We start from the raw sequence: 56,209 nt of genomic DNA, 5'->3' as shown, positions 1-56,209 counted from the left end.
CGCATGCAGGGCCCGATGGCCGGCGCCTACCAGACCGGCTACCGGCTCGCCCTGCTGGCCTCCGGCGCCGGCGCTCTGTTCATCGCGAGCGACGCCTCCTGGCCCGCCGCCTACCTGACCATGGCCGCGCTGGTGGGTGTCGGCATCGTCACGGTGCTCCTGATCGGCGAGCCGGAGGTGGACCCGGAGGTCGTGCGCGCCCGGGAGCGCGATTACCTCGAGACCATCGCCAGGATGGTGCCGGAGACGCGCAGCATGGGCGCGGCCGGGCGCTGGTTCTTCGGCGCCGTGGTCTGCCCGTTCCTGGACTTCTTCCGCAAGGCCGGCCTGTTCAGCCTGGTGATCCTCGCCTTCGTCTCCGTCTACCGCATCAGCGACCTCGTCATGGGCAGCATGGCCAACCCGTTCTATCTGGACCTCGGCTTCACGCTGGAGGAGATCGCCGCCATCGCCAAGGTCTTCGGCATCGGCATGACCATACTGGGTGCCGCCATCGGCGGCGCGCTCGTGGTGCGCTACGGCGCGGTGAAGATGCTGCTGCCCGGCGCGGTGCTGGTGTCGGTGACCAACCTGCTGTTCGCCTGGCTCGCCACACTCGGCCCGGAGCTGGGCATGCTGGTGGTCACGATCTCGGCGGACAACCTCTCGGCAGGGTTCGCGGGCTCGGTGTTCATCGCCTACCTGTCGAACCTCACGAGCCCCGGCTACACCGCCACCCAGTACGCCCTGTTCTCCTCGCTGATGACCCTGCTCGGGAAGTTCCTGAGCGGCTTCTCCGGCATCGTCGTGGACACCTGGGACTACCCGGCGTTCTTCCTCTATGCGGCGGTGATGGGCGTACCGGCGATCGTGCTGGCGATCGTCATCGCCCGCCGCGACCGAACAACCCCTTCCTGACCGCATCCCCGTTCTTTTGTGGGAGGGGCTTCAGCCCCGATCCCCTTTCTATTGTGGCCGCCCTGCGGGGGTATCCATCTTGCTCCCGACAAAAGGTCGCGGCGATGGATACCCCCGCATGACGGCCACGCCTTCAGCGGCGTGAAGGAGGTGCCTGTCAGTAGCGCCTGCTGACCGGTGCTCGCCTCCCGGCTACAGGCCCGCTGTGCGCCGGGTAGGCATGGCGGGGTCGTCCGGGCCGACTGGAGCCATGACGGCGTGAAGGAGGCCCGGCCGAAGCGAAGGAGGACAGGACGTCCGACTGAGCGTCCGCGCCATGCCTACCCGGCGCATGGCGGGCCGACGTCAGAAGAACGAAATCGGGCCTGAAGGCCCTCCTACAGTCAGTGGGTGCGGCGGCTGGCGGTGGGCGGAGTCCCGTTCGACGGGCGCTGGGACGGCGAGCCGTGGTGCAGCACCATCCGCCAGCCGTCTTCTGTGAGGCGGTAGGCGTTGGTGGCGATCACCGGCGTCGTGCCGCCGCCCTGCACCTCGAAGTGCTCCTTCACCACGTGCAGCGCGGCCTCCTGCCAGTTGCTGCGGTGCAGCTGCTCGCTCAGGATGCGGGTCGGGCCCATGTTGCGGAATATCTGTTCCCAGCTGCGGATGATGGCGTCGTAGCCGGTCAGCGGCGCGCTCAGCGGGTGGATGCAGGTGACGTCGGAGTCCCTGCACCAGATTTCGCGCATGGCCTCCAGGTCGCAGAATGAGAACGCGCGATAGAATGCGGCTTCGGCATCGTCGGCGGTAGGGAATCCCATGCAGACAGTCCGATGGATGGTTCAACGGCCCAGCATAACGGCCCGATGAGCCCAAGAGAAGTCAGGAAAGCGGTGTGCCGGCTGGACGAGCTGGCGGATCCGGGCAGCCGCGGCTTCTCGGTGGGGGATGGCGACTGGCCGTTCAGGGGGTTCGTGGTGCGCCGCCGCGACGAGGTCTGGGCCTACCGCAATTACTGCGTGCACGCCGGCCATCCGCTGGACTGGCAGCCGCACCGGTTCCTGACCCGGGACGGCGGTCACATCATCTGTGCGTCACACGGCGCGATGTTTGAGCTGGACACCGGGGTCTGCGTGGCGGGTCCCTGCCCGGGCAAGTCGCTGTACCGCCTGCCGGTGGAGGTGGAACAGGGGCACATCGTGGTCACCGTGCCGGACCCGGCCGCTCACTCCACGTAATCCAGGCTCCCCAGCCAGTCCCGCCGCCCGCCGCCGTCGCCTTCGGACTCGTCGTCGTCGAAGTCCATGTCCAGGGAGCCGGAGGTGTCTTCCGGCGGGTCGACGGGCTCCAGGATGAGATCCGGCCAAGTCTCCAGGTCGATCTCCCCCAGGGTACCGTCGAAGTACTGAATCTCGAGCGTGCCGTCGGCGTCGTCGATGGCGACGATCTCGAACAGTCTGCCGTTCGGCCGGCGGTACCAGTGGCCGATGGCAGGGAATTCGGTAGCCATGTCGTGCAACCTCCACCGCTGCCTTGTATGATCGCGCCTCTCCGGGCAAGGCGCCCTCTCACACGATACCTGAATCATACTCAGACCATTCCGGCGGCGCTGCAATCAGGATGGTCCACAAGGCGCGCAGGCGTGATCGAGCAGCTGCTCAAGAATTTCGTGGTCATGTTCGTCGTCATCGAGCCGGTGACGCTGATACCCGTTTTCGGCGCGCTGACCCGCGGCGGCGCGCCCGGCTTCCGGCGGCGCATGGCGGTGAAGGCGGTGAGCATCTCCGCGCTCATCTTCCTCGGCTTCGCGCTGGCCGGCGAACAGCTGCTGAAGATACTCGGCATCAGCGTCGATGCGTTCCGCATCGGCGGCGGCCTGCTGCTGTTCATGGTCTCGGTGGACATGGTGTTCGCCAGGGAATCCGGCCTGCGTTCGGCCACCATCCGCGAGCAGGAGGAGGCCCGCTACCGGGACGACATCTCGGTATTCCCGCTGGCGTTCCCGCTGATCGCCGGCCCCGGGGCGCTGGCCACCCTGCTGCTGCTGCTGGGTGACGCGGAAGACGACATCCTGAGCGTCGCCCTGCTGCTGGCGGTGGTGTTCGTGGTGCTGGCCATCACGCTCGTCATGATGCTGCTCACCAATCCCATCATGCGCGTCCTCGGCGTGACCGGCGCCAACGTGGTCAGCCGCCTGCTCGGCGTGGTGCTGGTGGCGCTCGCCGTGCAGTACGTCGTGGACGGCATACTGGCCTTCGTCTAGCGTCCGGGCGTCGCCCATTACCGCAGCCGGTAGATCCAGTCGCAGATTCGGTGGCCGAGCCGCAGGCCGCGCTGTTCGAACTTCGTCCGCGGACGGGCGAGCGGCCGGTCGCCGTCGTGCTCGCGCCGCTCCACCCGCTCGAAACGCCCGTCTGCGGCCATCACCTCGTCGATATGTTCGGCGTAGCTGGCCCAGTCCGTGGCGACATGCAACGTGCCGCCGGGCGCGAGCACCCCGGCGGCGAGATCCAGGAAGCGGGGCGCGACGATGCGCCGTTTGTGGTGACGCTTCTTCGGCCAGGGATCCGGGAAGTAGAGGTTCAGCCGCGCGATGCTGCCGCCCGGTATCGCTGCCATGATGTCGAGGGCGTCGCCGCACAGGAGCCGCAGGTTGTCGATGCCGCGGCGCTCGATGCCGAGCAGGCAGTGCCCGATGCCGGGCTCGTGCACCTCGATGCCGTAGTAAAGCGTCTCCGGGTCGTCCTCCGCCTGGTCGAGCAGGCTCTCGCCGTTGCCGAAGCCCACCTCCAGCACCCGGCGGCCGCCGGCGCCGAACGCCGCTGCGACGGAGGCCGGGTCGTCCGCATCGATCCCGTAGCGGGGCCAGAGCTCCCGCCAGGCCCGTTCCTGCGCCCGGGTCATACGCCCGGCCCGCCGCACGAAACTGCGCACCTTCCGTTCCGGCTGCTTTATTGCTCTGTCGCTCATCGCATCCTACATCATGCCTGCAGATGTCTATATTTTGTCAAATACGCAACGGCATCTGCTTGTCACGGCCGTGTCGAATCTCCCTGCGCAACTTATCTCACTCATCTCAGGGAGAGAAATAATGAGAAAGACTACTGCAACCGCTTCCTTGCTGGCGGCGGCGTTCCTGCTGGCCGGCTGTGAGGGCGACGACGGCGTAAACGGTACCGACGGCGCCGACGGCCAGGATGGATTCAATTCCCTCGTGGCCACCCGGGAGATCCCCAAGGGCGATGCCGATTGCCCCGGCGGCGGTCTCGCGCTGGACAGCGGCCTCGATACGAACCGCAACGACGAGCTGGAACCCTCCGAGGTCACGTCCACCGAGCTGCTGGAATGCGCAACCGCACCGCAGCTGCGCGCGCTGCACGCCTCGCCCGATGCGCCTGCAGTGAACATCCTCGTGAACGGTCAGGCCGCGCTCAGCGAGGTGGACTACACCGAGGGCTCGGGCTTCCTGCCGGTGACGGAGACCACCACCGTCCAGGTGGAGGCGATCATCCCCGGCGGTAACGCGATCGTGATCGACGAGACGCTGGATCTCGACTTCAGCACCGACTACACGGTCATCGCCGTCGGCGACGTGGCCGCTCCCATCGGACCGCTGGTGATCGCGAATCCCACCGATGAGGCGCTGACCCCGGGCAGCTTCTTCGCCCAGGTGGTGCATGCCGCGCCGGATGCACCGCCGGTGGACGTCTACGTGACGACGCCGGGCGCCGACCTCGCCGCCAGCGCGCCGATCTCCACCACGCCGCTGGCCTACCAGGACGTGAGCGACCGCCTGGAGGTGCCGGCCGGCACCTATCAGATCCGCGTCACGCTGGAAGGTGACCCGGCGTCGGTGGTGTTCGACTCCGGGGAACTGGATCTCGCCGCGGATGCGGAGCTCCTGATCGCCGCGGTGGAGAACACCGGTCCGGGCGCCACACCCATCCAGCTCGTCGTGCTGGACGGCACCGGTGCCGCCGACCTGCTGGATGCGAACACGCCGGCGGCGGTCACCGCCGTGCACGCGTCGCCGGATGCCCCGGCGGTGGACATCCTGGCGGATGACACCTCCACGGCCAACGACGAGGCGCTGCCCCTCGCGGTGGACTATGCGTTCACCGAGTTCTGCGAGATCGGCGCGGTTCCGGCCCCGGGCGACTACACCGTGAGCGTGGTCGCGAACGCGGACAACTCCGTGGTGGCCACGGACTTCCCGTTCACCGCCGAGCAGGGCGCCGAGGCGACCGCCATCGTGACCGGCTTCCTGTCCTCCGGCACGCCGGCCATCCAGCCGCTGGCGCTAGCCACCGACACGCGCAGCGTGGTTACGGAGGCGAAGCTGCGCGTCATCCACGGTTCGCCGAGCACCGGTGACGTGGACCTGTATCTGCTGGCCGATGGCACGGACCTGAACGACGCTTCCGTCACGCCGAACTTCGCCGGCGTACCCTTCGGCGCGGACACGGGCATCCTGTCCATCGCGCCCGGCATTTACGACGTCTACGTGACGCCGGCCGGTGACAAGAGCGTGGTGGCCATCGAGATCCAGGACGCCACCTTCAGCGGCGGCGAAGTGATCGACGTGCTCGCCCGCGACCCCGCCACCGACGGCAGCGAAGGCGCGCTGCCGCTGCCGCTGGTCATCGACTACGCGGCGCTGCCGGCCTGCACCACCTGAGGCCGGTCCGCAAGGGACGCTGACAGGTCAGGGACGACCGCGCGGCCCCCGGAGCTTCGCTCCGGGGGCCGTTTTCTTTTGGGGCGGCGGTCCGCACAGGCGCGATACGGCCGATTTCAAAGGCCGCGCCGCGGATGCTAAGGTGAAGAGATAATCGACAGGGAGAAGCAGATGGATGTTTTCGAGAGATGGGAGTCGGATATCCGCGGCTATTGCCGCACCTACCCGACGGTATTCAAGTCCGCCTCCAACGCGCGGCAGGTGGACGAGAACGGCAAGTCCTACATCGACTTCTTCGCCGGCGCCGGGGTGCTGAACTTCGGCCATAACAACCCGAACATGAAGCAGGCGCTGATCGACTACATCCAGTCCGACGGCGTCGCCCACAGCCTCGATCTCTACACCACCGCCAAGCGGAACTTCATCGAGAAATTCGTCGGCACCATCCTCGAGCCGCGGGGCTGGGACTACAAGCTGCAGTTCATGGGCCCCACCGGCACCAACGCGGTGGAACTCGCCCTCAAGCTCGCCCGCAAGGTAACGGGCCGTCGCAGCGTGGTGGCCTACACCCACGGTTTTCACGGCATGACGCTGGGCTCGCTGGCCTGCACGTCGAACTCCTATTTCCGCAACGCCGCCGGCGTGCCGCTGGAGCACGTGGTGCACCAGCCCTTCGGCTGCCGGAAGACCTGTCTGGGCTGCGAACTCGGCTGCGGCCTGGAATCCGTGGACCGGCTGCGGGCCCTGTTCGAGAACCCCTCCAGCGGCTGGGAGCCGCCGGCCGCCTTCCTGGTGGAGGCCATCCAGGCCGAGGGCGGCGTGAAGGTGGCCAGCCGGGAATGGCTGCAGGCCACCCAGAAGCTGGCTAAGGATCTCGGTGCCCTGTTCATCATCGACGACATCCAGGCGGGCTGCGGGCGCACCGGCAATTACTTCAGCTTCGACGGCATGGGCCTGGACCCGGACATCATCACGCTGGCGAAGGGCATCGGCGGCTTCGGCACACCGCTGGCGATGAACCTGGCCAAGCCGGAGCACGACAAGCACTGGAAGCCGGGCGAGCACACCGGCACCTTCCGCGGCCAGGGCCTGTCCTTCGTGGCCGGCGTCGAGGGTCTGAAGTACTTCGACGACGACAAGTTCCTGAAGGAAGTGCGCGAGAAGGGCAAGCACATTCGTGACCACGTGGAGAAGCTCTGCGCCTCGCTGAAGGGCACCACCATGCAGGCGCGGGGCGAGGGCATGATGCAGGCGCTCGACACCGGCGACCCGGAGCTCGCGAAGGCCATCACGGCGAAGTGCTTCGAGGCCGGGCTGATCATCACCCAGTGCGGCGTCGGCGGAAGGGTGCTGAAGATCATTCCCCCGCTCACGATCCCGCAGGAAGACCTGCAGGAGGGCCTGGACATCCTCTCCGACGCCGTGGCGCAAACGGTGGAGGTGAAAGCCGCATGAGACAGCGCGACGACATGACGTTCCCGTTCGAGGAGTACGAGCGCCGGCTCCGCGAACTGCGCGAGCGCATGCAGGCACGCCTCCTGGACGCGGTGGTCATCACCGACCCGGAGAACCTGATGTACCTCACGGACTATCAGACCACCGGGTACTCGTTCTTCCAGGCGCTCGTCGTCCCGCTCGAGGACGAGCCGTTCATGATCACCCGCGGCATGGAGGAGTCGAACATCCATGCCCGCACCTGGGTGGAGCGCACGCGGCCCTATCCGGACACCGGCGACGCCATCCAGATGCTGGTGGAGTCGCTGCGCGAGTTCGGACTGAACGGCAAGGACATCGGCTACGAGCGCAACAGCTATTTCTTCCCGGCCTATCACCAGGACAGCATCCACACCACCTTCACGGGCGGTCGGCTGCTCGACTGCTTCGGCATCGTGGAGCAGGGCCGCATCACCAAGTCCGGATACGAGATCGAGGTGATGAAGAAGGCCGCAGCCGCCACGGAGGCCGGCATGCAGGCCGGCTACGAGGCGGCCGAGGCAGGTGTCACCGAGAACGAGATCGGCGCGGCCGTCTCCGCCGCCATGTTCCGGGCCGGCGGCGAACCGCCGGCGGTGATGCCCTACGTCACCTCCGGTCCCCGGACCATGATCGGCCACGCCACCTGGGAAGGCCGCACGGTGCAGCCCGGCGAGCACGTCTTTCTGGAAGTGGGCGGCTGCTACCGCCGCTATCACACGGCCATGATGCGCACCGTGCTGCTCGGCGACATGACGCCGTCGCTGCTGCAGGCGCAGGAGCGCATGAAACTCGCGCTGCGCGAGGTCAAGAACATCATCCGGCCGGGGCTGACCGTATCCGATGCCGACAACCTGATCCGCGCCATCATCCAGGACAATCAGGTGGGCGCGAACCTCATCACGCGCTCGGGTTACTCCATCGGTATTGCTTTCCCGCCGAGCTGGGACGAGGGCTATATCTGCAGCCTGCGCCAGGGCAGCAGCACCATCCTGGAAGAGGGCATGTGCTTCCACATCATCCCGTGGATGTGGGGCGTGGACGGCGACAAGACCGTCGGCATCTCGGACACCATCTACGTGACCGACAAGAGCTGCCAGTCGTTCTTCACCCTCGACGAGGACTTCGTCGTCAAGGGCGAACAGGCACTCATGGGCAAGCGCGTCGGCGCGAGCGACAAGCTGATCGCGATTCCGGCGCGCGACGACCCTGACAAGTCCGGCAAGTCCGGCAAGTCCGACAAGGCGTCCTGAGCGGCGCCCGGACTCGTCTACCGTACCCGTCTTCCCATACCCCTCAGAGCAGGAGTCTCCATCCATGCTGACCGCCATCGATCCCACGACCGGTACCGTGATCCGCGAGGTGAAGCCGGCCTCACCCGATCAGGTCGAGGCCGTCCTCGCCGGAGCCGCCGCCGCCTTCCCGGGCTGGCGCGACACCGGCTTCGGCGAGCGCGCCGAGCTTGTGCGCGCCGTCGCCGCCGAGATGCGCCGGGACGTGGGTGCCCTGGGAGCGCTCATGACCGAGGAGATGGGCAAGCCGGTGCGCGAGGCCCGCGGGGAGGTGGAAAAGGCGGCCTGGTGCGCCGAGCACTACGCCGAGCACGCGGAGTCCTACCTGTCGGCCGACGTCATAGAATCCGACGCCAGTCGCAGCTACGTGCAGTATCTGCCTCTCGGCACCATCCTGGGCGTGCTGCCCTGGAACGCGCCGTTCTGGCTCGCCTTCCGCTTCGCCGCGCCGGCGCTGATGGCCGGCAACACCTGCGTGATGAAGCACGACCCCCACGTGCCGGGCTGCGCGCAGGCCATCGAAGACGTGTTCGCCCGCGTGGGCGCGCCGGAGGGCGTCTTTCAGAACCTGCCGATAGAGACGCCGGCGGTGGAGGCGGTGATCCGCGACCCGCGTATCAAAGGCGTGTCCTTCACCGGCTCCGAACGCGGCGGTGCGGCGGTCGCCTCCGTGGCGGCATCGGAGATCAAGCGCTCGGTGCTGGAGCTGGGCGGCTCGGACCCCGCCATCGTGCTGGCGGATGCGGACCTCGAAAAGGCGGCGGACACGATCACCCTGTCACGCATCATCAACGCCGGGCAGAGCTGCATCGCGGCGAAGCGCACCATCGTCGAGGCACCCGTGTACGAGCGCATGGTGGAATTGCTGCAGGACCGCCTGGCGAAACTGAAGGTGGGCGACCCGCGGGAGGAATCCACCGACGTGGGCCCGATTGCCCGGGACGACCTGCGCGCCAACCTGCACCGCCAGGTGCGCGCGACCGTCGACGCCGGCGCCACCTGCCGCCTCGGCGGCGAGCTGCCGCAGGGCGACGGCTTCTTCTATCCGGTGACGCTGCTGACGGATGTAACCCAGGACATGACCGGCGCCTGCGAGGAGACCTTCGGCCCGGTGGCGGTGGTGATGAAGGCGGCCAACGCCGACGAGGCGCTCGCCATCGCCAACGACACCCCCTACGGCCTCGCGGCGGCGGTATGGACCGATGCGGAACGCGGCGAAGCCATGGCCCGCCGACTCTACACCGGCCAGGTAGCCGTCAACGGCATCGTGAAGACCGACCCCCGCCTGCCGAGCGGCGGCGTCGGCCGCTCAGGCTACGGCCGCGAACTCGGTCCCCACGGCATCCACGAGTTCGTGAATCCACAGCAGGTCTGGATCGCCTAGTAGGTGCCGGACCGAACTTTTGCAACTTTCGCAACTTTTGAAAGTTTCGAGGGTTTCAGAAGTTCCTCGACCGATTCCGACCGGCCGAAGCCGTTGTCTCGCGCTTGACCGGCAGCAGACGCCACAGACCGGGAGCCGACCCCGGCACGCGCTCGTAGCTGCCACCCGCATCCGCGGCCAACGGGGCGAACAGACGGCCGATATCCTCGATTACCGCCGGATTGCGCAGGTGATAGACGTGCCCGCTCAGGCTGTAAAGACCCGTCTCCGACACGTCCACGAGCTGAACCCTCGGGGACAGCGCACTCTCCGCGTGGGCCTCTTCGTCGGTAATCCCCAGCCGCGCTGACGTATTCACGACGGTGGATAGGCGCAGCGCCAGGTCATTCTCCGAGGCGTAGATCGTCATCCGCTCCGCCCGCCGGTCCAGCGCGGGCCCTAACTCGGCGAATCGCGACCGCGCGATATCGGGAGCGACCAGCACGACCTGCCCGAACGCGCCGACGTCTTCGTCCATCCGGGACAGCACCTCCACCGTCGCGCGGGCGCCGAGGCTGTGCCCCAGGATGCTCACGTTTCCGGCCCCGTAACGTCCCGCCAACTCCTCGAGCACACCCCGCAGATCCGGCAGGCTCCAGGCCAGATCACCGGCATCACTAGCGTAGGTCACGTACTTGCGGTCCGCCGGCCAGCTGAACAGCAGCATCCGGCCGTCCAGCCCCAGGCGTTTCTGCAGCAATGCCGCATGCCGGCAGCTGCGTCCGAAGCTCTCGTTGAAACCGTGGATGTAGACGACCACGCCGTCATGCTCCCCGTCACCGAGGTCGGAAGTCACCTCCTGCGCCGGCGCCAGCGTCACGCCGATCAATCGCCCGTCATGGTCTTCGCCGTCCCGGATCGCCACCCGACACCGTCCCGCCGTCAGCGGGCCGCGAGCGCCCCCGTAGTACTCCAGGCCGTCCCCGTCCGTTTCCAGTTGCCGATTCGTTACGAAGGCGACCTCGACGCTTGCCCCGGCTTCCGCCGGCCCTGCCGCGGCGGGCGCCGGCCCCACGGGTACCTGGCCTGCGCAGGCGGCAAGCAGGAACGCGCTCGCAAGGACCGCGAGCCGTGCGTAGTGGGGAGCGTAGTAACGATGACGGAGGCGCATGAACCGCTCAGTATACCGGGTCTCTGTGCGGCGTCGCCTGACTGCACCATAATTCGAACCGTCGCCGCCACCGGGAGCCCCCATGCCAGGCCGCAGCCGTTACAACGACATACGGGCGAGGCGGACCGAGCGCGCCTATCTGTCGCCCGAGATCGAGCGTCAGCGCGAACAGACCCTGCAGGCACTCACCCCGGCCCCGGGCGAGTTCCTGCTGGACGTGGGCTGCGGGCCGGGGCTGCTGACACGGGACCTCGCCGACGCCGTCGGCCCGGACGGCTTCGTGCTCGGACTCGATCTCAGCGCCTCCATGCTGGCTCTCGCCGCCGAGCGGTGTGCAGGCATACCGCACATCGCCCTCACGCAGTCGAATGCCACGAGCCTCCCGGTGTGTTCCGGCGCAGCCGACGCCGTCACGGCCACCCAGGTGCTGCTCTACGTCGAGCAGCCGGAATCCGCGCTCGCCGAGATCCGCCGCGTCCTGCGTCCGGGCGGGCGAGTCGCCATCGTGGAAACCGACTGGCAGACCGCCGTCGTCACCGCGCAGGACGCAGACCTCACCCGTCGCCTGTTCGGCGCCTGGGACGCCGCCGTGGCGAGCCCCCGTCTCCCGCAGCGTCTGCAGCCGATGCTGCGTGAGGCGGGGTTCGGCGACGTCCGGGTGCACGCCGTCCCGGTGCTCTCGACGCGCCTCGACGACGAGGGTTATGCCGGCACCATGATCGCCCAGTGCGTGGCCAGCGCGGCGGCGACCGGTGCCGCGAGCGAAGACGAGCTCCGCATCTGGCGGGAAGACGTCGAACGCCGTGCCGAGACGGACGAGTTCCTGTTCTGCGTGAACCGGTTCCTGTTCAGCGCCGAGTGCTGGTGAGCGAGAGCCGCAGTTGTCGGCAAGCGTACCTCCGGCTACGCTTCCCGCCGTGCTGCCACACAACCATTCGTCCCGTCATGTCCCGTAAGCACCTCTACGCTATCACGATCCTGCTCGTATCCCTGCTGGTCGCCCGCGCCGCGCCGGCCGACGTCGTGTACATGCAGAACGGCGACCGCATCACCGGCAACATCAAACGCGTCTGGGATAACGAGCTCTTTCTGGAGACGCCCTACGCCGACGAATTCCCCATCTCGCTGGACGCCGTGGCCCGCATCGAGTCTGACGAAAACCTGGAAATCGAGCTGCGCGACCACAGCGAGATCACCGGCCGCTTCGCCACCGATGACGCAGGCAACATGATCCTCGTCACCGACTCTGGCACGCGGCCATTCGCGCCAATGGATATCGAGGAACTGACCGAGCCGGAGGACGAGTTCGACTGGGATGCCCGCTCCGATTTCTCGTACAGCGCCACCCGCGGCAATACGGAGACCAGCGACTTCCTCTGGCAGCTGGATGGCGGCGTGAAGATCGGCGATCATCGCCACCGGCTGGACTTCCGCCTGGATCGGAAAGACCAGGACGGCCTCACGACCAAGGAGCAATACAACGCCAGCTACGTCTACAGCTGGTTCTTCTCGGACGGCTGGTTCCTCTCCTCCGGCATTGGCTACGAGCGCGACCCCATCCGTCAGCTCACCTACCGCTACACGCCCGGCGGGGGCGTGGGCTTCCAGTTCTTCGAGGACGCCTACCGTCTGTTCGAGGTCTCACTCTCCGCCATCGGCGTGCGGGAGCGGCTCGCCGGCGAGACCGACGAGTCCACCGCGGCCCGCTGGCAGATGCGCTACCGTCGCGACCTGCTCGGCGGCGACCTGGAGTTCTTCCACGATCATCGCTACTGGGTCTATCTGACCGGACGCACCAACCGGGTGGCGGACACCTCGACGGGTATCCGCTGGGAGGTCTGGGGCGATATCTATATGAACGTGCAGGTGGACTGGGACTGGGAGTCCAACCCTGCCGCCGGCAACGAGCAGGAGGACGTCACCTACGCTCTGGGCATCGGCATCGAGCTGGACTAGTTCGCCGATTGAAACGCGGCGAATGGATGCGGCTCAAGGGGGCTTCTTCCCGGCTACATCGACACACACGGAGCCAATTGCAGCGAGGTAGCGGAACGTCGCCTCCGTGGCAGGCGAGAGTTCCTGGCGCGCCTGCTGGGAGACGACGAGATACCCGGAACCCTGCCGCTCGATCCAGCCATCCGCCTCCAGTTGCTGGACCTTCCGGCGCACGGTTTCCCGCGGGATGCCGCTCGCGTCCGCTATGGACTGCACGTTGATGGGGCCAGGCTGCTGGGGTGTCTCGCCTGTGCGGAACTCCTCGTAAGACAGGCTCTGGATGCGGCGGCCGGGCAGCGTACGCAGCCCGATCATGGCGAGCACCAGCATCAGGTCGAGGTCGCCGTGAAACTGGCGGCGCAACGTGATGAGTAATTGAGTGAACTGCTCGACGTGGACCGGCCAGATACGTCCGAAATGCCTGCTCACGTCATCGTAGCCGAAACCCATCCCCGACCCTCGCCACTTCCGTGTCAGTTCGCCCATTCTGGGTGATCGGTGCATTGCCGGCAAGCGGTAACGGCCCGAGAATCCCCGCGCGAGGATAGCGTCGCGGGACAGAGGTTCTGTGTTCCGTCATTCCCCACATCGAGCGATTCTGCATGGAGGAGCCTGTGAACCAGACATCCGGATTTCCCGGCAAGCAGGCTGCCCCCCGCAACGCCCGCGATTTCCGGAGCATGGCCGTGACCATCAGGTTCGATCTGGTGCTCGCGAAGCTCCCGACGCTCGTCGTGGTTTCATTGCTGTACTCGGCACTTTTCGGGATACGCGAAGATGCGGCGGCCTGACCGGACCCTGGCGGTCCTCGTCGTCCTGTCCGTATGCGGCTGCGCTGCGCAGCCCGAGAGAATCAATCCGCTGCCCCCGGAATCGGTCGGTCTGGCGGATATTCCTGGCATACCCCATGCGCGACAGTGGGGTGATGAGCCACCGGAGGAGATAGAGGGCTGGCTCCAGCTGCCGGAGGATGTGCTGCGCGAGCGCCACGGCGGCGTCATGGGACGTGAGCACGACTACCTGGTGATTTCGGGGGGTGGCGGCAACGGGGCATTCGGAGCCGGGCTGCTCGCCGGCTGGTCCGCCAACGGATCGCGCCCGGAATTCCAGATCGTATCCGGCATCAGCACCGGATCACTGATCGCGCCTTTCGCGTTCCTGGGGCCAGCGCACGATGCGACGCTGAAGGAGATGTACACGCGCTATTCTACAGAGGACCTGGTGGAATACCGCAGTGTGATCGGCATCGTGCGCGGGGACGCGGCCCTGAGTACCGAGCGTCTCAGGGAGCTGATAGCCCGTTACGTGAACGACGGGGTGATCGATGCCATCGCCGCCGAGGGGAAGAGAGGACGTTCCCTGTTCGTGGGCACGACCAATCTCGACGCCGGGCGGCCGGTGGTGTGGGACATCACGCGTATCGCGGCCAGCCCCTCGCCGGGGGCCCGGGACCTGATCCACGACATCATTCTCGCATCGGCGGCCATCCCCGGCGCGTTCCCGCCGGTCATCGTCGAGGTCGAGGCCGGCGGTGTGCGCTACGACGAGATGCACGTGGATGGTGGCGTTACCTCCCAGCTTTTCCTGGCTTCCACGGGCATAGACTGGCGTGATGTGCACGAGAAGCTCGGGGTGCAGGGCGACCCCGACCTGTACGTCATCCGCAACTCCAGGATCCGGCCCGCGCCCGAAGCCGTGCAGCGGCGTCTGATACCGGTCCTGGGGCGCACGGTATCGACCCTTATCAATTCGCAGGGCATAGGCGACATTGCAAAACTCTATGCAATGTCCGCGGAGCACGGTTTCAACTTTCAGCTGGCCTATATCCCGGCCAGTTTCGAGGGTGAGCCGCAGGAGACTTTTGACCGGGAATATATGGGCAGGCTCTTCGAGTTCGGTTACGAACTCGCAAGGGCGGACGAGGCGTGGACTCTCGTGCAAGTCGACGAATGAGCGGGGATCCCGCCGGTTCGTCTGTACGGGACCTTTACTCTGACAGGAGTCGGTGATGGAGATGAACGGGAGGATGCTGCGGCTCTTGCTGCCGGCGGCTGTGCTCTGCGTGGCGATGGTTGCCTCCGCGCAGGCGGATTCGCGATACGAGCGTTGTCGCGTCGAGGCTCGCGAGATCAGCGGCCACGACGGGGAGGACGCGCCCGGTGTGCTCGGCGGCGCGGTGCGCGGCGGACTGGCCGGGGCCGCCCTGGGCGCCGCCGGCGGCTGGGTAGTGGACAAGAACGCGGGCAAGACCGCCAAGCGAGCGGCGGTACTCGGCGCCGTGGTCGGCAGCGTCAAGTCCGCCGCGAAAAAAAAGGAGGTCGAGGCGAAGCAGGAGGGCTATGCGCGCGCGCTCGATCGCTGTCTGTCACGTAGCAATGACGATGATTGAGGGATAGCACTATGAGGAGTTACAGACTGGTTCCCCTGGTGGTCGCGGTGGTGCTGGCGGCCGGTTCGGCATACGCCGAGGATGCCGAGGTCGCAGCGTCGGACGTCACCCGGGTGACCTGTTCCGACCTGGCGCTGGCGAGCGAGGAAAACCGGGCCTTCGCCCTGATGTTCTACTACGGCTATCTCGCCGGGCGCAGCAACGTGTCCGTCATCGACAACAGTCTGGTGGCCGATCATCTCCTGCAGGTGCGCGACTACTGTGCGGGCCATCCGGAATCGACGGTCGTCGACGCCTTCGTGGCGGCGCTGCGGGAAAAGGATTGACCGGAGGCAACCGCGCGCTGCCTGCAGATGACAGGCGTTGCTCGGCGTCAACGGGACAGGAAAGAATGAATACAGTCAGAATCTGTATGACGATCCTTGCTGCGCTGCTGTTCTCCGGTTCGGCGGAGCCGCAAACGAACGAGCTGAGCTGGACCATGGACGGAGCCCTCCGGCAACTGGACAGACAGGGCAGTGACCTGGAGACCGTGCTGGCGGAACTCTCGGTTAGCTGGCAGGACGATGCTGGTGAAGGCGAGCGCCTCGCCAGTGGTCGAATCTACATCAACCGGGACGGCGACTACCGGATCGCCACCAGGTCGGACGACGGCATGCAGATCCTGAGGCGCGGAGACAACGTCTATTACTTCAGTCCTGCGCTGGCGCGCGTGGCGGAGTATCGGCTGGACAGGCACCGTAATCGCGTGGAGCCGTATCTGCGGCTCGGATTCACTATCACGGGTCGGGATCTGAGCAAAGACTACCTCGTGACGTTCATCGGCGAAGAGCGGTCCGGCGAACGCCGACTGCTCGGCCTGGAACTGACACCGAAGCGCGATCAGAGGCGGGCTCTGGTATCTGGCATCGAACTCTGGGTGGATCAGGCGTCATGGTTGCCTGCTCGCCAGGTGGTCAGACTCGGCAGCGGGGGAGGCCGGGTGACCCTGGAGTACACGCAGACCGCACGCAATCTGAAGCTGAATCCGGAGCTGTTCGTCGACCGCTGGCCGAGGGGCACTCAGAAGCTGCGCCGCTGAGTCCCCGCACGGACAGGCCGGCGCGCACGGACGAGGCACCGGGTAACGTGATGCCCCAGCACCGATACATCGACTATCAGCGCAGTCTGGGTGGCGGCGACGCCGTATCCATCGGCGAGCTGATGCCCGAGCCGGAACGGGATCCGGCAGGGCGGGTCGTACGCCTGCGGCGGGAAAGGTCCAAGATTTCCACCGCGGAAGTCGTACAGCTGCTCCAGCCCTATATCTCGCAGCGCTTTCTCGACCAGTTCAGAGCTGTCGCGCCGCTGGCGGTGTATCTGGTGGCGTTCCAGCTGCTGATCCTACGTCAGCTGGTGGAGGACTCCTCGCTCATCACCGGCGGGCTGCTGGCCGTGATCGTCGGACTCATGTTCTTCATGGAGGGCCTGAAGCTCGGGCTGATGCCCTTCGGCCGGGTGATCGGCTCCAGCCTGCCGCGCAAGGCCGCGCTGCCCGTGGTGCTGTTCATCACGCTGCTGCTGGGCATCGGGGTCACTCTCGCGGAACCGGCCATCGGGGCGCTTAAAACGGCCGGCCAGAACGTGGTGGTGGAGCGCGCGCCTTACCTTTACGCCTTGCTCAACGACTGGTCCGGTACGCTGGTGCTGGTCGTCGGTGCCAGTGTCGGCCTGGCTGCCGTCGTCGGCTCTTTGCGTTTTCTGTGCGGCTGGAGCCTGAAACCGCTGATCTACCTCGCGCTGGCACCGGTCCTCACCCTGACCGCTTACGCGGCGTCGCAGCCCCAGCTGGCCGCCGCCCTTGGCCTCGCATGGGACACGGGCGCGGTGACGACCGGCCCGGTAACGGTGCCGCTGGTGCTGTCCCTGGGCATCGGCATAGCCGCCGCCGCCGGCAAGGGCGATTCCGGGCTTTCCGGCTTCGGCATCGTCACGCTGGCCTCGCTGTTCCCTGTGGGCGGGGCGCTGCTGCTGTTGCTCTGCGTCGCCGTGACGCTAAGTCCCGAACAGATCATCGCCGCGGCCCGCATCGCCGAGGCCGCCGCTGAGGCGGCCACACCGGCCTGGTACGAGACCAGTCCGGGCCAGGAGATCGTCATGGGTATCCGCGCGATCCTGCCGCTCGTCGTATTCCTTTTCGTTGTCCTGACGGTCATGCTGCGCGAGAAGCTTCCGCACCGCAGCGAGATCTTCCTTGGCATCGCCTTCACGATCATCGGCATGTGCATCTTCAACCTTGGCCTCACCTACGGCCTGTCCAGGCTTGGCGGCGGTGCGGGCGGCCTCGTGCCTGTGGCTTTCATGGAAATCGACGGTTTCGCGAGTTCGCCGCTATACGTTTACGGCGTGGGGCTGACGCTCTCGTTGCTGTTCGCCTGGGTGCTGGGCTTCGCTGCCACCGCGGCCGAGCCGGCGCTCAATGCTCTTGGTATCACGGCCGAACAGCTGACCAACGGTGTGTTCAACAAGCGCACGCTGATCCTGTCCGTTTCCACCGGCGTCGCCTTTGGCATTGCGCTCGGCCTCCTGAAGCTCATCTTCGACCTGCCGCTCGTGTACATGATCCTGACCGGCTACGGGATCGCGCTGGTGCTCACGGTCTTGTCCAGCGAGGAGTTCGTCAACCTCGCGTGGGACAGCGCCGGCGTGACGACCGGCCCGATCACGGTTCCGCTGGTGCTCGCGATGGGTCTCGGTTTCGGCAACGCCACCAATGCCGTGGAAGGATTCGGCATCCTCAGCATGGCGTCGATCGGGCCGATCATCACTGTGATGCTGTCCGGTCTCTGGTCGCAGCATCGTATCGAGGCGCAGGCACGCGCTGCCCGGCTTGCGGACACGACGAACATCGAAGCGCGGGAGGGCGTCGTATGAGCGAGGACATCACCTACCTGACTGGCGCTGCGCTGATCACGGCGGTGGTGCCGGCGGGCCGCGCGGAGGACATGCTCGAGGCAGCGCGGAATGTGGGCGCCAGCGGCGGCATCGTGCACCAGGCGCGGGGGACCGGCGCGCGTGAGCTGTTCGGGCTGCTCGGCATCGCGGTCGAGGCGGAGAAGGAGGTGGTGAGCATCGTCGTCGCTGAGGAGTACCAGGAACTGGTCGCGCGAGCGATCTTCCACGCCGGCGGCCTCGGCAATCCCGGCGGCGGCTACCTTTACGTTACGCCCTTGGAGAAGCTGGCGACTTTCATCCCCCGGGAAACGATGACCCGGCTGCGGGATCGCAGCTGAGACGCAGCCATGTCAGCGACCACGATGGAAGAGCACACGCTGCCGCTCGAGGCCGTCTGGCGCATCCAGGCGATCCTGCCGGACGATGGTACCGATCGCGAGCTGATGGAGCGCCTGCGACGCGAACATGATGTGAATCGGGCAGACTCCGTCCTGGTGCGCGGGGTCGCGGCCCTGCAGGAGGCGAAGACACGGCGCGGCCGCCTCCCGGAATCGAGCCTGGCCCGGCTGGTAACCATCCTCGTCGCGGCGTCCGAAGCCCATGAGGTGTTCGACTACGTCTACGTGACGGCACGCATCGGGCGACCGGGCGGCGGCGTCGCCATACTGGACAGGTTGTCCGGGGCAACCGTCTACCGGCTGCCGTCCGCCCCGGAAGAATCCCAGGGTCCGGCGGCACGCTGAAGCTGCCTGGCCGAGTCTTAAGCGGGTCCGCCCGAACGCTTCACGACCTGTCGCCGCGCGCGGGCCGGAACCCGTCCTCGAGGGCTTCGAGTACCTTCGCGTCGCGATTGTAGATGTCTCTCCGGAAGTGCACTGTTCCGTCGGCTTCCACCCACGCTGTGCCGTACAGGATGAGCACGGGCATGGGTTGGGCGAGACGGACCGCGGTGGTCTCGCCGCTCGCCAGGACCCGGTCGATCTGCGCCATGTCCCAGCCCGACTGGTCTGCCAGGAGCAGCTCGGCCAGCTCGAACGGCCGCTCCACGCGGATGCAGCCGGAGCTGAAGCTTCGCTCCGCTCGGTCGAATAGCTCCCGCGCGGGGGTGTCGTGCAGGTAGACCGCGTAGCGGTTGGGGAACATGAACTTGACGCGCCCCAGGGAGTTACGGGGTCCCGGTGACTGGACCACCGTGTACGGGAAGCTCCGCGGCGTCACCGCGGGCCAGTCGACGGTGCCTGGATCCACCTGCCGCCGGTCCCGGTCATACAGCGTCAGATCCTTACGCGCGAAGTATCCGGGATCGCGCCGCACCTGCGGCAGGATGTCGTTGGCCAGTATGCCGGGCGGCACGGTCCAAGTGGGATTGAACTCCAGGTAGCGTATCGAGTCGCGGAACACGGGAGTCCGGCGATAGTCCCGGCCGACGACGGCACGCGAGCGCCAGGCGGGCCGGCCATCTCGTACCAGCCGGACCTCGAAGCCCGCGATATTCACCACCACGAAGTCCCGGGGCAGTCCGCGCAATAGCCATCTTCCGCGCTCGAGATTGACGCGGAGCTGATCGATGCGGCTCTCCACGGGTACGTTCATAGCGCGCACGGTGGCCGGGCCGACCACCCCGTCGGCGTCGAGTCCGTGGCGCAGCTGGAAGCGCCGGACGGCTGCTTCCAGCGCCGCGTCGTACAGGAACGATGCGCCGGCGGTGCCATTCCAGTCACCGGTCGCGGTCAGTCGCTCTCTCACCGCGGGTATCCGAGCATCCCGCATGCCCGGCCGCAATGCGGCACCTTCTGGCACGGGCCGCCATCCTCCACGCACAGCGATCGCGTGGTAGCGCTCCAGGGCGGCTATGAGCCGGTCGTGGGTCGGGAACGACAGCACGACCTCGTCGATGAAGTCGGCGACACCCTCCTGCTCCAGAACCGTCGCGATCACCTCTGCGGGATCGCCCGCTTCGAGGGCGCGCTCGAAATTCCAGTCGTCGTCCAGGCGAACCGGATCCACCTTGCCGAAATAGTGCTGGTAGCCGAGGCGTGCGAGTGCGTCGGTCATCAGAATATCGAGGTCGGCCAGCAAAACACGGTCCCCGGCGTGGCGTTGCAGCCTTGCGATGACGACTTCGATGGCGGAGCGGTGGAAATCCTCCGGCTCCATGCCGTGGCGCTCGCTGCGCTCGATGGCCCTCAGCAGCGCCTGCCGATTGGCGGAAGACGACCACGCGGGCCGGAATCCACGCCGGATATAGACCTCGGCAACGAGCCGCGAAGCGGCAATGTCACGGCCGCTTACCGCCACCGCGCCGGATTCCAGGAGCTGGTCGACTCGGGCCCGGATTTCATTTTCCACAGCGGCCGGGGCTGCGCCGGCAGGCGATGACGGCAGAAGGACCGTTGCACCGACGGTCAGCACTGCGGCCAGCAGCAGTAACCGCCACCCGCGGATCAAAGTCAGCCGGCCCGCTGGCGCCGGCTGCCGGACCCCGATCCGGCGTTCAAGCGGGGAGATCAACGCGGATCGTAGCGCATCAGGTAGTCGTTCAGGGCGACGCCGATCCCGAACCGATTCACGCGCTGGTCGTAGGCGATAAGGCTCTCGCCATAGCCGTGCCACCACTGCGCGTAGACGCGCAGGTTCTCCGATATCGGGTAGCTCCAGGTCAGCTCGGTACCGATTTTCTCAGTCCCCGGCCGCACCAGCAGACTGAGCGTGTTCCGGTTCGGCGCCCATACGGCCCTGAGGTCGCCGTAGCCGAGATACCGGTACTCGTTGGGATTGTCGTCATCTTCATCGTCCTCGGGGAGTCGGTACCAGAGGCGGCCGAACAGGGCCAGGTCCCCGTAGTCCAGCGTGAACCGGCCCATCAGCCGATTCCAGCTCCGTGACAGGAATTGTGAGCGACCATTGGATTCGTGCACCAGGGCCAGATCCCAGTTGACCGCACGGCCGCCGAAGGGCAGGTCCGGACCGCCGTAGTAGCGCAGGAACAGCTCGGGTTCATGGTTGGTCTCCCGGAACGGAGCGGAGGTAATGCCCTCGTCGGAGAAGAGCTGCCACCAGGCCGTCTGGGTATAGGCACCGAACAGCGACGCATCGCTGCCGAAGATATTGCGCGCGATGACCGCCTTGGCGCTTACCTGGTATTTGATCTCCTCTTTCTCGAAGCCCCCGAAGTCCGGGTCGATCTGGGCGAACGGCGTATCGACCGCGTCGAAGTTACGGTCATGGGTCACCATGATGTAGGAGGGATGGTAGGCTGTGATCACGTAATCACCGCCCTCCGCCGCGGCCTCGGCGCGGCCGCGCAGTTCGATCGCGGTGGGCCTGTCGCTCGCAGGCTTCTCACCGACTGCGGTCATGCCGATTTGGTCGCGGCACAGTCTCTTGATGGCGTGGGCGCTTCGCTCGGGGTCGCCCTCGAGCACTTCTTTCGCAATGCAGTCCTCGAGCGGTGCGGCCATGGCCGGGACGCCGACTACCGTGCAGACGACCGCTGCTGCGATGCGCTGGAACAGTTTCATGTACGGAGCCTCGATGGGATTTCAGCGGACGATTATCAGTCATCCGATGGTGACCGAATGGCAATGCGTCAGGGCAAACCACTCAATCTGGGCGGTGTGCTGAATGAGATTCTCGGGGTCTGCAACGACTACCCGAAGCTGAATACGCCATTTGCTCCGCTACACCCCGGTGCCGGCCTCGGGATGCAGCATCACCTCTGCACCGACGAAAGCCGGAGAGGGCCGGATATGCGAACGGTGACGGCGCTCATCTCGTAACGACAGCTACGACGGATTCCGAGCCTGGCCGCAGACTGCACAGGAGCACGCGATCGAAGCGCGAGGTCATCGCGAGCGCCGCAGCGGCGGTGGCTCGAGCCAGTTCCTCCTGCCGGCGATCGTCCACCATGTTGATAACCGGGACAACGCGGCTGCCTTCGGTGCCCTTCAGCGCACCCTGGTCGCTCGCCAGCAGACGGCCGAGCGCTTCCGGCGTCAGGGTCGCGCCCCGCGGCAGCCCGGTAACGGTCTCTACTCGTTCGACACGATGCGCCACCGTCTCGGTCAGAGGCTCGCCCACGGCTCCTACCGAAACCACGGGTATGACCGTGGCGGCGCCGGGCACGATCAGCGGCTCCTCCGGGGCCGGCGCCTTCACCCGGCGCATCCGCGCGCCGTCCGCCTTGACGAAGGTCGCGGCGAAGCCGCCCTGCTCATGGATGCTGCGTATCGTCCCGGCACTCACGCCGGCGTGCCTGCCCGGCTTGGCGGACGGGCGTGCGTAGGCGACCGAACGGTCCGCCGGGATAGCCGCGACGCGTCCCGCCAGCACCGACTCCTCGTCGACGATCCGCTCGACGTCCAGATCCGCCGGGAACCCGGCGGTGTGCACCGTGGCCGTGAGGGACACGCGCCCGCCGTGACCGCGCACCAGGGCGTAGAGGAGTGACTTCTTGCCGCCGGCCCCGACGACGCAAACGATGCCCTCGCGCACACCGAGCAGATCGACCAGTTGCGGGAGTGCCGGGTTCACGTGCCTGCCAGGCCTGCAGGGCCTTCGCGCTCAGCGCGCGTCGGCCGGCCGGCGGACTGCTACGCGCTGCATCCCGAGCGTCACTCTTCCCGCAGCCGGGGCATGAGCTCGGCCAGGTTGCACGGACGGGTGCGGATGTCGAGCTGGGCGCCGATCAGCTCGTCCCATGCCGTCCGGCAGGCGCCGGAGGATCCGGGGACGCAGAAGACGTAGGTGCCGTTCGCCACGCCGGCCAGCGCACGCGACTGCATCGTCGAGGTCCGGATCTGCTCCCAGGAGATGGCGCGGAAGGTCTCGCCGAAGCCGTCGATCACCTTGTCCAGCAGCGGAGTCACCGCTTCGGGTGTGCCGTCACGGCCCGTGACGCCGGTGCCGCCGGTCGTGATGACCGCATCGACCTCGTCGTCGGCGATCCAGCCTGCCACCACGGCCCGTATGCGATAGACGTCGTCGGCAATAATCCGCTTTTCGGCCAGCCGGTGGCCGTGCTTCTCCAGCCGCTCGACCAGCAACCGGCCGGACTTGTCGGTTTCCTCCGTACGGCTGTCGGAAACCGTCAGTACCGCGATGCTCAAGGGGACGAATTCGGGCTTGTCGCTGGAATGGCTCATGCCGTCCTCTCTGCTCGTCAGCCGCTCACACGAAGGCGGCGAAGGGTTGAACCTCTACTTCCTCGCCGGCCGCGATCGGGCCGGCATCCTCAGGCAACACGATAAAGCAATCCGCCGCGCCCATGGAGCTCAGAACGCCCGATCCGGGCCGCCCGGCCGGCCGCACGGCGAGCCGGCCGTCGTCCGTACGCGCGAGAAGGCCGCGCTGGAATTCCCGCCGGCCGGGCTTCTTGCGCAGCGGCGCGGCAGCCACTGCCTTCACGGTAAGAGGCGGCCCGGGATCGGGCATCCCGGCGAGCGCTTCCAGCGCAGGCTGGACGAGCTGATAGAAAGTTGCCATGGCCGAGACCGGATTGCCCGGCAGGCCGAAGAACAGCGCCTCGCCGATGCGCCCGAAGGCCAGCGGTCGGCCGGGCTTCATCGCCACCTTCCAGAAGCCGACCGTACCGGTGCGCTGCAGGGTCTCCGTGACGTAATCGGCGTCGCCCACGGAAACGCCTCCGCTGGTCACGACGGCATCCGCGAGGCCCGCGGCCGCCGCGAATGCCCGTTCCACCGCCTCACGGTCGTCGGACACGATACCCATGTCGAGGGTCTCGACCCCGAGCCGTGTCAGCATGCCGTAGATGGTGTAGCGGTTGCTGTCGTAGATCTGGCCCGGCGCGAGCGACTCGCCGAGCGATTTCAGCTCGTCGCCGGTGGAGAAGAACGCCACGCGGGGCCGGCGGCGGACGCTGACCTCGCCGACGCCCAGCGAGGCGAGCATGCCCAGCTCCGCCGGCATGAGACGGCTGCCGGCGGCGAGCGCCACGTCGCCGGCCGCAATGTCCTCTCCCGCCGGGCGGACGTGCTGGCCCGGCGCCTGTCGGCCGTGGATGACCGCCGCGTCGCCCTCCCGCGTGACGTTCTCCTGCATGACCACCGTATCGGTGCCCGGCGGCAGCGGTGCCCCCGTCATGATGCGAACGCACTCACCGGCGGATACTTCGCCGCCGAACGGCCGCCCGGCGGCGGCGGTGCCGGTCACGGCCAGCCGGGTGTCTCCTTCGGCAGTGAGATCCGCGCCGCGCAGAGCATAGCCGTCCATGGCCGAGTTCGTGTGCGCGGGTACGTCCTTCCGCGACACGACGTCGGCGGCGAGCACCCGGCCGAGGGCGCTGCGCACCGCCAGCATCTCTGCGCCTCGCACCGGATGCGCCTCGGCGAGGATACGCTCGCGCGCCTCTGCCAGCTTCAGCGCCGGGCCGGTGTGGCCGTCGGCGCAGCAATCGTGGTGCTTGTGCTCGTCGTTCATCTTCCTGCTCGTAACTTCCTTCCGGAACCCGGCACGACATCTTGCGCCTTACCCTAAATGGGCGGCGTCGCTATGGCGGACGGGCCGCTTTGTTGGGTACTCTTGGCGCCCACAAGAACCGATGCGGTCATGCCGCGCCTCCCGGCGAATAATAATGAAGAAACGCACCAATTCCCCGCCTCGGGACGATAGTGGAGTGAAGGGCATGGCTCAGATTGGCCAGAACATCCTGTGGAGGACGGCGATCCTCGTTGCCTTGGTCGCGGTCCTCGCCGGCTGTGGCGAACCGCCGCCGGCAACACAGGGGGAAGTCGCCCGGCCCGCGCAGATTGTCACCGTCGGCGCCACGGACCTCGGCTCCGGCCTGCGTTTCCCCGGCCGCGTCCGCGCGGTCAAGCGCGCCGAGCTGGCCTTCGACGTGGCCGGCAAGCTCGTGGAGTTTCCGGTTACCGAGGGTCAGACGCTGAAGGCCGGCGCCCTGATCGCCGCGCTGGATGCCGAGCAGTTCCAGCTCCAGCTCTCGGCGGCCCAGGCGGAGTACGACAAGGCCCGCGCGGATTACGAACGCGTGGAGAAGGTCTGGCAGGAGACCCAGGCCGTCGCCCGGGCCGAGGTCGACCAGAAACGCACCGCCATGGAGGTGGCGCGCTCCCGTTATGCGGCCGCCCGCAAGGAGTTCGAGGACACCCGCCTCACGGCGCCTTTCGACGGCATCGTCGCCCGCCGCTACGTGGAGAACTTCCAGGCGGTCCAGGCCAAGGAGCCGGTGGCCAGCCTGCAGGATCTGGCCGAACTCGAGGTGGTGATACACGTGCCCGAGCGCATCGTGCAGGGCGCGCCGCGGCGCGTAGCCGGCGAGGTGGTATTCGAGGGCATACCCGGACAGCGCTTCCCGGTGACGCTGAAGTCGTTCTCTTCCGATGCGGATCCCCAGACCCAGACCTACGAGGTGGTGTTGTCGCTGACCCGGCCACAGGGCGTGACCATCCTGCCCGGTATGGCGGCCGAGGTCTTCCCGTCGGTGGCCGCCGGCGAGGGCGAGGAGGCGCTGCTCGTGCCGATGAAAGCGATATTCGCCGGCCCCGAGGGCGACTCCCGGGTGTGGGTGGTGGATCCCGACACCTCCCGCGTGAGCCAGCGCGTGATCGAGATCGGCGAGGTCACGGACGAGGGCGCCGTGGTGACGGCCGGCCTCGCATCCGGCGAGCGCATCGTCACTGCCGGCGTGAGTCACCTGCGCGACGCCATGCTGGTGCGGCCCCTCTGAGGGCCGGGACTCCGCCGTGGATCTCGCCGACTACACGCTACGCAAGAGCACCATCGCCTGGGTCGGCTGCGCGCTGCTGCTGATCGGCGGGTATCTGTCCTACCTCGGCCTCGCCCGCTACGAGGACCCGGAGTTCATCATCCGCACGGCCGTCATCTCGACGGCCTATCCCGGCGCGCTTCCCCTCGAGGTCGCCGACGAGGTAACCGACGTCATCGAGAGCGCAGTGCAGCAGCTGCAGGAGGTCGAGGAGGTCACCTCCGTCTCGCGCATGGGGAACTCCCTGGTGAAGGTCGAGATGAAGCTCGCGTTCTCCAGGACCCGCGCCGAGCTCGAACAGATCTGGGACAAGCTGCGGCGCAAGGTGAACGACGCCCAGTCGCGCCTGCCGCCGGGCGCAGGCCCCTCTTTCGTCAACGACGACTTCGGCGACGTGTTCTCGCTGTTCTTCGCCGTCACGGGCGAGGGCTACTCGCTGACCCGGATCCGCGACTACGTGGACGATCTCGAGCGTGAGCTGCTGCTCGTGCCGGGCGTCGCACGGGTGGCGACACTGGGGGCGCCGAAGGAAGCCATCTTCGTCGAGATCGCCTCCACCAGGGCCACGCAGCTGGGCATACCGCTGCAGGATATCTACCGGGTGCTGCAGGCGCAGAACGTCGTCATGCCTGCCGGCGATACCCTGGTGGGCGAGCAGCGCATCGCCATCACGCCCGTGGCGCCGGTGGACTCTGTCGAGGCGATCAGCAGCATTACGCTGGGCTCTTCCAGCGGCGAGCAGATCATCACGCTCGGCGACGTGGCCAGCGTCACGCGCGGCGTCGTCGAACCGGCGAGCGCCTACGTGCGCTACGACGGCAGGCCGGCCATCGGGCTCGGCATCTCCAACGTTGCCGGCGGCAACGTGGTGCAGATGGGCGACGCCGTGAAGGCCCGGCTCGCGGAGCTGGAGTCGCTGCGGCCGGTGGGCATGGAGCTCAACGTCATCTCCTTCCAGTCGGACTCGGTTCGCGAGGCGGTGGCCGGCTTCGTGAACAACCTGATCGCCGCACTCGTGATCGTCATCGGCGTGCTGGTGGTCTTCATGGGGCTGCGCAGCGGGCTGATCGTCGGCGCCGTCCTTCTGTTCACGGTGGCGGGCACCCTGATCGCGATGAATCTGGACGGCATCGCCATGCAGCGCATCTCGCTGGGCGCGCTCATCATCGCGCTGGGCATGCTGGTTGACAACGCCATCGTGGTCACCGACGGCATACTGGTGCGGCTGCAGCGGCGCGAAGACCCGCGCGAGGCCGCCACCGCGGTGGTGCGCTCCACCCAGTGGCCGCTGCTCGGCGGCACCGCCGTGGGCATCCTGGCCTTCAGCGCCATCGGTCTGTCGCCCAGCGATATGGGCGAATACGCCGGCTCGCTGTTCTGGGTGATCCTGTATTCCATGCTGCTCTCCTGGCTGCTGGCGGTGACCATCACGCCGCTGCTGTGCGTGCGTTTCCTGCGGGTGAAGCCCAGGGACCCGGCAGCCGACGGTGGCGAGGGCGGCATACTCGGCCGTTACCGCGGCGTGCTGACCGCGGTGCTGCGTCACCGCGCCGCGTCGGGCGTCACCCTGATCGTGCTGCTGGCCGGCGCCGTCGTCGGCTTCGGCTACGTGCCGCCCGGCTTCATGCCCGATTCGGCGCGGCCCCAGTTCGTGGTGGACATGTACCTGCCCCAGGGGACCGACATCGAGGCCACGGCCGCGGAGATGAAAGCGGCCGGCGAATACGTGCGCACGAAGCCCGGCGTCACCAACGTCACCAGCTTCATCGGCCAGGGCGGGCTGCGCTTCATGCTGAGTTACAGCCCCGAAGACCCGAGCTCGAGCTACGGCCAGCTGCTGGTGGACGTCGAGGACAATTCGGTGATCCCGGGCCTGGTCGGCGAACTCCAGGACGAACTCACGGCGCGCCACCCGGATGCCGACGTCAAGGTCTGGAAGTTCATGCTCGGCCGCGGTGGCGGCAAGAAGATCGAGGCCGCATTCCGCGGCCCCGACCCGGACGTCCTCAGACGGCTCGCCGACCAGGCGAAGGCCATCATGGCGGGGGATCCGGAGACGATGGCGGTGCAGGACGACTGGCGCCAGCGCGTGCCCGTGCTGCGGCCGGTGGTGGACGAGGTGGCGGCTCGCCGTGCGGGCGTCAGCACCACCGAGGTCAGCGCCGCCCTGCAGCGGGTCTATACGGGCGAGACCGTGGGCGTCTACCGCGAGGGCGACGACCTCATCCCCATCGTCTCACGGGCGCCGCTCGCCGAGCGTGCCGGCCCCGACGAGCTGGACAATGTGCAGGTCTACAGCCCGGCCGCCGGGCGTTATCTGCCGGTGGGTCAGCTGGTGCGGGACGTCGAGATCCAGTGGGTGGACGCGATAATCCGGCGGGTGGACCGGTTCCCCACCATCAAGGCCCAGGCCGACCCGCTGCCCGGCAAGCTCTGGGCGCCGGTGCTGGAACGGCTGCGCCCGCAGGTCGAGGCCATCGAGCTGCCGCCCGGTTACGCCCTGGAGTGGCACGGCGAATACCAGGCCTCCCAGGAGGCCAACGCGGGCCTGGCCGCCTCCGCGCCGTTCGGTTTCGCGGCCATGATCCTGGCCGTGGTGGTCATGTTCAACGCCTTCCGCCAGCCGCTGGTGATCTGGCTGACGGCGCCGCTGGCGCTGATCGGCGTCACCGTCGGGCTGCTGCTGTTCCAGACGCCGTTCGAGTTCATGGCCATCCTCGGCTTCCTGAGCCTGATCGGCATGCTGGTCAAGAACTCCATCGTGCTGGTGGACCAGGCGGACGCCGAGATCGCGGACGGCAAACCCGGGCAGCAGGCGGTGCTCGATGCCGCCGTCGCCCGTGCCCGGCCGGTATTCCTCGGCGCGCTCACGACCATACTCGGCGTGGCGCCGCTGCTGGCCGATCCCTTTTTCAAGAGCATGGCCGTCACCATCATGTTCGGCCTGGCGTTCGCGACGCTGCTCACGCTGGTGGTGGTGCCGCTGCTCTATGCAGTGTTGTTCCGGATCCGGGAGCCGTCCGCGGCCTGACTCCGCGGCGCTGCCCGGGCGTTGACGCGCCCGGGCAGCCGTCTCGCGAGCGGAAAGCCGTGCCGGCTCAGCCGGCAGTCTCTCCCGCGAGCGCCCACCAGGTGGTGTCGACGAACTCGTCCACCACGCCGTCGCCGTCTTCGTCGATCTCGAGGCGCACCACGCCCTCGCTGACGATCACGATGCGTACCCGGCTGTGGTCCGCGCCGGTGATCAGAATCTCGCCCGTGTACGGAGGGTTGTCACCGGTTGCCTGGATCGGCACCACCGTCTCGTAATCCACCGTGCCGCCCAGCGCGCTGCTGCCCATGCGGCCGAAGACCTCTGCCAGGAACGTCTGCGGCACGACTCCCGTGTCGACCGTAAGTGTGTGGTCGTAGTCCTCGAAGGTCACGCTCAGGCCGGTCTCCGACAGCAGGAGTTCGCTGCCGGACAGCGCCGTGAGAATCACCGGGAAGTCGAGGCTGTCCAGGGTAAGTGTCAGGTCGCCGTCGGCGGTCGCGGCGCCGGAATCGTCGGTCACCACGAGGTCGGTCAGCACCATGTCCAGGGTGACGAGGAAGACATTGGTCAGCGGATCGCCCTCGATCGCGGCGATCGTGAGTTCGATCTCCCCGTTGATGACGTAGCCGTCGTTTTCGTCACAGTTCTCGAACAACGCGGTGATCGTGTCTCCCACCGTCAGCGTGTTCGGATCCGCCACGTCACCGGACAGCGTGATGGTGCCGCCCGCGGCGCAGAATTCGACGACGTCGCTGAATGGCACCTCGGAGCGGCTCTCCGCGCTGCCTGCTTTCTGCAGCATGAGCGTTGCGTCGTCTGTCGAGGCGAGCAGCGGGTCGCTGATCTCGCTTACGTCGAACATCATCATGACGCCGGTGACCGTCGCGGTGGACACCGCTTCGCCGTTATCCACCGTAATCGTCAGCGTCGGGCCTGTGTCGGTGGGAGGCGTGATGCTGCCACCCCCACCACCACCGCCGCCGGTGGCAATCGTCGTGACGATGCCAAGGACGGCAAATGCGAGTACCGCGACCAGGCGGTACCAGCGCCTTTGCAGCGTTTTCATCTCGATACCTCCACAATCAGGGCCGCGACGCCGGCGGCGAGGCAGCCCAGAGCGGTTGCCAGGAGATCGCCGACGTCGAAACGGCCGTAAACGACGTACGCCTGGACCGGCCCCGGCAGGGGTCCCTCGGTCAGGAGGCGATGCGTCGCCAGGATCAGGCGCTCGGCGGGAGCGGATTGCAGCCACTCCATGATGGCGGCAATCAGAAACCAGCCGAAGGCGCCGTAGACGGATGCGCAGGGACGCGGCCGCAGCATCAGGATGATGAGCAGCGCGAAACCGTAGGCATGAAAGAGGGAGGGGAGCCAGGGGGCCGACGGCCCGAATACCCCCGCGAGCGCCGGCTGCCGGTCGGCCAGGGCCTCGAGGAAAAGCACGGTGCCCCAGTCACGGTCGACGAGGTAGACGAGAAGCCCCAGCAGCAGCGATACACCCGCCGAGGCTGCCAGCCCAATAGTGCCGGCTCTGCCTCGTTCCGGGCACTCCAGACCGACAGTGACGTCAGCCATTACCGTGTTGCGGAAACAGCCTGCTCCGATGTTCGGAGTAGGCCCGCCCTCCTGCTTACAGGTTAGTCCTGCGGCCTTCTTGCGCAATCGGGATAAGTACGCAACGGGCATCGTCCGGCATGTACGGCTGTGTCTGCCTTGCCGGCCGTTGTGGGTCGGCGGTCTGTCGGGCCTGAAGGCCCTCCTACGTTAGTCCTGGCGTAGCAGGCGAATCGGCGCGGTCTCCGGCAGGGCCAGCCGCCACTCCCGCGCCGGGATTTCCCGCTGGTCGCCCAGGGTCACGGTGGCGCGTATCGAGCGGCTGAGCGCGTTGGCGTTCAGCCGCTGGTAGTAGGCGAGATGACCCGCGTAGAAGGGCAGGACGTCTTCGAGCACGCCGTCGGTATCCAGGGCTGCCGCGAAGGCCTCGTAGAAGCGCGCCACCGCCTGCGCCACCGGGGTGTCCCCGGCCAGCTGCTCCGACGGCGCGATGGTCCACGTGCGGTCGGCCTGCAACACGCAGGTGCCGGCGAAGGCCTCGGCTCGATCCTCCGACCACTCGCCGGGGGCGATCAGGCTCAGCACCCATTCGCCTTCCACCAGGTACAGATAGTTGGTGACGCCGACCGCCGGCTTGTAGCGGAACTTCGCCGACAGCACCAGCAGCGAGGTGAACAACTCCGCCAGCACCTGATTCCGCGGCTTGGCGACGACGCCCCTGGGGGCGCTCGCGTACCAGTCCAGCAGGAAGCCGTTCGCGCTCTTGCCGTCCGGGTTGGCCGGCCGCAGGGAGACCGCGGTGCCGGCGTCAGCGGAGTCCTTGCGATGTGCTTCTTCGTCCATGAGTGACCGGCATTCGGGGTGGTGGCGGTTGCCTGCCCGATCGGGTGGCTGCACGTTGTTCGAGCGTCTGCCCGGAACGGATTCCGGCCGCGCTGCCAGTCGATTATACGGGAGCGCGCTGGTGCACCGGATCGACACAACGGTCCCGGACCGGTGCCGGATCCGGTTCCGTTCCGCCGTGTCCGAATCTAGAATGGCCGGACCCTTCAGCGGAAGTCCCACCATGCGCCAGTTCAAGTTCGGTTTCTGTGTTCTCCTGTTGCCCTTCGCCGCCTTCGCCGACGAGGGCATGTGGACGCTCGACAACTTTCCGTCGGCCGAGGTCGAGGAGAAGTACGGTGTCGTCGTCGACGAGGCCTGGCTGGAGCGGGCGCAGCTCGCGACGACGCGGCTGGAGAACGGCTGCACCGGCTCGTTCGTCTCTCCGGACGGGCTGATCCTGACCAACAACCACTGCATCTGGGGGTGCGTGCGCAACCTCAGCACCGACGAGCGCAACCTGTCCGACGAGGGCTTCCTGGCCGCCGAACGCGGCGAGGAACTGCAGTGCCCCGGCCAGCAGGTCTCGGTGCTCGTCGACTACGAGGAAGTCACCGAACAGGTATCGGAGGCGATCGCGGGTCTGTCCGAGACAGAGGCCAACGAGACCCGCAAGGCCATGCTCACCCGGCTCGAATCCGCCTGCGAGTCGGCTGCCGAGGGAGCGCTGCGCTGCGAGGCCGTCACCCTCTACAACGGCGGCCAGTATTTCATCTACGCCTACCGGCGCTATGACGACGTGCGGCTCGTCTTCGCCCCCGAACTCGATATCGCCGCCTTCGGTGGCGACCCCGACAACTTCAATTTCCCACGCTGGTCGTTCGACATGTCCTTCCTGCGCGCCTACGAAGACGGCGAGCCGGCGTCGACGCCGGACTACCTGACTTGGCGCCGCGGCGGACCCGAGGCCGGGGACCCGGTTTTCGTCACCGGGCATCCGGGCAGCACGTCCCGTCAGATGACCATCACCGAACTCAGGATGCTGCGCGACGTCGTCTACCCGATCTGGCTGCTGCGTTACTCGGAACTCCGCGGCCGCATGCTCGCGTGGCAGCACACCGGTCCGGAGGCCGAGCGGGCCGTGCAGCAGAACATCCTGCTGGTGGAAAACGGCATCAAGGTGCTGCGCAATCGGCTGTTCGCCCTGCTGAACGACGAGATGATGGCGGAGAAGGCGGCCGGTGAGCGCAAGCTGCGCGAAGCGGTGGCGGCAAATCCGGAGTACGAGGCCGAGTACGGCAAGGCCTGGGAGCTCATCGCCGACGCCGTCGCGGCGCATCGCAACATGTACGAGGAGCATCTGTTCATCGAGAATGCCGCCGGGCTGATGGGTGACCTGTTCGGCTATGCGAAGACCATCGTCCGCGGCACGGTCGAGCGCGACAAGCCGAACGAGCAGCGGATCCGGGCTTACACGGATGCCGCGCTGCCCCAGGTGGAGCAGCGGCTGCTGGCCGAGCGGCCCGTCAGCAAGCCCTACGACGAGCTGCGCCTCACGTTCTCGCTGGAGAAGATGCGTGAATGGCTCGGACCGGACAGCTCCTACGTAAAGACCATCCTCGCCAACGAGTCACCGGACGCGCTGGCTGAATACCTCGTGGAAAACACGCGGCTGGACGAGGCGGAGTACCGGCGCGAACTCTGGGAGGGCGGCATCGAGGCCGTCAGGGCCAGCGACGACCCGATGATCCGGCTCGCTCTCGCCATCGAGCCGGCCGCCCGGGAGCTGCGCGAAGCCTACGAGCAGCGCGTCGAAGCGCCGTTGACACGGGGTCAGGAGATGATCGCGGATGCGCGATTCAGGATCTACGGCACCGCGATCTACCCGGATGCCACGTTCACGCTGCGGGTGAGCTACGGCGCGGTCGAGGGCTGGGAGGAGAAGGGCGAATACGTGGTCCCGTTTACCAAGACACGCCGCCTGTTCGAGCGGGCCACCGGCGAGCGGCCGTTCCGGGTGCCGGAGAGCTGGCGGAAGGCGCGCGAGGCGCTCGATCCCGGGACGCCGTTCAATTTCGTCAGCACCACGGATACCACCGGCGGCAACTCGGGCAGCCCGGTCATCGCGGCGGACGGCGCTCTGGTCGGTGTCGCCTTCGACGGCAACATCCACTCGATCGCGGGTGAGTTCTGGTTCGATCCGGACCTGAACCGGTCCGTCGCCGTCGATACGGCTATCATGCTGGAGGCGCTCGAAAAGGTGTACGGTGCCGGGCACCTGCTCGATGAGCTGGCCGTCGTGGAGTGAGCCGGCGGTCGCTCGCAGCTATTGGGATTGTCGGGCGGGGGCAGTAGACTAGCCGCATTGCCCGCGGCGGGTGTAGTTCAATGGTAGAACATCAGCTTCCCAAGCTGAGAATGAGGGTTCGATTCCCTTCACCCGCTCCAGATTTCAGAAAATGGAGCGTTCCTGCGCGAGGGCCTCACTCCGAACCTGGTGCGTCGCAAGCTCAGAGGCTTGAATAACGCTCGAGGCGAGAAGATGGCGCTCTTGTCGTTCTGTTCAAGCCGGGGCAACCGGGAGCCGGGGAGGCGCTCGAACAGCATGTGGTTGGTAAAGAGGTCCGCAATTACCACGTGCCGGTGATGCGGGGAACTGCCACCTGGATTTTGCGCGCTATCTGACCAGCAGCCCGTCGCTCGCGAGACGCCCGACTATGGACTTCGCCTCGTCGGTGATCAGGGAGTAATCCATCGGGTCGTCGAGATCCTTCTTGACCGTGAGTTTCGACTCGATGGCCCACACCGGCTCTTTCGTTTCGGCCGAATAGACTCGGCTGGCCAGCACTACCGCGCTCTTCGTCGCGATGGTAGGCGGTTCCCGGTATTCGGTCAGTTCGACCGTCCAGACGTTGTAGTAGCGTGTCGCCCCCAGGTTGTAGGTCGCATCGGGGCGCCTCGTCTTCACCTTGCCCTCGGTTTCGACGTCGACCAGCTGCGTGACCAGTACGGCATCCGAACCCAGTTCTTCGACCATCGCCACGAAAGCATCCCGAGTCAGCGGGGTGCGCGTATTCATCCGTGACGTGCTCGCAACGGCGCGGATACCGCGCTCGCCAAGCTCCTTGACTATGGCCCTCTCGAGAATGCGGCGCCGGTCGAATGAGTTGAACAGCGAGACGACCAGCACGTTCGCGTAGGGCGCATCGGCGGATTCGCTCAGGGGCTGGACCGTCGTTACCTGACGCCCGGCACAGGCTGCAAGGAGCATGCACATCGTTGCCACGAGAATCTTCTTCACGTTCCGTACCCTGTGCCGGTAGTGATATGCCCGGCGATGATATTCGAAGAGAGCGGAGTGTGGTCCAAAACCGCCCGGCTTGCCAGTCGGCGGTGAAGATGACGAAAGGCGGTTCGCCAGTGCGGTGGGCAACTGCGGGTTCCGATCGGCACGAACCGCTGGGGTCGGTCATTACCGCTCTTCCCGTTCTCGTTTGTCTCCCGGCCTTCCCCGGGACGATACCCGCGGCGCGTCTCAGTTATCGGAAGCAAATACCGCCAGCGGCTCTCCGCCGGCGTCCCTGAGCACCAGCCGAGCCCCGGCGAGTTCGTAGCCCGTCACCCTCTCCAGCACGGCGCTGAAGCGCTGTTCGAGGTCCATGCCTTCCGCACAGGCCATGCGTGTCATCGCCAGCTGCGCGAAGTCGAGCGCCGCGCCGTCGGCGCGGTACCCACCGGTCAGTCGATTGCAGCCCGCGAAGCCGTGGACCCGGTCGGCCTCGAAGTGGAGGTTGGGCCGCCTGCCATCCGAGAGCGGCGCTACCTCCTCGCCTTCGAGACGCATCAGCATCCAGTCCCTGCCCGTCAGGGCGGGAGAGGCCTCGACGGTGTCCGCGGATGCGCCGTCCACCTTGCGCAACCGCAGTTCGTGCTCCTCGGTGGCGAACGCGGGATGGTGGCTATCCGTCGTGAACAGGAGTTCGTCGCCCCGCTTGATGGTTGCGCGGAGGGCGTAGCTCATCCGTCCGTCGATATCGGCCGGGTCGTAGGTCAGTTCGAAGGGATAGGGCGGTGCGCCCTCGGCGGCGAAGCGGGTCGACGAGATCACCACGGCCGGCGCATCGGCCCGGGAGACGTCCTGCAACTCCACGGTTACTTCCGCCCCGGGCGGCAGGGCGATGCGCTCGAGGTAGATGACCTGACCGCTTATCGTGCTCATGCTGTCTCCTTCGGGCGGGCCTTCCGCGCATCCCGCGGCGAAAAGGCACGCCGCAATGGCTATCCAGTACTTTCCGGCCATGGTCCACTCCTACTCGCTCGGCGGGTAATGCCTCATCCGATTATGCCCGACACCCGGTCCCGGGTGACCGCGTTCTGATCAGCCCTTCGACCATTTCTCCCTGAGTGCATCCGCATCTTCCGTGCGTGCGAGCGCCACAATCTTGTCGCCCTTTTCCAGAGCGATGTCGGGTTTCGCGAAGATCAGTTCGTCCTCCCGATAGAGGCAGACGATGCGGCTGTCGCCGGGCATGTCGATGTCCTGGACGCGTCCCTCGTGATCCTCGCCCAGAACGAAGGAGACGAGCCGGGCGTCCGAACCCAGTGCCGCCGACAGCTCCAGCGGGTTCCGCCCCTCCATCATGTCCGCGAGATGCCGGGCCACGGTGACTTCCGGCACGATGGTGTCCACCAGCCCGAGTTCGAGGCACACGTGCTCGAATTCCTCGTTCTCGATACGCGTGATGACCCGACTGAACCCCAGGGAGCGGCCGACGAGGCTCGCGATGATATTGGTCTGGTCGTTGGTGGTGAGGCAGAACAGGAAATCGGTGTTCTCCGGGTCGGTTTCCTTCAGGATGGCCGGGCGGCTGCCGTCGCCGTGCAGCACGCCGCAGTCGAGCTCATCAAGGGACTCGATCACCTCCCTGTCGTGCTCGACGATCACCACCTCGTGGTTGCGGTCGAGTAATACCCGGACGGCGGCCAGCGTCGCCGGGCTCGCTCCTACGAATACGGCTCTCATTGTGTCGCGTACCTCCTGCCTATCCAGGTGTGCGGGGCGAGCACCACCAGGATGGCTATGAACTCCAGGCGCCCGGCCAGCATGTCGAAGGCGAGCACCGCCTTCAGCAGGCCGGGCAGGTCGCTGGAGGTTATGCCGGTGCTGAGACCCACCGTGCCCGTGGCCGAGACCACCTCGAACAGGGCGTCCAGCGGCGCGTGGCCGTACAGCAGGAACGGTACGACCGAGGCGACCACCACGATCAGGAACATCGTCGGCACCGCCAGGATGTGCAGGACCTCGCTGGGCGCGAGCCGCCGGCCGCCCAGACGCGGTTCCACAACGGCGTGGGGAGGCAGCGCCATGCGCTGGATCAGCAGCTGGATCACGCGCAGCACCACGAGCAGCCGCAGCAGCTTGATGCCGCCGGCGGTGGAACCCACGCTGCCGCCCAGAGCCATGCTGACGATCGATGTCCACTTGGCCGCATCCGGCAGCGTGGCCGGATCCACCGGCGTGAAACCGGAGGTGGTCTGCGCCGAGACGCCCAGCAGGAAGCCCTGCCGCGCCGCAGTGCCGGCATCCAGCCCGCTGGCGGCGAGGATCAGGCTCAGCGCCACGCCGACCGCGAGCGCCGCCAGCACCAGCGCGCGGAGTTCGGCATCGGCGAGCACGCCGCGCCATTCGCCACGGGCGGCGCGCAGATACAGCGGCAGGCTGACGGCGGCGAGGAGGGTGATCAGGCTCAGCACCCAGGCCGACCAGCGGCCGTCGAAGCCGGCCAGGCTCCCGTCCAGGGAAGAGAATCCGCCGGTCGATACGCCGGACAGCACGTGCACCAGCGCGGTGTACGGGCGGCCCTCCGCGGCCCAGAGGACGAGCCAGGCCGCCACGGTCATGAGGGCATAGAGCACCAGCAGGCGGCGGGCATGCCAGATCATGGACGGTATGTCGGATTCACGTGCGCCGGTCGGCTCCAGCAGCCGGCGCGCCGCGATGCCCCGCGGTACCAGCATCACCACGCACAGCGCGGCGAAGCCGAGACCGCCGTACCACTGCATCCAGGACCGGGTCAGCAGCAGGACCGGGGATTGTCCGGCCGGCTCGGGGATCACGGAGAGGCCCGTGGTCGTCACCGCCGAGACCGCCTCGAACCAGGCATCCGCCGGCGTCAGACCGTAGGTGGTGAACGGCCAGATCATCACGGCCGGAGTCAGGATGAAGGCACCGGCCACCAGCACCAGCGCCTCGTTCGGCTGGATCTCGGCGGGCGCCCGGATGCGGTGGCAGAGGAATCCGGCGGCGCCGAGGGCAAGGGCCGTGATGCCGAGGGTGGCGGCGGTGCGGTGCTCCGCTCCGGCGAGGGCCGCTGCGGCCGGGATCGTGGTGAGCAGGGCGATAGTGACGGCGAGCAGGCCGCCATAACGCACCAGCACCCGCGGCCGGACCGCGTGCTGGAGCGTCCTCAGCCTGTTCCGGTGTACCATGGTGTCCGGCGAGCCAGTTCTCTGCACCCCGACTCTGGCACGGGCGGCGCCACCCGGGAATCAGGGAAACTACCCGGCCGCCGCCGGGTTGTGTGTTTGCCGTTGCAGCCGGGATAATCGGTGGCCATGCGATTCGCGCGCTTCCGCATCGACGACACCATTGTCATGGCCGCAGCTGCCGAAGACGGCGCCTGGGTGCCGGTCGGCGACCTCGCGCCCGACGCGCCGGGCGACATGCTCGCCCTGCTCGAGCGCTGGCCGCAGCTGAAGGTGCGCGCGGAGGAGGCGCTGGCCAGCGGCGAATGGAAGGCGCTGCTGGCGAGCGCCGAGCCGCTGCTGCCGTTCCGCCCGGCCTCGCTGCGGGACTTCATGCTGTCCGAGACCCACGCGGTGGAGGCGGCGCGTGGCTACCTGCGGCGCTTCAAGCCGGGTCTGCTGAAGGTGGTGAACGGCTACGAGAAGCTCAGCGGCAGGACCTTCCCGGCGCTGAAGCCGAAGCCGCTCTGGTACCGCCAGCCGGTCTACTACCTGACCAATCACCTGAACGTGGTCACCGACGGCGCCACCGTCGACTGGCCGGACTACACCGACGCGCTGGACTACGAGCTGGAACTGGCCTTCGTCATCACGAAGCCGCTGCTGAACGCGACGCGGGAAGAGGCGGAAGCGGCCATCGGCGGCTTCCTGATCCTGAACGACTTCAGCGCGAGGGACGTGCAGCTCGACGAGATGAAGAGCGGCTTCGGGCCACAGAAGTGCAAGCACTTCGTGAACGCACTTTCGGCGAGTGTGGCCACCGCAGACGACATCCTGCCTCGCATCGACACCGTGAAGGGGGAGGTTCGGATCAACGGCGAGCGCATCGTCGAGAGCCGCAACTCGGATCTGCAGCACGGCGTCGCCGATATCCTGATGCACGTATCCTGCGCCGAGCGGCTGCACCCGGGCGAGGTCTTCGGGCTCGGCACCATGCCCGGCGGCTGCGCCATGGAGAACGGCCGCTGGCTCGTCCCCGGCGACGAGATCGAACTCGCCATCGAGGGTATCGGCACGCTGGCGAACCGGGTGGGTGCCCGGGGCGGCTGATCAGTCCCCGGCGTGGCTCACCGGCTCGCGCTCGGTCAGCCCCAGCAGCTTCAGCGCGAAGGCATACTCGTGGGCCCGCTCCTCCAGCTTCTCGAAGCGGGCGGCGGAGCCCCGGTGGCCGGCCTCCATGTTCATGCGCAGGAAGAACGGCCCGCCCTTCGCCTCGTCACGGAGGCGCGCCACCCACTTGGCCGGCTCCCAGTAGGTGACCCGATAATCGGCGATGCCGCCAGTCGCCAGCACGGGCGGATACGGGACGTCGTCGCGGATGTTGTCGTAGGGCGAGTAGGCGGCGATGGTCTCGTACGCCTCCTGCTCGGCGACCGGGTTGCCCCATTCCGACCACTCCGGCGGCGTCAGGGGCAGCGTCTCGTCCGAGATGGTGTTCAGCACGTCCACGAAGGGCACCGCGGCCAGGACGCCGCCGAACAGGTCCGGGCGCAGATTCAGCGCAGCGCCCACCAGCAGGCCGCCGGCGGAACCGCCGTAGATGACGGTCTCGTTCCTGCGGCCGTAGCCGCGCTCCTGCAGCGCTTCGGCCACGTCGACGAAATCCGTGAACGTATTCATCTTCCTGCCGAGCTTGCCGTCCAGGTACCACTGGCGGCCCTTGGCCGCGCCGCCCCGGATGTGAGCGATGGCATAGACGATGCCGCGGTCCACCAGCGACAGCGTGCTGGTGGAGAAGTTCGCCGGCATGGTCAGGCCGTAGCTGCCGTAGCCGTACAGCACCAGCGGCGCGCTGCCGTCGATGGGCGTGTTCGCCAGGCGGAGGATGGTGACGGGGACCTCGGCGCCGTCCCTCGCCTCGACGAAGATGCGCTCCACCGCGTAGAGCTCCGGGCGATGGCCGCTCGGCACCTCCTGGGTCTTCCTGAGCGTGCGCTCCCGGGTGAACATGTCGAAGTCCCAGACCTGTTCCGGGGTGGCGGGGGATTCGTAACTGAAGCGCACGATCTTCGCGTCGAACTCGTAGCCCTCTTCCAGGCCGAGGGAATAGGCCGCCTCGTCGAAATCGACGGGATAGCTCACCTCGCCCTCGTAGTCCGTGATCACGATGCGGGGCAGGGCGTTCTCCCGCTCCAGGCGCACCAGCCGGTCCGCGAAGGCGACGAAGTCCACCAGGTAGGTGCCGGGTCGATGGGGCAGCCAGTCCTCCCAGTTGTCGCGGCCCGGGTCGGCCACGGGCGCGCGGACGATCTTGAAGTCCACTGCGTCGCCGGCGTTGGTGTGCAGATAGAAATGGTCGCCGTGATGTTCCGGGTCGTAGATCTCGTCGTCGCGGCGGGGCGCGATCAGCACGGGCTCTGCGCCCGGCGGCGCATCGGCGGGCAGGAATCTCGCCTCGCTGGAGGTCACCTTCGACGAGGTGATGAAGATGTACTCGCCGCTCAGGCTCTTCGAGACGTCGAGGAAGAAACTGTCGTCCGGCTCCTCGTACACCAGCCTGTCTTCGGCCGGGTCGGTGCCGAGAATGTGGTGCTTGACCCGCTTCGGGCGCTGGTGGTCGTCCCGCTCGATGTAGTAGAACGAGCGCGAATCCGCCGCCCACACCGCGCCGCCATCGGTGGAGGTGATGGTCTCGTCGAACTCCTTGCCGGTGTCGATGTTGCGCACGCGGATGTCGTAGTACTCCGAGCCGGTGCGGTCCGTGCTGTAGGCAATCCACCGGTGATCCGGGCTGTGCTCCACGCTGCCGATGTCGAAGAAGTCCTCACCCTCGCCTTCCCGGTCGCCGTCGTAGAGCACCGTCTCCTCGCCGCCTTCCCGGGGCGTGCGCACGAACACCGGGTACTGCCCGCCGTCCCGGAAACGCACGGAATACGCCCACGGGCCGTCGGGCAGCGGCACGGAGCTGTCGTCTTCCTTGATGCGGCCGCGCATCTCCGCCACGAGGGTCTCGCGCAGCCCGGCCAGATCCGCGGTGGCGTCCTCGTAGTGGCGGTTCTCCGCCTCCAGGTGGCTGCGGATATCGGCACTCAGCTTCGAGGGATCGCGCAGCACCTCCTGCCAGTTGGCATCCCGGAGCCAGGCGTAGGCGTCGGTGCGGGTGATGCCGTGCTGCTCGATGGTCGCCGGGCGCTTTTCGGCGGCCGGCGGCGGGCTGTCGGGGCTGATGCGGAAAGCGGGTCGGGTGGAAGTCATGGCGCTCCGGGGTTCATCGTTGTCGTGGCGGGCGTCGGTCTCATGCGCGTCATTGTCGCAGCCGGCTGCCAGCATGGTGAACAGGAAGGCAACCAGGGCGGAATTCGGGCGGACCATGGGTTGGCGGGCTCGCGGTTCACGAGGCGGGAGATTCTAACCGATTCCCTTCTATTGTGGCCGCCCTGCGGGGGTATCCATCTTGCTCCCGACAAGAGGTCGCGGCGATGGATACCCCCGCATGACGGCCGCCTCGTGGCGGCGTGAAGGCGCTGCCAGTCAGCAACGCCTGCTGACTGGTGCCAGGCTTATCGGCTACGGGCCCGCCAGCGGGTGGGTAAGGGTTGCGGGGTCGTCCGGGCCGACTGGAGCCATGACGGCGGGAAGGAGGCCCGGCCGAAGCTAAGGAGGACAGGACGTCCGACTGAGCGTCCCCGCGACCCTTACCCACCCGATGGCGGGCCTACGCCGACAGAAAGGGGGAATCGGGCCTGAAGGCCCTCCTACCTTGATTCTTGAACGGCGTCACAGACACGGCGCGGGCATCCGGCCAATCTCCGTCGTTATGTTCAGCCGGGCCGCGGCCCGCATCGAGGAGGCGGGGATATGGAATCCCAGAAAGGTCTGACCGCACTGGAATTGCTGATCGTGGTCGCGATCATCGCGATGCTCGCCGCGGTGGCGGTGCCGCGTTTCTCGCTGCTGGACCGGGAGGCCCGGGAGCAGGCCGTGGTCTCGCTCGCCGACGGCGTGAGGAGTTCGGCCGAGATCACCCACCGGGTGTGGTCGGCCGCGGGCCGGCCCGAGACGCTGACGTTCCAGGGCGAGGAGCTGCGCTTCGTGCATGGTTATCCGGCCGAGCAGGCGATCGCCCATGCCGTGATCGGGCCCGGCGGCTTCCGCCAGAACAACGGCGTGTGGGTACACGAGGATGCGCGCTCGGCGCTGGACTGCGGGGTGGTCTATCTGCCGCCGACGGCGGACGGCGTGCCGGCGACGGTGAACGCCTACACGGCAGGCTGCTGACTCCGGGAAGTCTCCTGCCGGGAAGACCCTAGACGCGTCGTGCGGCGACGGTCTCGTCGCGCAGGAACATCGACGCCTTCTCGGGGTGCATCGGGCGGCTGAACAGGAAGCCCTGTACCAGGTCGCAGTTGCACTCGCGCAGGAAGTCCAGCTGCTCGGCGGTCTCCACGCCTTCCGCCGCCACCTCGATATCCAGCCCGCGGGCCATGGCGATGGCGGCGCGCACCAGGCGCTGGTGATCCTCGTTCTCCTGCAGGTCCGCGATCAGGCTGCGGTCGATCACGAAGGTATCCACCACGCCGCTGTCCAGCGAGCGGAACGAGATGTCCTGGGTGCCGAAGCGGTCCAGGGATATGCGCACGCCGAGCGCGTTCAGCTCGGCCATGATGTGCGCGGGCATGCGCCGGCCGTGGTTCATGCCCGTGGCCATGATCTCCAGTTCCAGACAGCCCGGATCCAGGTTGGTGTCCTTCAGTGCCTTCGCCACGGATTCGACGATGCGCCCCCGCGCGAGCTGTGCCGGCGAGAGATTCACCGCCACCGTGAGGTCCGGCAGATCGAACTGGGTCTGCCAAGCCTTCAGCTGCGCGGCGGCGTTGGCGACGATCCATTCGCCCACCGAGTGGATGAGCCCGCTGGACTCGAGGATGGGCAGGAAGCGCTCGGGCGCCAGCAGGCCGAAGCGGGGATGCTGCCAGCGCAGCAGCGCCTCGAAGCCGATGAGCCGGCCGTTGCGCACGTCGATGCGCGGCTGGTAGTGCAGCAGCAGCTCCCGGCGCACCAGGGCGTGGCGCAGCCCCACCTCCAGCTCTTCCCGCTCCGCGATCTTGTGGTTCAGCGCCGCGGAGTGGAACTGGAAGCGTCCGCCGCCGTGGCTCTTCGCCTGGCTGGTGGCCAGCGCGGCCGCCTTCACCAGATCGGCGGCGTTGTTGCCCGCCTCCGGATACAGGGCGATGCCGATGCTGGGGGTCAGATAGACCTCGTTGCCGCCGACGAAGTACTGCTCCTCCAGCGCCAGCACGAGCTTCTGCCCCACCGTGGCGGCGTCCTGGGGCGACTCCACGTCCTCGATACAGATCACGAACTGGTCGGCGTTCCAGCGTCCCACGAGGTCGCTCACCCTCAGTTCCCGCACCAGCCTCAGGGCCACCTCCTGCAGCAGGCGGTCGCCGGTGTCGTGACCCAGAGTGTCGTTGACCGAGCGGAAGCGGTCGAGGTCGATGAACAGGATGCCGAGTTCCCGCTTGTGCCGGGAGGCGCGGCTGATGGCGCGGCCGAGCTGCTCGGTGAACAGGCCGCGGCCGGCCAGTTCGGTGAGCGGGTCGTACAGCGACGTGCGTTCCTGGTGCCTGGCGCGTTGCCGGCGGTCGGTCACGTCGCGGAAGGACACCACCGCCCCCACACGCCGGCCGGCGGCATCCGTGAGGGCGCGCCCGCTGAGGCTCAGCAGCATCGGCGGCTGGCCCTCGGTCTCGTACAGGGCCTCCATGTCGCTGAACTTCTCGCCGGCGAGCGCCCGCGGCAGCGGCCGGGCCTCCACCGGCAGCGGCGTCTCCAAGCCGGGCGCACTGGCGCAGAACTGCCGGTGCCAGGCGAGGGTCGGCCGTTCCCGCGGCCCCAGGCCGAGCATGCTGCGGCCCGCGGGATTGATGGAGATAACCACGCCGTGCTCGTCGACCACGATCACGCCGTCGTTGATGCCGTGCAGGATGGTGCGCATCGCGTCTTCCGGCCGCTGCATGCGGCGCACGAACTGGTGTCGGTCGAGCGCATAGTGCAGGGCCTCGATGAGCGTACCCGGGGTAATCTCGTCCAGGCACAGATAGTCCTGGGCGCCGTGCTGCACGGCCGCCATGCCCCGGTGCTCGTTCACCCGGGCGGTCACGGCGATGACCGGCAGGCCCGGCAGCTCCGCCATCGCCGCCGCCGGGCGCAGGCGCTGGCGGCCGGCCTCGGTGAGGCCGACGTCGAGCACTACGATGTCCGGATTGATGCGAGCGACCTCGTCCCGGATGCCGGCCGGGTCGCTGGCCTGATGGATGCCGTCGATGGCATCCAGCTGGCGCAGCATCTGGAGGATGTTGCCGCCGGGGAGGGAGTAGTCGCCGATGTAGAGTACGCGGAGCTGACGAGCGAGGGGCTCCGGGGTGTCGCCCGACCTGTGGGCTTCGCTCATGCTCCCTCCCTGTGCGCGGGTGCTTTCGGGTTATCGTTAATGACCACCGGCATCGCAGGATCATAGCAAAAGAGCCGCCGGGTGCCGATGGCCGCGATCTTTTTCCCGCCGGTTTCAAACCCGAGGTCACCGGCCTGCATCGAAGGATCAAACGACGGATGAAAGGAGCCATGGAGATTGATCGGGCGATTGACCGCGCCAGCCACAGATTGCCCGGCTACCCGAGCGCCGGCGGAAGAGCCGCCCGTGGCCGCTGAATCGGTCGACGTGGCCGATCTGGCCGTCCGCCGCGCGCGCAAGGGCGACCGCCGGGCCTTCGAGCAGCTCTATCGCGCCCACGTCGGGCAGGTCTACGGCCTGTGCCTGCGCATGACGGGTCGGCCGGCCGAGGCAGAGGACTGCGCGCAGGACGCGTTCATCCAGGCCTGGCGCAAGCTCGGCCAGTTCCGCGGCGACGCGGCGTTCGGCACCTGGCTGCACCGCATTACGGTGAACGCGGTACTCGCCAGACGACGCAGGATGAGGCCGGAGGACCCGCTGGACGACGGTGCGGAGCTCGGTGCAGCCGCCGAGAGTCCGGCCGACCAGCGGGACCTGGAGGCCGCCGTGGCGACACTGCCGGAGGGAGCGCGCCACGTCTTCGTGCTGCTGGCCGTGTACGGCTACACCCATGAGGAGGCGGGCGAGATGCTGGGCATCGCCAGCGGCACCTGCAAGGCACAACTGCACCGGGCGCGCCGGCTGCTCGCCGAGCGGCTGAGCGCCGGCCCGACGCCTACAGAGGATCAGACCAGTGACTGAAGAACAGCGAAGACGGGAAGAGATCGAGGCGGAGCTGGATCGTCGCATCGCCGCGCTGCCTGAGGCGGTGGAGCCCGGGCGCGACCTGTGGCCCGGCATCGAGGCCCGGCTGGAAGAGGCGGACGCGCGTCCGGGCCCGCGCCGCTGGTGGTGGGGTGCCGTGGCCGCGGCGGTCGGCACGGCGGCATTGCTGCCCCTGCTGCTCGTCCGTGACGGGCCGGTGGGCGAAGACCCGGTGCCGATGGCGACCGTCCCGGCCGAATCGCGGGCGACGACAAACCGGGGCCTGGATACCGCCGGGCAGAAATTCAGGCTGCGCAACGCCGCCGTCACCTCGGTGGAGCCGGGCCCCGAGTACCGCGCGGCCCGGGCGGAACTCCTGAGCCTGCTCGAGGCGCGCCTCGAGCAGCTCGCGCCGGAAGATCGCGAGATCGTGGTGCGCAACATCGAGACCATCAGGAGCGCCCTGGAAGAGATCGACACCGCCCTGCAGGACAACCCGGATGACCCCCTGCTGCAGGAACTGATGCTGCAGACCTATCAGAGAGAACTGGATGTGATGGCACGGGTGAACGGCCTTGCCGGCCCGGCCAGGAGGAGGACCGACCTATGAATGCGCAGACCATGAACGCGAAGACACTGACACTGTTGCTGCTGGCCGCGCTGCCGCTGGCGGCCCAGGCCGACCGGCAGTACGAACGCACCGTGGCGCCGGACGGCGCGAAGGAAGTGCGCATCAGCAATACGGCCGGCTCCATCGACGTGGAGGGCTCGGACCGCCAGGACATCCGCATTACCGGCGTCCTGGAGGACGACGTGGAGGAAGTGCTGATCGAGCGGCAGGGCAGCGCGATCGCCATCGAGGTGAAGGTGCAGGACAGGCTCCGCTCGTATCACCGGGCCTCGGCCGAGCTGCGCATCGAAATGCCGGCGGCCATGGGCCTGAGCGTCGTGGGCACCAGCGCGGACATCGAGGCGGAGGGCGTGCGCGGCGAGCAGCGGCTGAAGAGCGTCAGCGGTGACGTGCGTACCGAGGTCTGGGGCGAGCCGGTGACCGCGGAGACCGTCAGCGGCGACGTCCGCGTGGAAGGTCACGGCGAGGTGTCCCGCGCGAGGCTGGCGGCCGTCAGCGGCGACCTGGTGGTGGAGGCGCTGGCCGGCGAACTCGACGCCCAGTCGGTGAGCGGCGACGTGATCGTGAGCGACAGCCGGGTGAGCCGTGCCCGCTTCGAGACCACCTCCGGCGACGTGATCGCCACGGTGAGTCTGGAGCGCGACGGCAGCTTCGAGGCGGAGAGCGTCAGCGGCGACATCGAGCTGGACGTCGCGGGCGAGCCCGACGCCGAGATCGACGTGACCAGCTTCAGCGGCAGCATCGACAACTGCTTCGGCCCGAAGCCCGAGCGCCAGAGTCGCTACGCCCCGGGCTCCGAGCTGCGCTTCACCGCCGGCGAGGGCCGCGGCGAGATCCGCCTCCAGACCCTCAGCGGCGACATAGACCTCTGCAAAATGTAGGAGGGGCTTTAGCCCCGATCCCTTTCCCCGATCCCTTTTCCCGACCCCCCTTCACCAAATCCCCGACCCGCCTCTGCCTGCCGGGTCGGGGGTTTGCTAATCTAGACGTCTCACCCGCGCTGCGAAGGATCTGCAATGGGGCGCTTCCTGAAATTCCTCCTCATCGGCATTGCCGCCGTCGTCGGCCTGCTCGTCGTGGTCGTGCTGGCGGTGGCGCTGCTGTTCGACCCGAACGACTACAAGGACGAGATCGCGGCGCAGGTGGAAGCCGCCACCGGGCGCTCGCTGACCCTGGAGGGCGACCTCGAGCTCGGCCTGTTCCCCTGGCTGAGCGTCGATACCGGGCGCATCGTGCTCGGCAACGCCGAGGGATTCGGCCCCGAGCCCTTCGCCGAACTGGACGGGGCCAGCGTCGCCATCCGCCTGTGGCCGCTCATCACCGGCAACATCGAGGCCGGGCGGGTCTCCGTGGACGGGCTCGTGCTCAATCTGCGCATCGCCGGCGACGGCACCAGCAACTGGGACGACCTGGCTGCCGCGGGCGAAGAGCCCGCCGAAGCGCCTGCCGCCGAAGGCGAGGGCACGGGCCTCGGCGAGCTGCGGGTCGCCGGCATCAGCCTCACCGATGCGACCGTCGACTGGCAGGACGAGGCGGCCGGGGTCCACTACCGGGTCACCGATCTCGGACTGAACACCGGCGCCATCGAGCCCGGCCTGCCCTTCGACGTCGACGGCGGCTTCGTGCTGGCCACCCTGCTCGACGACTCGGGCAAGGGTTCGGGCAACGGTTCGGGCGAGGGCCCGGGCGGCGAGTTCGAACTGGCCACCGTCGTCACCGCGGACCTGGATAGCGGGCGCATCGTGCTGGACGGTCTGCTGCTGAGTGGCCGCCTCGACCCCGGCGCCGAACTCGAGCCCTTCGATTTCGGCGTATCCGCACGGCGCCTGGCCTACGCGACGGAGCAGCAGGCGCTGGAACTCGACGACGGCGCGCTGGAGGTGGCCTCCCTGCGCATCGAGGCCGGGCTCACCGGCACCGTCGGCGACACGCTGCAGCTCTCGGGCCGCATCGAGGCGCCCCGCTTCTCGCCGAAAGACCTGGCCGAGACCCTGGGCACGCCGCTGCCGCCCACCGCCGACCCGGCCGTGCTGCAGCTGGTCTCCTTCGCCGCCGACGTCGCCCTCACGGACGACAGCGTGGCCCTCTCCGCCATGACCGCCCGGCTCGACGACACCGAACTGAAGGGCAGCTTCTCGATGCGCGGCTTCGAGGCGCCCGCCTATCGCTTCGCCCTGGAGGGTGACCGCATAGACCTGGACCGCTACCTGGCGCCGCCGGCCGCCGACGCGCCGGCCGAGGCCGACACCGCGGCGCTGGATGCCACCGAGATCCCGGTGGACGTCATCCGCTCGCTGGATGCCGAGGGCACCCTGAAATTCGCGGAGGTGGTGCTGGGCGGCCTCAGCTTCCGCACGATCGAGCTCGGCGTCAACGCCGGGGACGGCCGGGTGCGGCTGCATCCCATCGCCGCCCGCGTGCTTGAGGGCGGCTATAACGGCGACGTCCGCATCGACGCGAGCGGCAACAAGCCCCGCCTGTCGGTGGACGAGCGGGTGGAAGGCGTGCAGCTCGCCGCCCTCGGCCGCGAACTCTACGAGACGGACAAGCTGAGCGGCAGCCTGCAGGGCCGGTTCACGCTGGCCGGCAGCGGCGCCAACGTGGCCGAGATCCGCCAGGACCTCGGAGGCAATGTCGGCTTCGAACTCAGCGACGGCGCGTTCGAGGGCACGGACCTCTGGTACCAGATCCGCCGGGCGCGGGCCGTATTCCGGCGCGAGGCGCCGCCGCAGCCGCCCGCGGAGCCCCGCACGCCCTTCTCCGCCATCCGCGGCACCGGCAAGGTGGCGGACGGCGTGCTCACGAACGACGACCTGTTCGCCGAGCTGCCGTTCCTGCGCGTCACCGGCGCGGGCACGGTGGACCTGGCCGCCGCCAGCCTGGACTACGGTGTGCGCGCACGGGTCCTCGAGCGCCCCGACTTCATCGAGGGAGCTAGCGAGGAGGAACTGGCGGAATACACCGAGGCGGTCATCCCGATCCGCATCACCGGCAGCCTCGCCGACCCCTCGGTGCGCCCGGACGTCGAGGACATGCTGCGCGAGGAGGTCAAGGGCCGCATCGAGGAAGAGAAGGAGCGCCTGCAGAAGAAGCTGCTGGAGCGCCTCGGCATCGAGTCGGAAGAAGAGGCGGCGCCCGCTGACGGCGAGAACCTGGCGCCGGAAGATGAGCAGCCCGCCGAAGAGGAAGAGTCGGTGGAGGACCAGCTCAAGAAGAAACTGAAAGACCTGCTCGGTGAGCGCTGAGGACCGACGCCCGGCGGCCCTCGCCATTCTCCTTCTGGCAGCATCGGTCGTGCTGGCCGCCGCGCCCGCCGGCGGCGCTGATCTGCTGGACGTGAGCGTGGAGAAGGAAGGCGAGCGTTACACCATGGCCTCGCGCACCTACTTTGAGGCGCCGCCCGAGGCCGTGTTCCGGGTGCTGGCCGACTACGACCGCTTCGAGCGCATCTCCAGCATCTTCGAAGACGTTCGCTTCATCGCTCCCGCCAGCGACGGCACGCCGCGAGCCTACACGCTGATGAAAGGTTGCGTGCTGTTCTTCTGCAAGACCATCGAGCGCATCGAGGAGCTGCACTTCACGCCCCACAGCCGCATCGTCGCGGAGGTGGAGCCCGAGCACAGCGACTTCGCCTACGGCCGCACCGAGTGGCGGTTCATCCCGTCCGGCTCCGGCACCGAGGTGCACTACCGCATGGAGATGCAGCCCGGCTTCTGGGTGCCGCCGCTGATCGGGCCGTACATCATGAAGCGCTCCTTCCGCAGTGACGCCGTCGAGGCGCTGAATCGCATCGAAGCCCTGGCCCTCTCCCCGGACGAAGGTCGGGAGCCGCCGTCGTGACGCCCTTCGCCGAGAGGCTGCTCCACTGGTACGACCGCCACGGCCGCCACGATCTGCCCTGGCAGCATGATCCCGTGCCCTACCGTGTCTGGGTCTCGGAGATCATGCTGCAACAGACCCAGGTGAAGACGGTCATCCCGTACTTCGAGCGCTTCATGGAGCGGTTCCCGACGGTGCAGGCGCTCGCGGCCGCTCCGGTCGACGACGTGCTGGCGCTCTGGTCCGGCCTCGGCTACTACGCCCGGGCGCGCAACCTGCACCGCGCCGCGCGGGAGGTCGCGTCCGATCACGGCGGCGAGTTCCCGCGCGAGCCGGAGGCGCTGGAAGCCCTGCCCGGCATCGGCCGCTCCACGGCCGGCGCCATCCTCGCACTCTCCTTCGGCGAGCGCCAGCCGATCCTGGACGGCAACGTCAAGCGCGTGCTGGCCCGCTACCACGCGGTGGATGGCTGGCCGGGACGCACGGCGGTGGCGAAGGAGCTCTGGCAGCTGGCGGAGCGGCACACGCCGTCGCAGCGTGTGGACGACTACACCCAGGCCATCATGGATCTGGGCGCGACGCTCTGTACCCGCAGCCGCCCGGCCTGCGAGCGCTGCCCGCAGGCGGCGGATTGCCGGGCACTGGCGCTGGGCCGGCAGGCGGACTTCCCGGGCCGCAAGCCGGCGCAGGCCTCGCGCCGGCTCCGCACCGCCGAGTTCGCGCTGGCCTGGGACGGCAGCGCGGTGCTGCTGGAGCGCCGCCCCGACGCCGGCATCTGGGGCGGCCTCTGGAGCCTGCCGGAGATCGGCGACGGGGAGACGGCGGAGGATTGGTGCCGGCGGCGGCTGGGGGCGGAACCGCCCGCGGTGGAGCGCTGGGAGACTGTCGAACACAGCTTCACCCATTATGATCTGCACATGCGGCCGGTCCTGATCCGTCTGGACGAACGGCCGGGCGCGGCGCGTGACGTGGACGACGAGCGCTGGGTGGATGTGGCGGGCGACACCGCGGTGGGGCTGCCGGCCCCGGTGCGACGGCTGCTGGACAGGCTCGGCGAGCTCGGCGTCTGAGCCGACGCCGGAGAGAAGTGGAAGGGAAGGATGGACGAACAACTCGAAAGACAACTGGGTCAGCAGCTGGACCTGGTCCAGCAGGTCTACGAACTGGTGGTCAACTTCATGGTGACCTACTCGTTCCGCCTCGTCGGGGCGGTGCTGGTCATCATCGTCGGCATCCTGGTGGCGCGCTGGGTGGGCCGCATCGTGCTGCGCGCGCAGGAGCGCCACGACGTCGACGTCACGCTGCGCCAGTTCATCGCGAGCACGGTGCGCATCACGGTCATCGCGCTGTTCGCGATCATCGCCATGAACCAGCTCGGCGTGAGCATCACACCGCTGATTGCCGCCATCGGCGGCCTGGCCGTCGGCGTCAGCTTCGCGCTGCAGGGGCCGGTGGCCAACTACGGCGCCGGGCTGGTGATCATCCTGACGCGCATGTACAGAGTGGGCGACACCGTGACCATCCAGGGCTGCTCCGGCCTGGTGGAGGACATCTCGCTGGCCACCACCGTGCTGCTCACCGAGGACGGCGAGCGCATCGTCATCCCGAACCGGCAGATCACCGGCGAGATCCATACCAACTCCTTCGCCAACCGCGTGGTCGAGGGCCGGGTGGGTATTGCCTACAGCGAGGACCCGGAACGGGCCATCGGCATCATCGCGGATGCGCTGGCCGGCGTGGGCGGCGTCTCGAGCGAGGTTTCACCGCAGATCGGCATCGCGGGCTTCGGCGACTCCTCCATCGATCTCGACTACCGCTACTGGGCGCCCACCAACCGCTATTTCGGGGTGATGCACGAGGCCAACATGGCCGTGTATCAGGCCCTGAAGCGTGAGGGCGTGTCCATTCCGTTCCCGCAGCGCGAGGTGCGGCTGCTCGGCGAGGCCGCATCAGCCGGCTGAGATACGCCCGGCGCAAGCCAGGCGAGCTCCATCGTACGCCGGCCTTGCTTTTGGGTCCGCGTCCGGCGCTCTGGTATAAAGCGTCCATCTTTCCGGAACCCATCGAACGAGGCATCCAATGAGCCGTACGGTCAACTGCGTGGTGCTGGGCCAGGAGGCGGAGGGGCTGGACTACGCTCCCTACCCCGGCGAGCTCGGCAAACGCATCTACGAGAACGTCTCCAAGCAGGCCTGGCAGCGCTGGCTCGCCCACCAGACCATGCTGATCAACGAATACCGCCTGACCCCCATCGAGCCGAAGGCGCGGGAGTTCCTGGAGAAGGAGATGGAGAAGTTCTTCTTCGGGGAGGGGTCGCAGGCGCCGGAGGGCTTTGTTCCCAAGGACTGACCGCTCTCCTTCTCTTCTGGCCGCCCTGCGGGGGTATCCATCTTGCTCCCGACAAAAGGTCGCGGCGATGGATACCCCCGCATGACGGCCGTGCTCGCGGTGGCGTGAAGGAGCTGCCAGTCAGAGACGCTGACTGACGCGCGCCAGACCGCACGGCTACGGACCCTTCCGCGGCTGGGGCGGGCTGCGGGGGTTGTCCGGGCCGACTGGAGCCGATAGACAGTGCTAGGAGCGGCTTCAGCCGCGATCCATCGGGCCTAAAGGCCCTCCCACGTGAGCGTCCCCCGTAGTCCGCCCCAGTCGATGGCGGGCCTACGCCGAGAGAAGGATGCCGCCTCCAGAAGAGCGCATCGGGCCTGAAGGCCCTCCTACAAGATCTTCAGACGGCGGTGCAGTACTGGACGCTGAACAGGTCGTCCGCGTCGGTCCAGACTCTGTCCACGCGAAAGCCGGCCAGCTCCGCCATCTGCGCGAAGGTCTCCAGGCGATACTTGTGCGAGCACTCCGACAGGATGTATTCGCCGGCGGCGACGGAGATGGCCGCGTCGCCGATGTGGATGGTCTGGTCGCGCTCGCTGACCAGGTGCATCTCGATGCGGTCCAGCTGCTCGTTGTAGATGGCGCGGTGGCGGAAGGCGGTGAGATCGAAGTCTGCACCGAAGCGCCGGTTGAGATGGGCCAGCATGTTGAGGTTGAAGCGTTCCGTGTAGCCGGCGGCGTCGTTGTAGGCGCGTTCCAGCACCGCCTTGTCCTTCACCAGGTCGACGCCGATCAGCAGCGCGCCGCCGTCCCGGGCCTCCTCGCGCATGACCTTCATGAGCGAGACCGCGGAGTCCGGCCAGAAGTTGCCGATGGTGGAGCCCGGGAAGAACACCAGGTTGCGCTCCGGCATGATCTTCGGCGACGGCAGCTCGAAGGGTTTCGTGAAGTCGGCGGCGACCGGCAGGATCTCCAGGTCCGGGTAGTCGGCGGCCAGGATGTCGGCCGACCTCACCAGGAACTCCTTCGACACGTCCACCGGCACGTAGGCGGCCACGTCGTGCAGGTGGGAGAGCAGGATGCGGATCTTGATGCTGGCGCCGGAGCCGAACTCGATCACCGAGGGGCGCGGGCCGACCACGTCCGCGATCTCCCCGATGTTCTCCCGCATGATCCCGATCTCGGTCTGCGTGGGGTAGTACTCCGGCTGCTCGCAGATGGCGTCGAACAGCTCCGAGCCGCGCTCGTCGTAGAAGTATTTGGGCGAGATCAGCTTCTGCGGGCGCGCGAGCCCCTCGATCACTTCCGCCAGTTCCAGGTTCTCGGACAGATCCTGCTCGGTCAGGTCCTCTGCCCGCGCTGCGTCGGTGGCCATAGGCAATCCCTTGTCGTGTTCAGTGAGACTGGCCGACGTCCCTGGCCAGCCGGAAACCGAGAAACTGCCAGCGCGAATAGGGATAGAAGAAGCTGCGGTAGCTGGCGCGGATGTGGTCGCTGGCGGTGGCGCAGGAGCCGCCGCGCACCACCATCTGGTTGCACATGAACTTGCCGTTGTACTCGCCGAGTGAGCCCGCCAGCGGCCGGAAGCCGGGGTAGGCTGTGTACGGCGATGCGGTCCACTCCCACACGTCGCCGAACAGCTGGCGGACGCCGTCGCCGCCGCCGTCCGCCACCGGGTGCCAGTAGCCGGAGTCCATCAGGTTGCCGCGCACCTCGGCGCCCGCGGCGGCGGTCTCCCATTCGGCTTCGGTGGGCAGGCGTGCGCCGGCCCAGCTGGCGAAGGCGTCGGCCTCGTAGAAGCTCACATGGGTGACGGGCGCGTCCGGGTCGATCTCCCGCTCGCCCCCGAGCGTGAACTCGGTCTCGAGGTCTCGGCTCCAGTACAGCGGCCGGTGCCGGCCCTGCTCCTGAACGAAGGCCCAGCCGTCCGACAACCAGAGATCCGGATGCTGGTAGCCGCCGTCCTCGATGAACTCCCGATACTCCCGGTTGGTGACCAGGCGCGAGCCCAGTTCGTGGGGATGCAGCAGCTCCGTGTGGCGCGGCGTCTCGTTGTCGAAGCAGAAGCCCTTGCCGGCGGCGCCGATTTCCTGCGGCCCCTCCGCGCCCCGGACCCAGTGCGTGGGGCCGGCGTCCACCGCGGGCGGCTTCCTGAGCTCGTCGCTCAGCGCCGGCTTCATCGGGTTGCGGGAGAGCACGTGCTTGATGTCGGTGAGGATCAGCTCCTGGTGCTGCTGTTCGTGATGCAGCCCCAGCGTGGCCAGGAATGCGATATCCCCATCCTCGCCCCGCTCGGCGAGCAGGCGGTTCATGGCCTCGTCGACGTGGCGGCGGTAATTCATGATCTCGCGCACCGTCGGGCGCGAGAGCAGGCCGCGCTCCGGGCGGCGGTGCATCTGCCCCACCGTGAAGTAATAGGAGTTGAACAGGTAGTCGTAGGCGTCGTGGAACGGCACGTAATCCGGCACGTGTTCCTGCAGCACGAAGCGCTCGAAGAACCAGCTGGTGTGGGCCAGGTGCCACTTGGTGGGGCTCACGTCCGGCATGGACTGCACCACGAAGTCCTCGGGCGCCAGGGTGTCGCACAGCGACAGGCTCTGAGCGCGGACCCGGGAGTAGTGCAGGGGCAGGGATTCCTGCCCGTAGTCCGGGCGGATGTCGTCCGGTACGGAGGCCATCTGTCGCTCCTCGTGAGACCGTCTTTTAGGGTATGCGGCGCCCCGAAGGGTGTCAAAGAACCGCGTGTTCAGACAGTTTCGCCGGCGCCTGTTACAGCCGTGTGCAACAAATCCGGCCGTTTCAACGCCAGTGCAGCGTCGCCGAGGCGCGGATGGTGCGCGGCTCCAGCGGATGGAAGTGGATATCACCCACCGGCGCGGTCTCGCCGGGCAGCAGGGATTCGTAGAAATAGGCGATGTCGTCGTCGTCGGAGTCGAGCAGGTTGAAGGCGTCGAGCCTCAGTTCCAGCATGCCCCGACGCCAGGCGACGCCGGCGTTGACCAGCAGCGAGTCGTCGCTGCGCACGGAGCCGTCCTCCACCAGCGGGGCGTCGTCCAGATAGCGCACCCGCGCGCTGGCGCTGAAGCCGTTGGCCCAGGCGGCGTTCAGGCCGAGCGTGAAGGTGGACTCCACCGCGCCCGGTATCTCCCGGCCGCCGCCCTGGTCCTGCTTGAACTCGGCGTCGGTGGCCGTCCAGGCTGCATTCACGGCCAGCCAGTCGGTGGCCTGCCAGAAGGCGGCGGCCTCCAAGCCGATGCGCTCCGTGGCGTCATTCGGCTCGGTGGTGCCGGCGTCGCCCACGTAGACCAGCTCCGAGTCGAGTTCCAGCCAGAAGCCGACCAGCGTGGCGTTGAAGCGGGTTCCGCGCTCGTAGCGCAGGCCGAGTTCGCCTCCTTCGGACTGTACCAGCACGTCCACCGGATCCACCGGCTCACCGCTGGCCGGGTCGGTGACGATGGTGGCGCCGCGCACGTCGTTGGAGTGAAAGCCGCGGCCCCAGCTCGCGTAGGCCTCCAGGCCGTCGGAAACCCGCCAGGCGAGGCCGAGCTTCGGGCTCACCAGGGAGTCGTCGCCGGAGCCGCCGTTGTCGGCGCGGAAGGCGTCCACTTCCCAGTCGTAGTAGTCGGCACGCAGGCCGAGGATGCCCCGCAGCGAGCGCGTCAGTTCCACGTCCGCCTCTCCCCAGAGGCCGACGGAGAGTTCTTCCACCGCGTCCTGGCGCACGACGTCCGTGCGCACGCGGGCAGCGGTGCCGTAGAGGCCCACCTCGTCGATGTCGTCGTAGCGAAGATCCGCGCCGTAGCGGAACTCGACCAGCCGGCGGCCCACCTCGATGCCCCTTCCGCCCTCGAGGCTTGCGCCGTAGATCGTCCGGTCGTCGCGCTGCTCGAACTCGTCGCCCTCGACCGGGTCGTCCAGGAAGTAGGTGAAGTTCGAGTAAAGCGTGAAGTCGTAGTCGACGACGTAGGCGCGGGCCTGCCAGGTGCCGAAGTCCAGCAAACCGCTCAGTGCGTAGCGCTCCGTCTGGCCGCCGAGATCCGGGTCGATGAAGCCGAGCCGGTCGATCAGGCCGGACTCGACCGCGCGCAGCGGGATCTGGTCGGTGGCGTCCCACTCGCTGTCGTAGGCCTGCAGGTTCAACTCGGCGCGGGCGCCGCCCACGTCGAAGCCATAGGCGAGATACGCCTTGTACTGCTGCAGGTTCTCCTCCAGCTCCCACGGGCCGTCGTACACGGTGGCGTCGAAGGCCGCCGTGAGCGTGCCGGCGCCCAGCCCACTGCTGCCGGCGGCCAGCGCCCGGCCGTAACCGTGCTCGCCGGTGGTCAGCCCCAGCAGGGTCTCCGGCAGCTCGTCGTAGAAGGTGAACTCCACGCTGCCGGCGGA

The 56,209-nt window shown here is 67.8% G+C and carries 53 protein-coding genes and 1 tRNA gene (2 of these 54 running past the window's edge); 31 read left to right on the top strand and 23 right to left on the bottom strand.

Annotated features, from left to right (window positions below):
- Positions 1-897, top strand: the 3' portion of a protein-coding gene (locus ACJMK0_RS02145; protein WP_405235170.1) for an AmpG family muropeptide MFS transporter. The gene continues 483 nt to the left of window position 1, outside the view; the window shows 897 of its 1,380 coding nt (coding positions 484-1,380); its start codon lies off the left edge, out of view; it ends in the stop codon at positions 895-897.
- 383 nt (positions 898-1,280) lie between these two features.
- Here the strand turns inward: ACJMK0_RS02145 and ACJMK0_RS02140 are convergent, their stop codons facing one another.
- On the bottom strand, positions 1,281-1,697 hold the full coding sequence (locus ACJMK0_RS02140) for a nuclear transport factor 2 family protein (protein ID WP_405235169.1): 417 nt from the start codon (positions 1,695-1,697) through the stop codon (positions 1,281-1,283).
- Between the two features lie 45 nt (positions 1,698-1,742).
- Here ACJMK0_RS02140 and ACJMK0_RS02135 point away from each other — a divergent pair, with 45 nt between their 5' ends.
- The gene (locus ACJMK0_RS02135) at positions 1,743-2,114 is read left to right on the top strand and encodes a Rieske (2Fe-2S) protein (RefSeq protein ID WP_405235168.1); all 372 of its coding nucleotides are present in this window, start codon (positions 1,743-1,745) and stop codon (positions 2,112-2,114) included.
- Here the strand turns inward: ACJMK0_RS02135 and ACJMK0_RS02130 are convergent.
- Entirely contained in the window at positions 2,102-2,386 is a 285-nt protein-coding gene (locus ACJMK0_RS02130; RefSeq protein ID WP_405235167.1) for a DUF6763 family protein, read from the bottom strand. The genes ACJMK0_RS02135 and ACJMK0_RS02130 overlap by 13 nt on opposite strands.
- A 132-nt stretch (positions 2,387-2,518) precedes the next feature.
- Here ACJMK0_RS02130 and ACJMK0_RS02125 point away from each other — a divergent pair, with 132 nt between their 5' ends.
- Complete coding sequence (locus tag ACJMK0_RS02125) at positions 2,519-3,139, top strand: MarC family protein (protein ID WP_405235166.1); 621 nt, start codon at positions 2,519-2,521, stop codon at positions 3,137-3,139.
- Positions 3,140-3,156: 17 nt separating this feature from the next.
- Here the strand turns inward: ACJMK0_RS02125 and trmB are convergent, their stop codons facing one another.
- Complete coding sequence (gene trmB / locus ACJMK0_RS02120; RefSeq protein ID WP_405235165.1) at positions 3,157-3,846, bottom strand: tRNA (guanosine(46)-N7)-methyltransferase TrmB; 690 nt, start codon at positions 3,844-3,846, stop codon at positions 3,157-3,159.
- A gap of 121 nt (positions 3,847-3,967) precedes the next feature.
- On the opposite strand from trmB, the gene ACJMK0_RS02115 reads away from it, so the two are divergent.
- From ACJMK0_RS02115 to ACJMK0_RS02100, 4 genes are all read left to right on the top strand, one after another.
- A complete protein-coding gene (locus ACJMK0_RS02115; RefSeq protein ID WP_405235164.1) occupies positions 3,968-5,554 on the top strand; it encodes a DUF4397 domain-containing protein in 1,587 nt (528 codons plus the stop codon).
- A gap of 171 nt (positions 5,555-5,725) precedes the next feature.
- On the top strand, positions 5,726-7,009 hold the full coding sequence (locus tag ACJMK0_RS02110) for an aspartate aminotransferase family protein (protein ID WP_405235163.1): 1,284 nt from the start codon (positions 5,726-5,728) through the stop codon (positions 7,007-7,009).
- Complete coding sequence (gene doeA, locus ACJMK0_RS02105; protein WP_405235162.1) at positions 7,006-8,280, top strand: ectoine hydrolase; 1,275 nt, start codon at positions 7,006-7,008, stop codon at positions 8,278-8,280. Before ACJMK0_RS02110 ends, doeA begins: the two co-directional genes overlap by 4 nt.
- 64 nt (positions 8,281-8,344) lie before the next feature.
- Positions 8,345-9,703: an NAD-dependent succinate-semialdehyde dehydrogenase gene (locus tag ACJMK0_RS02100; RefSeq protein ID WP_405235161.1), complete on the top strand. Its 1,359-nt coding sequence runs from the start codon at positions 8,345-8,347 to the stop codon at positions 9,701-9,703.
- A gap of 55 nt (positions 9,704-9,758) precedes the next feature.
- Here the strand turns inward: ACJMK0_RS02100 and ACJMK0_RS02095 are convergent, their stop codons facing one another.
- Positions 9,759-10,853 (bottom strand): alpha/beta hydrolase, encoded by a 1,095-nt coding sequence (locus ACJMK0_RS02095; protein ID WP_405235160.1) that lies wholly within the window; start codon positions 10,851-10,853, stop codon positions 9,759-9,761.
- Positions 10,854-10,935: 82 nt separating this feature from the next.
- Between ACJMK0_RS02095 and ACJMK0_RS02090 the strand changes: the two genes are divergently transcribed.
- Complete coding sequence (locus ACJMK0_RS02090) at positions 10,936-11,721, top strand: methyltransferase domain-containing protein (protein WP_405235159.1); 786 nt, start codon at positions 10,936-10,938, stop codon at positions 11,719-11,721.
- Between the two features lie 77 nt (positions 11,722-11,798).
- Positions 11,799-12,809 carry a DUF481 domain-containing protein gene (locus ACJMK0_RS02085; RefSeq protein WP_405235158.1) on the top strand — a complete coding sequence of 337 codons (1,011 nt, stop codon included), beginning with the start codon at positions 11,799-11,801 and terminating at the stop codon, positions 12,807-12,809.
- A gap of 33 nt (positions 12,810-12,842) precedes the next feature.
- Here the strand turns inward: ACJMK0_RS02085 and ACJMK0_RS02080 are convergent, their stop codons facing one another.
- Entirely contained in the window at positions 12,843-13,277 is a 435-nt protein-coding gene (locus tag ACJMK0_RS02080) for a helix-turn-helix domain-containing protein (protein WP_405235157.1), read from the bottom strand.
- A 185-nt stretch (positions 13,278-13,462) separates the two neighbouring features.
- On the opposite strand from ACJMK0_RS02080, the gene ACJMK0_RS02075 reads away from it, so the two are divergent.
- From ACJMK0_RS02075 to ACJMK0_RS02040, 8 genes are all read left to right on the top strand, one after another.
- A complete protein-coding gene (locus ACJMK0_RS02075; RefSeq protein ID WP_405235156.1) occupies positions 13,463-13,639 on the top strand; it encodes a hypothetical protein in 177 nt (58 codons plus the stop codon).
- Positions 13,626-14,801 carry a patatin-like phospholipase family protein gene (locus ACJMK0_RS02070; protein WP_405235155.1) on the top strand — a complete coding sequence of 392 codons (1,176 nt, stop codon included), beginning with the start codon at positions 13,626-13,628 and terminating at the stop codon, positions 14,799-14,801. Before ACJMK0_RS02075 ends, ACJMK0_RS02070 begins: the two co-directional genes overlap by 14 nt.
- Before the next feature lie 55 nt (positions 14,802-14,856).
- A complete protein-coding gene (locus ACJMK0_RS02065; protein WP_405235154.1) occupies positions 14,857-15,237 on the top strand; it encodes a hypothetical protein in 381 nt (126 codons plus the stop codon).
- A gap of 11 nt (positions 15,238-15,248) precedes the next feature.
- On the top strand, positions 15,249-15,563 hold the full coding sequence (locus ACJMK0_RS02060; RefSeq protein ID WP_405235153.1) for an HdeA/HdeB family chaperone: 315 nt from the start codon (positions 15,249-15,251) through the stop codon (positions 15,561-15,563).
- A gap of 86 nt (positions 15,564-15,649) precedes the next feature.
- Complete coding sequence (locus ACJMK0_RS02055) at positions 15,650-16,318, top strand: LolA family protein (protein WP_405235152.1); 669 nt, start codon at positions 15,650-15,652, stop codon at positions 16,316-16,318.
- Positions 16,319-16,368: 50 nt separating this feature from the next.
- Entirely contained in the window at positions 16,369-18,150 is a 1,782-nt protein-coding gene (locus ACJMK0_RS02050) for a DUF1538 domain-containing protein (protein ID WP_405235151.1), read from the top strand.
- Positions 18,147-18,509 carry a P-II family nitrogen regulator gene (locus ACJMK0_RS02045; RefSeq protein WP_405235150.1) on the top strand — a complete coding sequence of 121 codons (363 nt, stop codon included), beginning with the start codon at positions 18,147-18,149 and terminating at the stop codon, positions 18,507-18,509. The genes ACJMK0_RS02050 and ACJMK0_RS02045 overlap by 4 nt, the downstream gene beginning before the upstream one ends.
- A 9-nt stretch (positions 18,510-18,518) precedes the next feature.
- Positions 18,519-18,914, top strand: coding sequence for a hypothetical protein (locus ACJMK0_RS02040; RefSeq protein ID WP_405235149.1), 396 nt, complete (start codon positions 18,519-18,521; stop codon positions 18,912-18,914).
- Between the two features lie 40 nt (positions 18,915-18,954).
- Here the strand turns inward: ACJMK0_RS02040 and ACJMK0_RS02035 are convergent, their stop codons facing one another.
- The 5 genes from ACJMK0_RS02035 to moeA all read right to left on the bottom strand — a co-directional run bounded on the left by ACJMK0_RS02035 (position 18,955) and on the right by moeA (position 24,609).
- Positions 18,955-20,520, bottom strand: a complete 1,566-nt coding sequence (locus ACJMK0_RS02035) for a L,D-transpeptidase family protein (protein ID WP_405235148.1) — start codon at positions 20,518-20,520, stop codon at positions 18,955-18,957.
- 158 nt (positions 20,521-20,678) lie between these two features.
- Positions 20,679-21,692: a phospholipase A gene (locus tag ACJMK0_RS02030; RefSeq protein ID WP_405235147.1), complete on the bottom strand. Its 1,014-nt coding sequence runs from the start codon at positions 21,690-21,692 to the stop codon at positions 20,679-20,681.
- Between the two features lie 247 nt (positions 21,693-21,939).
- On the bottom strand, positions 21,940-22,704 hold the full coding sequence (gene yqeC / locus ACJMK0_RS02025; protein ID WP_405235146.1) for a selenium cofactor biosynthesis protein YqeC: 765 nt from the start codon (positions 22,702-22,704) through the stop codon (positions 21,940-21,942).
- A gap of 80 nt (positions 22,705-22,784) precedes the next feature.
- Positions 22,785-23,315 (bottom strand): molybdenum cofactor biosynthesis protein B, encoded by a 531-nt coding sequence (gene moaB / locus ACJMK0_RS02020; RefSeq protein WP_405235145.1) that lies wholly within the window; start codon positions 23,313-23,315, stop codon positions 22,785-22,787.
- A 25-nt stretch (positions 23,316-23,340) separates the two neighbouring features.
- Entirely contained in the window at positions 23,341-24,609 is a 1,269-nt protein-coding gene (gene moeA / locus ACJMK0_RS02015; RefSeq protein ID WP_405235144.1) for a molybdopterin molybdotransferase MoeA, read from the bottom strand.
- Between the two features lie 205 nt (positions 24,610-24,814).
- Here moeA and ACJMK0_RS02010 point away from each other — a divergent pair, with 205 nt between their 5' ends.
- Together ACJMK0_RS02010 and ACJMK0_RS02005 are read left to right on the top strand one after the other, a co-directional pair.
- Entirely contained in the window at positions 24,815-25,876 is a 1,062-nt protein-coding gene (locus ACJMK0_RS02010; RefSeq protein ID WP_405235143.1) for an efflux RND transporter periplasmic adaptor subunit, read from the top strand.
- Positions 25,877-25,892: 16 nt separating this feature from the next.
- Positions 25,893-28,946, top strand: coding sequence for an efflux RND transporter permease subunit (locus ACJMK0_RS02005; protein ID WP_405235142.1), 3,054 nt, complete (start codon positions 25,893-25,895; stop codon positions 28,944-28,946).
- 67 nt (positions 28,947-29,013) lie between these two features.
- Here the strand turns inward: ACJMK0_RS02005 and ACJMK0_RS02000 are convergent, their stop codons facing one another.
- From ACJMK0_RS02000 to ACJMK0_RS01990, 3 genes are all read right to left on the bottom strand, one after another.
- Positions 29,014-30,015 (bottom strand): hypothetical protein, encoded by a 1,002-nt coding sequence (locus ACJMK0_RS02000; RefSeq protein WP_405235141.1) that lies wholly within the window; start codon positions 30,013-30,015, stop codon positions 29,014-29,016.
- Complete coding sequence (locus tag ACJMK0_RS01995) at positions 30,012-30,524, bottom strand: hypothetical protein (RefSeq protein WP_405235140.1); 513 nt, start codon at positions 30,522-30,524, stop codon at positions 30,012-30,014. The genes ACJMK0_RS02000 and ACJMK0_RS01995 overlap by 4 nt, the downstream gene beginning before the upstream one ends.
- Positions 30,525-30,713: 189 nt before the next feature.
- On the bottom strand, positions 30,714-31,346 hold the full coding sequence (locus ACJMK0_RS01990; RefSeq protein WP_405235139.1) for a DUF2452 domain-containing protein: 633 nt from the start codon (positions 31,344-31,346) through the stop codon (positions 30,714-30,716).
- Positions 31,347-31,569: 223 nt separating this feature from the next.
- Between ACJMK0_RS01990 and ACJMK0_RS01985 the strand changes: the two genes are divergently transcribed.
- Positions 31,570-33,633 carry a S46 family peptidase gene (locus ACJMK0_RS01985; protein WP_405235138.1) on the top strand — a complete coding sequence of 688 codons (2,064 nt, stop codon included), beginning with the start codon at positions 31,570-31,572 and terminating at the stop codon, positions 33,631-33,633.
- Positions 33,634-33,699: 66 nt separating this feature from the next.
- Positions 33,700-33,773 (top strand) — tRNA-Gly (locus tag ACJMK0_RS01980).
- A gap of 229 nt (positions 33,774-34,002) precedes the next feature.
- Here ACJMK0_RS01980 and ACJMK0_RS01975 read toward each other — a convergent pair.
- From ACJMK0_RS01975 to ACJMK0_RS01960, 4 genes are all read right to left on the bottom strand, one after another.
- Complete coding sequence (locus ACJMK0_RS01975) at positions 34,003-34,626, bottom strand: hypothetical protein (RefSeq protein ID WP_405235137.1); 624 nt, start codon at positions 34,624-34,626, stop codon at positions 34,003-34,005.
- A gap of 234 nt (positions 34,627-34,860) precedes the next feature.
- Positions 34,861-35,544, bottom strand: coding sequence for a YbaY family lipoprotein (locus tag ACJMK0_RS01970; RefSeq protein WP_405235136.1), 684 nt, complete (start codon positions 35,542-35,544; stop codon positions 34,861-34,863).
- Positions 35,545-35,703: 159 nt separating this feature from the next.
- Positions 35,704-36,348: a potassium channel family protein gene (locus ACJMK0_RS01965; protein WP_405235135.1), complete on the bottom strand. Its 645-nt coding sequence runs from the start codon at positions 36,346-36,348 to the stop codon at positions 35,704-35,706.
- A complete protein-coding gene (locus ACJMK0_RS01960; protein ID WP_405235134.1) occupies positions 36,345-37,841 on the bottom strand; it encodes a TrkH family potassium uptake protein in 1,497 nt (498 codons plus the stop codon). Before ACJMK0_RS01960 ends, ACJMK0_RS01965 begins: the two co-directional genes overlap by 4 nt.
- Positions 37,842-37,940: 99 nt before the next feature.
- Between ACJMK0_RS01960 and ACJMK0_RS01955 the strand changes: the two genes are divergently transcribed.
- Positions 37,941-38,900: a fumarylacetoacetate hydrolase family protein gene (locus ACJMK0_RS01955; protein WP_405237870.1), complete on the top strand. Its 960-nt coding sequence runs from the start codon at positions 37,941-37,943 to the stop codon at positions 38,898-38,900.
- Here ACJMK0_RS01955 and ACJMK0_RS01950 read toward each other — a convergent pair whose 3' ends face one another.
- On the bottom strand, positions 38,901-41,162 hold the full coding sequence (locus tag ACJMK0_RS01950) for a S9 family peptidase (RefSeq protein ID WP_405235133.1): 2,262 nt from the start codon (positions 41,160-41,162) through the stop codon (positions 38,901-38,903).
- A gap of 486 nt (positions 41,163-41,648) precedes the next feature.
- On the opposite strand from ACJMK0_RS01950, the gene ACJMK0_RS01945 reads away from it, so the two are divergent.
- Positions 41,649-42,068, top strand: coding sequence for a prepilin-type N-terminal cleavage/methylation domain-containing protein (locus ACJMK0_RS01945; protein WP_405235132.1), 420 nt, complete (start codon positions 41,649-41,651; stop codon positions 42,066-42,068).
- Positions 42,069-42,096: 28 nt separating this feature from the next.
- On the opposite strand, the gene ACJMK0_RS01940 is transcribed toward ACJMK0_RS01945, so the two are convergent.
- Positions 42,097-44,244 carry a putative bifunctional diguanylate cyclase/phosphodiesterase gene (locus ACJMK0_RS01940; protein WP_405235131.1) on the bottom strand — a complete coding sequence of 716 codons (2,148 nt, stop codon included), beginning with the start codon at positions 44,242-44,244 and terminating at the stop codon, positions 42,097-42,099.
- A complete protein-coding gene (locus ACJMK0_RS01935; protein ID WP_405235130.1) occupies positions 44,241-44,450 on the bottom strand; it encodes a hypothetical protein in 210 nt (69 codons plus the stop codon). The genes ACJMK0_RS01940 and ACJMK0_RS01935 overlap by 4 nt, the downstream gene beginning before the upstream one ends.
- A gap of 40 nt (positions 44,451-44,490) precedes the next feature.
- Between ACJMK0_RS01935 and ACJMK0_RS01930 the strand changes: the two genes are divergently transcribed.
- The 8 genes from ACJMK0_RS01930 (at position 44,491) to ACJMK0_RS01895 (ending at position 51,847) form a co-directional block, all read left to right on the top strand.
- Positions 44,491-45,045, top strand: coding sequence for an RNA polymerase sigma factor (locus tag ACJMK0_RS01930; protein WP_405235129.1), 555 nt, complete (start codon positions 44,491-44,493; stop codon positions 45,043-45,045).
- Complete coding sequence (locus tag ACJMK0_RS01925) at positions 45,038-45,658, top strand: hypothetical protein (RefSeq protein ID WP_405235128.1); 621 nt, start codon at positions 45,038-45,040, stop codon at positions 45,656-45,658. The genes ACJMK0_RS01930 and ACJMK0_RS01925 overlap by 8 nt, the downstream gene beginning before the upstream one ends.
- Positions 45,655-46,560, top strand: coding sequence for a DUF4097 family beta strand repeat-containing protein (locus ACJMK0_RS01920; RefSeq protein ID WP_405235127.1), 906 nt, complete (start codon positions 45,655-45,657; stop codon positions 46,558-46,560). The genes ACJMK0_RS01925 and ACJMK0_RS01920 overlap by 4 nt, the downstream gene beginning before the upstream one ends.
- A gap of 135 nt (positions 46,561-46,695) precedes the next feature.
- Positions 46,696-48,924 (top strand): AsmA family protein, encoded by a 2,229-nt coding sequence (locus tag ACJMK0_RS01915; RefSeq protein ID WP_405235126.1) that lies wholly within the window; start codon positions 46,696-46,698, stop codon positions 48,922-48,924.
- Complete coding sequence (locus ACJMK0_RS01910) at positions 48,914-49,519, top strand: SRPBCC family protein (protein ID WP_405235125.1); 606 nt, start codon at positions 48,914-48,916, stop codon at positions 49,517-49,519. The genes ACJMK0_RS01915 and ACJMK0_RS01910 overlap by 11 nt, the downstream gene beginning before the upstream one ends.
- Positions 49,516-50,568, top strand: a complete 1,053-nt coding sequence (gene mutY, locus ACJMK0_RS01905) for an A/G-specific adenine glycosylase (RefSeq protein WP_405235124.1) — start codon at positions 49,516-49,518, stop codon at positions 50,566-50,568. The genes ACJMK0_RS01910 and mutY overlap by 4 nt, the downstream gene beginning before the upstream one ends.
- A 30-nt stretch (positions 50,569-50,598) precedes the next feature.
- Complete coding sequence (locus ACJMK0_RS01900) at positions 50,599-51,459, top strand: mechanosensitive ion channel family protein (RefSeq protein ID WP_405235123.1); 861 nt, start codon at positions 50,599-50,601, stop codon at positions 51,457-51,459.
- Positions 51,460-51,577: 118 nt separating this feature from the next.
- Complete coding sequence (locus ACJMK0_RS01895; RefSeq protein ID WP_405235122.1) at positions 51,578-51,847, top strand: oxidative damage protection protein; 270 nt, start codon at positions 51,578-51,580, stop codon at positions 51,845-51,847.
- A 379-nt stretch (positions 51,848-52,226) separates the two neighbouring features.
- On the opposite strand, the gene egtD is transcribed toward ACJMK0_RS01895, so the two are convergent.
- The 3 genes from egtD to ACJMK0_RS01880 form a co-directional block, all read right to left on the bottom strand.
- A complete protein-coding gene (gene egtD, locus ACJMK0_RS01890; RefSeq protein ID WP_405235121.1) occupies positions 52,227-53,201 on the bottom strand; it encodes an L-histidine N(alpha)-methyltransferase in 975 nt (324 codons plus the stop codon).
- A gap of 19 nt (positions 53,202-53,220) precedes the next feature.
- Entirely contained in the window at positions 53,221-54,504 is a 1,284-nt protein-coding gene (gene egtB, locus ACJMK0_RS01885; protein ID WP_405235120.1) for an ergothioneine biosynthesis protein EgtB, read from the bottom strand.
- A gap of 121 nt (positions 54,505-54,625) precedes the next feature.
- On the bottom strand, positions 54,626-56,209 hold the 3' portion of the coding sequence (locus ACJMK0_RS01880; RefSeq protein ID WP_405235119.1) for a TonB-dependent receptor. 477 nt of this gene lie beyond the right edge of the window; 1,584 of the gene's 2,061 nt are visible here — the last part of the coding sequence; its start codon lies beyond the right edge, outside the window; the stop codon is at positions 54,626-54,628.

The sequence above is a fragment of the Lentisalinibacter orientalis genome (genome assembly GCF_040706535.1).
Lineage (GTDB): Bacteria > Pseudomonadota > Gammaproteobacteria > Steroidobacterales > Woeseiaceae > Lentisalinibacter > Lentisalinibacter orientalis.
Note: the sequence above shows the minus strand (reverse complement) of the source record. Positions and strands in the feature narration are given on the sequence as shown.

Coding starts and splice junctions, on each gene's coding strand:
- ACJMK0_RS01915 (WP_405235126.1), top strand. CDS start 46,696: ATGGGGCGCTTCCTGAAATTCCTCCTCATCGGCATTGCCGCCGTCGTC.
- moeA (WP_405235144.1), bottom strand. CDS start 24,609: ATGAACGACGAGCACAAGCACCACGATTGCTGCGCCGACGGCCACACC.
- ACJMK0_RS01970 (WP_405235136.1), bottom strand. CDS start 35,544: ATGAGCACGATAAGCGGTCAGGTCATCTACCTCGAGCGCATCGCCCTG.
- ACJMK0_RS01900 (WP_405235123.1), top strand. CDS start 50,599: ATGGACGAACAACTCGAAAGACAACTGGGTCAGCAGCTGGACCTGGTC.
- ACJMK0_RS02115 (WP_405235164.1), top strand. CDS start 3,968: ATGAGAAAGACTACTGCAACCGCTTCCTTGCTGGCGGCGGCGTTCCTG.
- ACJMK0_RS02070 (WP_405235155.1), top strand. CDS start 13,626: ATGCGGCGGCCTGACCGGACCCTGGCGGTCCTCGTCGTCCTGTCCGTA.
- ACJMK0_RS01945 (WP_405235132.1), top strand. CDS start 41,649: ATGGAATCCCAGAAAGGTCTGACCGCACTGGAATTGCTGATCGTGGTC.
- ACJMK0_RS01965 (WP_405235135.1), bottom strand. CDS start 36,348: ATGAGAGCCGTATTCGTAGGAGCGAGCCCGGCGACGCTGGCCGCCGTC.
- ACJMK0_RS01990 (WP_405235139.1), bottom strand. CDS start 31,346: ATGGACGAAGAAGCACATCGCAAGGACTCCGCTGACGCCGGCACCGCG.
- ACJMK0_RS02095 (WP_405235160.1), bottom strand. CDS start 10,853: ATGCGCCTCCGTCATCGTTACTACGCTCCCCACTACGCACGGCTCGCG.
- trmB (WP_405235165.1), bottom strand. CDS start 3,846: ATGAGCGACAGAGCAATAAAGCAGCCGGAACGGAAGGTGCGCAGTTTC.
- ACJMK0_RS01895 (WP_405235122.1), top strand. CDS start 51,578: ATGAGCCGTACGGTCAACTGCGTGGTGCTGGGCCAGGAGGCGGAGGGG.
- ACJMK0_RS02085 (WP_405235158.1), top strand. CDS start 11,799: ATGTCCCGTAAGCACCTCTACGCTATCACGATCCTGCTCGTATCCCTG.
- ACJMK0_RS02065 (WP_405235154.1), top strand. CDS start 14,857: ATGGAGATGAACGGGAGGATGCTGCGGCTCTTGCTGCCGGCGGCTGTG.
- ACJMK0_RS02030 (WP_405235147.1), bottom strand. CDS start 21,692: ATGAAACTGTTCCAGCGCATCGCAGCAGCGGTCGTCTGCACGGTAGTC.
- ACJMK0_RS01950 (WP_405235133.1), bottom strand. CDS start 41,162: ATGGTCCGCCCGAATTCCGCCCTGGTTGCCTTCCTGTTCACCATGCTG.
- ACJMK0_RS02090 (WP_405235159.1), top strand. CDS start 10,936: ATGCCAGGCCGCAGCCGTTACAACGACATACGGGCGAGGCGGACCGAG.
- ACJMK0_RS01940 (WP_405235131.1), bottom strand. CDS start 44,244: ATGAGCGAAGCCCACAGGTCGGGCGACACCCCGGAGCCCCTCGCTCGT.
- egtB (WP_405235120.1), bottom strand. CDS start 54,504: ATGGCCTCCGTACCGGACGACATCCGCCCGGACTACGGGCAGGAATCC.
- ACJMK0_RS02060 (WP_405235153.1), top strand. CDS start 15,249: ATGAGGAGTTACAGACTGGTTCCCCTGGTGGTCGCGGTGGTGCTGGCG.
- ACJMK0_RS02010 (WP_405235143.1), top strand. CDS start 24,815: ATGGCTCAGATTGGCCAGAACATCCTGTGGAGGACGGCGATCCTCGTT.
- ACJMK0_RS02140 (WP_405235169.1), bottom strand. CDS start 1,697: ATGGGATTCCCTACCGCCGACGATGCCGAAGCCGCATTCTATCGCGCG.
- ACJMK0_RS02045 (WP_405235150.1), top strand. CDS start 18,147: ATGAGCGAGGACATCACCTACCTGACTGGCGCTGCGCTGATCACGGCG.
- moaB (WP_405235145.1), bottom strand. CDS start 23,315: ATGAGCCATTCCAGCGACAAGCCCGAATTCGTCCCCTTGAGCATCGCG.
- ACJMK0_RS01985 (WP_405235138.1), top strand. CDS start 31,570: ATGCGCCAGTTCAAGTTCGGTTTCTGTGTTCTCCTGTTGCCCTTCGCC.
- ACJMK0_RS02130 (WP_405235167.1), bottom strand. CDS start 2,386: ATGGCTACCGAATTCCCTGCCATCGGCCACTGGTACCGCCGGCCGAAC.
- ACJMK0_RS01920 (WP_405235127.1), top strand. CDS start 45,655: ATGAATGCGCAGACCATGAACGCGAAGACACTGACACTGTTGCTGCTG.
- egtD (WP_405235121.1), bottom strand. CDS start 53,201: ATGGCCACCGACGCAGCGCGGGCAGAGGACCTGACCGAGCAGGATCTG.
- ACJMK0_RS02000 (WP_405235141.1), bottom strand. CDS start 30,015: ATGAAAACGCTGCAAAGGCGCTGGTACCGCCTGGTCGCGGTACTCGCA.
- ACJMK0_RS01995 (WP_405235140.1), bottom strand. CDS start 30,524: ATGGCTGACGTCACTGTCGGTCTGGAGTGCCCGGAACGAGGCAGAGCC.
- ACJMK0_RS02055 (WP_405235152.1), top strand. CDS start 15,650: ATGACGATCCTTGCTGCGCTGCTGTTCTCCGGTTCGGCGGAGCCGCAA.
- ACJMK0_RS02040 (WP_405235149.1), top strand. CDS start 18,519: ATGTCAGCGACCACGATGGAAGAGCACACGCTGCCGCTCGAGGCCGTC.
- ACJMK0_RS01955 (WP_405237870.1), top strand. CDS start 37,941: ATGCGATTCGCGCGCTTCCGCATCGACGACACCATTGTCATGGCCGCA.
- ACJMK0_RS02100 (WP_405235161.1), top strand. CDS start 8,345: ATGCTGACCGCCATCGATCCCACGACCGGTACCGTGATCCGCGAGGTG.
- ACJMK0_RS02135 (WP_405235168.1), top strand. CDS start 1,743: ATGAGCCCAAGAGAAGTCAGGAAAGCGGTGTGCCGGCTGGACGAGCTG.
- ACJMK0_RS02110 (WP_405235163.1), top strand. CDS start 5,726: ATGGATGTTTTCGAGAGATGGGAGTCGGATATCCGCGGCTATTGCCGC.
- doeA (WP_405235162.1), top strand. CDS start 7,006: ATGAGACAGCGCGACGACATGACGTTCCCGTTCGAGGAGTACGAGCGC.
- ACJMK0_RS02050 (WP_405235151.1), top strand. CDS start 16,369: ATGCCCCAGCACCGATACATCGACTATCAGCGCAGTCTGGGTGGCGGC.